Source organism: Trichocoleus sp. Lan (assembly GCF_039961855.1).
Classification (GTDB): Bacteria; Cyanobacteriota; Cyanobacteriia; order Cyanobacteriales; family FACHB-T130; genus FACHB-T130.
This window is the reverse complement of the sequence record NZ_JAMPKA010000012.1, coordinates 115344-173014: the sequence shown is the minus strand read 5'-3', so window position 1 is coordinate 173014 and position 57671 is coordinate 115344. Positions and strand designations below refer to the sequence as shown.

General features: G+C 46.7%; 50 protein-coding genes (1 of these 50 only partly in view). 25 read left to right on the top strand and 25 right to left on the bottom strand.

Translation table 11 applies throughout. The features are described 5' to 3' along the window. Positions 1 to 164 precede the first annotated feature (164 nt). A complete protein-coding gene (locus NDA03_RS13050) occupies positions 165 to 1271 on the top strand; it encodes an extracellular solute-binding protein (RefSeq protein ID WP_190410698.1) in 1107 nt (368 codons plus the stop codon). A gap of 125 nt (positions 1272 to 1396) precedes the next feature. Beyond that, complete coding sequence (locus tag NDA03_RS13045; protein WP_190425308.1) at positions 1397 to 2983, top strand: iron ABC transporter permease; 1587 nt, start codon at positions 1397 to 1399, stop codon at positions 2981 to 2983. Positions 2984 to 3323: 340 nt separating this feature from the next. On the opposite strand, the gene NDA03_RS13040 is transcribed toward NDA03_RS13045, so the two are convergent. Next, positions 3324 to 4565 carry a hypothetical protein gene (locus NDA03_RS13040; RefSeq protein ID WP_348238225.1) on the bottom strand — a complete coding sequence of 414 codons (1242 nt, stop codon included), beginning with the start codon at positions 4563 to 4565 and terminating at the stop codon, positions 3324 to 3326. Between the two features lie 583 nt (positions 4566 to 5148). Here NDA03_RS13040 and NDA03_RS13035 point away from each other — a divergent pair. Continuing rightward, on the top strand, positions 5149 to 6207 hold the full coding sequence (locus NDA03_RS13035; RefSeq protein ID WP_348238224.1) for an ABC transporter ATP-binding protein: 1059 nt from the start codon (positions 5149 to 5151) through the stop codon (positions 6205 to 6207). Between the two features lie 131 nt (positions 6208 to 6338). Here NDA03_RS13035 and dacB read toward each other — a convergent pair whose 3' ends face one another. Next, positions 6339 to 7826, bottom strand: coding sequence for a D-alanyl-D-alanine carboxypeptidase/D-alanyl-D-alanine-endopeptidase (gene dacB, locus NDA03_RS13030; RefSeq protein WP_348238223.1), 1488 nt, complete (start codon positions 7824 to 7826; stop codon positions 6339 to 6341). A gap of 361 nt (positions 7827 to 8187) precedes the next feature. Here dacB and NDA03_RS13025 point away from each other — a divergent pair, with 361 nt between their 5' ends. The 3 genes from NDA03_RS13025 (at position 8188) to uvsE (ending at position 11422) form a co-directional block, all read left to right on the top strand. Further along, on the top strand, positions 8188 to 9354 hold the full coding sequence (locus tag NDA03_RS13025) for a hypothetical protein (RefSeq protein ID WP_348238222.1): 1167 nt from the start codon (positions 8188 to 8190) through the stop codon (positions 9352 to 9354). Between the two features lie 132 nt (positions 9355 to 9486). Continuing rightward, positions 9487 to 10125: a hypothetical protein gene (locus NDA03_RS13020; RefSeq protein WP_348238221.1), complete on the top strand. Its 639-nt coding sequence runs from the start codon at positions 9487 to 9489 to the stop codon at positions 10123 to 10125. Between the two features lie 214 nt (positions 10126 to 10339). Further along, positions 10340 to 11422, top strand: coding sequence for a UV DNA damage repair endonuclease UvsE (gene uvsE / locus NDA03_RS13015; RefSeq protein ID WP_348238220.1), 1083 nt, complete (start codon positions 10340 to 10342; stop codon positions 11420 to 11422). A 12-nt stretch (positions 11423 to 11434) separates the two neighbouring features. Here the strand turns inward: uvsE and NDA03_RS13010 are convergent, their stop codons facing one another. Beyond that, positions 11435 to 12313, bottom strand: a complete 879-nt coding sequence (locus NDA03_RS13010; protein ID WP_348238219.1) for an IS982 family transposase — start codon at positions 12311 to 12313, stop codon at positions 11435 to 11437. Between the two features lie 661 nt (positions 12314 to 12974). On the opposite strand from NDA03_RS13010, the gene NDA03_RS13005 reads away from it, so the two are divergent. Continuing rightward, positions 12975 to 14522: an alpha/beta hydrolase gene (locus NDA03_RS13005; protein ID WP_348238218.1), complete on the top strand. Its 1548-nt coding sequence runs from the start codon at positions 12975 to 12977 to the stop codon at positions 14520 to 14522. A 279-nt stretch (positions 14523 to 14801) separates the two neighbouring features. After that, a complete protein-coding gene (locus NDA03_RS13000; protein ID WP_348238217.1) occupies positions 14802 to 15251 on the top strand; it encodes a hypothetical protein in 450 nt (149 codons plus the stop codon). A 73-nt stretch (positions 15252 to 15324) separates the two neighbouring features. Here NDA03_RS13000 and NDA03_RS12995 read toward each other — a convergent pair whose 3' ends face one another. The 4 genes from NDA03_RS12995 to NDA03_RS12980 all read right to left on the bottom strand — a co-directional run bounded on the left by NDA03_RS12995 (position 15325) and on the right by NDA03_RS12980 (position 18350). After that, positions 15325 to 15675 (bottom strand): hypothetical protein, encoded by a 351-nt coding sequence (locus NDA03_RS12995; protein WP_190410708.1) that lies wholly within the window; start codon positions 15673 to 15675, stop codon positions 15325 to 15327. Between the two features lie 278 nt (positions 15676 to 15953). Continuing rightward, entirely contained in the window at positions 15954 to 16379 is a 426-nt protein-coding gene (locus NDA03_RS12990) for a thioesterase family protein (RefSeq protein ID WP_190410709.1), read from the bottom strand. A gap of 80 nt (positions 16380 to 16459) precedes the next feature. Further along, positions 16460 to 17530, bottom strand: a complete 1071-nt coding sequence (locus tag NDA03_RS12985; protein ID WP_348238216.1) for a CHAD domain-containing protein — start codon at positions 17528 to 17530, stop codon at positions 16460 to 16462. 106 nt (positions 17531 to 17636) lie between these two features. Next, positions 17637 to 18350, bottom strand: a complete 714-nt coding sequence (locus NDA03_RS12980; protein WP_190410711.1) for a hypothetical protein — start codon at positions 18348 to 18350, stop codon at positions 17637 to 17639. Positions 18351 to 18804: 454 nt separating this feature from the next. Between NDA03_RS12980 and NDA03_RS12975 the strand changes: the two genes are divergently transcribed. Further along, positions 18805 to 19107, top strand: coding sequence for a DUF6464 family protein (locus NDA03_RS12975; RefSeq protein ID WP_348238215.1), 303 nt, complete (start codon positions 18805 to 18807; stop codon positions 19105 to 19107). Positions 19108 to 19209: 102 nt separating this feature from the next. Here NDA03_RS12975 and NDA03_RS12970 read toward each other — a convergent pair whose 3' ends face one another. After that, entirely contained in the window at positions 19210 to 19782 is a 573-nt protein-coding gene (locus NDA03_RS12970) for an NUDIX hydrolase (RefSeq protein ID WP_348238214.1), read from the bottom strand. A gap of 46 nt (positions 19783 to 19828) precedes the next feature. On the opposite strand from NDA03_RS12970, the gene NDA03_RS12965 reads away from it, so the two are divergent. Together NDA03_RS12965 and NDA03_RS12960 are read left to right on the top strand one after the other, a co-directional pair. Beyond that, positions 19829 to 20920 carry a dipeptide epimerase gene (locus tag NDA03_RS12965; RefSeq protein WP_348238213.1) on the top strand — a complete coding sequence of 364 codons (1092 nt, stop codon included), beginning with the start codon at positions 19829 to 19831 and terminating at the stop codon, positions 20918 to 20920. 38 nt (positions 20921 to 20958) lie between these two features. Next, entirely contained in the window at positions 20959 to 22008 is a 1050-nt protein-coding gene (locus tag NDA03_RS12960; RefSeq protein ID WP_348238212.1) for a DUF1611 domain-containing protein, read from the top strand. Here NDA03_RS12960 and NDA03_RS12955 read toward each other — a convergent pair. The 4 genes from NDA03_RS12955 to NDA03_RS12940 all read right to left on the bottom strand — a co-directional run bounded on the left by NDA03_RS12955 (position 21998) and on the right by NDA03_RS12940 (position 26879). Beyond that, a complete protein-coding gene (locus NDA03_RS12955; RefSeq protein WP_348238211.1) occupies positions 21998 to 23653 on the bottom strand; it encodes a glycosyltransferase family 39 protein in 1656 nt (551 codons plus the stop codon). The two genes, NDA03_RS12960 and NDA03_RS12955, sit on opposite strands and share 11 nt — an antisense overlap. A gap of 543 nt (positions 23654 to 24196) precedes the next feature. Next, entirely contained in the window at positions 24197 to 25471 is a 1275-nt protein-coding gene (locus NDA03_RS12950) for a recombinase family protein (protein ID WP_348238210.1), read from the bottom strand. A 164-nt stretch (positions 25472 to 25635) separates the two neighbouring features. After that, complete coding sequence (locus tag NDA03_RS12945) at positions 25636 to 25995, bottom strand: VOC family protein (protein WP_348238209.1); 360 nt, start codon at positions 25993 to 25995, stop codon at positions 25636 to 25638. Between the two features lie 185 nt (positions 25996 to 26180). After that, positions 26181 to 26879, bottom strand: a complete 699-nt coding sequence (locus NDA03_RS12940) for a pirin family protein (protein WP_348238208.1) — start codon at positions 26877 to 26879, stop codon at positions 26181 to 26183. Positions 26880 to 27402: 523 nt separating this feature from the next. Here NDA03_RS12940 and NDA03_RS12935 point away from each other — a divergent pair. Continuing rightward, on the top strand, positions 27403 to 27723 hold the full coding sequence (locus tag NDA03_RS12935; protein WP_190410721.1) for a helix-turn-helix domain-containing protein: 321 nt from the start codon (positions 27403 to 27405) through the stop codon (positions 27721 to 27723). Positions 27724 to 27752: 29 nt separating this feature from the next. Here NDA03_RS12935 and NDA03_RS12930 read toward each other — a convergent pair whose 3' ends face one another. Then, positions 27753 to 29324 carry a phenylacetate--CoA ligase family protein gene (locus NDA03_RS12930; protein ID WP_348238233.1) on the bottom strand — a complete coding sequence of 524 codons (1572 nt, stop codon included), beginning with the start codon at positions 29322 to 29324 and terminating at the stop codon, positions 27753 to 27755. 151 nt (positions 29325 to 29475) lie between these two features. Here NDA03_RS12930 and NDA03_RS12925 point away from each other — a divergent pair, with 151 nt between their 5' ends. Further along, complete coding sequence (locus tag NDA03_RS12925; protein ID WP_348238207.1) at positions 29476 to 31659, top strand: protein kinase; 2184 nt, start codon at positions 29476 to 29478, stop codon at positions 31657 to 31659. Between the two features lie 66 nt (positions 31660 to 31725). Here the strand turns inward: NDA03_RS12925 and NDA03_RS12920 are convergent, their stop codons facing one another. From NDA03_RS12920 to NDA03_RS12885, 8 genes are all read right to left on the bottom strand, one after another. After that, a complete protein-coding gene (locus NDA03_RS12920; protein WP_190410723.1) occupies positions 31726 to 32733 on the bottom strand; it encodes a DnaJ C-terminal domain-containing protein in 1008 nt (335 codons plus the stop codon). Between the two features lie 76 nt (positions 32734 to 32809). Continuing rightward, complete coding sequence (locus NDA03_RS12915) at positions 32810 to 33325, bottom strand: AAA family ATPase (RefSeq protein WP_190679072.1); 516 nt, start codon at positions 33323 to 33325, stop codon at positions 32810 to 32812. A 144-nt stretch (positions 33326 to 33469) separates the two neighbouring features. Then, positions 33470 to 34759: a glucose-1-phosphate adenylyltransferase gene (locus NDA03_RS12910; protein WP_190410725.1), complete on the bottom strand. Its 1290-nt coding sequence runs from the start codon at positions 34757 to 34759 to the stop codon at positions 33470 to 33472. A 206-nt stretch (positions 34760 to 34965) separates the two neighbouring features. Then, the gene (gene ppk1 / locus NDA03_RS12905; RefSeq protein ID WP_190530420.1) at positions 34966 to 37134 is read right to left on the bottom strand and encodes a polyphosphate kinase 1; all 2169 of its coding nucleotides are present in this window, start codon (positions 37132 to 37134) and stop codon (positions 34966 to 34968) included. Positions 37135 to 37484: 350 nt separating this feature from the next. Further along, positions 37485 to 37694 (bottom strand): hypothetical protein, encoded by a 210-nt coding sequence (locus NDA03_RS12900; protein ID WP_190432754.1) that lies wholly within the window; start codon positions 37692 to 37694, stop codon positions 37485 to 37487. Between the two features lie 135 nt (positions 37695 to 37829). After that, positions 37830 to 38435, bottom strand: a complete 606-nt coding sequence (locus NDA03_RS12895) for a superoxide dismutase (RefSeq protein ID WP_190430556.1) — start codon at positions 38433 to 38435, stop codon at positions 37830 to 37832. Between the two features lie 227 nt (positions 38436 to 38662). Next, entirely contained in the window at positions 38663 to 39160 is a 498-nt protein-coding gene (locus tag NDA03_RS12890) for a TIGR00725 family protein (RefSeq protein ID WP_190432751.1), read from the bottom strand. Between the two features lie 164 nt (positions 39161 to 39324). Further along, a complete protein-coding gene (locus NDA03_RS12885) occupies positions 39325 to 40209 on the bottom strand; it encodes a 4-hydroxybenzoate solanesyltransferase (protein ID WP_348238206.1) in 885 nt (294 codons plus the stop codon). A 109-nt stretch (positions 40210 to 40318) separates the two neighbouring features. On the opposite strand from NDA03_RS12885, the gene NDA03_RS12880 reads away from it, so the two are divergent. Then, positions 40319 to 41980 carry a Ppx/GppA phosphatase family protein gene (locus tag NDA03_RS12880; protein ID WP_348238205.1) on the top strand — a complete coding sequence of 554 codons (1662 nt, stop codon included), beginning with the start codon at positions 40319 to 40321 and terminating at the stop codon, positions 41978 to 41980. Positions 41981 to 42267: 287 nt separating this feature from the next. Here NDA03_RS12880 and dnaK read toward each other — a convergent pair whose 3' ends face one another. After that, a complete protein-coding gene (gene dnaK, locus NDA03_RS12875) occupies positions 42268 to 44199 on the bottom strand; it encodes a molecular chaperone DnaK (RefSeq protein ID WP_348238204.1) in 1932 nt (643 codons plus the stop codon). Between the two features lie 726 nt (positions 44200 to 44925). Between dnaK and NDA03_RS12870 the strand changes: the two genes are divergently transcribed. The 5 genes from NDA03_RS12870 to NDA03_RS12850 all read left to right on the top strand — a co-directional run bounded on the left by NDA03_RS12870 (position 44926) and on the right by NDA03_RS12850 (position 50001). Continuing rightward, positions 44926 to 45828 (top strand): hypothetical protein, encoded by a 903-nt coding sequence (locus tag NDA03_RS12870; protein ID WP_348238203.1) that lies wholly within the window; start codon positions 44926 to 44928, stop codon positions 45826 to 45828. Between the two features lie 138 nt (positions 45829 to 45966). Next, a complete protein-coding gene (locus tag NDA03_RS12865) occupies positions 45967 to 47889 on the top strand; it encodes a hypothetical protein (protein ID WP_348238202.1) in 1923 nt (640 codons plus the stop codon). 125 nt (positions 47890 to 48014) lie between these two features. Further along, positions 48015 to 48470, top strand: coding sequence for a DUF29 domain-containing protein (locus NDA03_RS12860; protein WP_348238201.1), 456 nt, complete (start codon positions 48015 to 48017; stop codon positions 48468 to 48470). A 196-nt stretch (positions 48471 to 48666) separates the two neighbouring features. Next, on the top strand, positions 48667 to 49095 hold the full coding sequence (locus tag NDA03_RS12855) for a hypothetical protein (protein WP_348238200.1): 429 nt from the start codon (positions 48667 to 48669) through the stop codon (positions 49093 to 49095). Then, positions 49096 to 50001 (top strand): hypothetical protein, encoded by a 906-nt coding sequence (locus NDA03_RS12850; protein ID WP_348238199.1) that lies wholly within the window; start codon positions 49096 to 49098, stop codon positions 49999 to 50001. 101 nt (positions 50002 to 50102) lie between these two features. Here the strand turns inward: NDA03_RS12850 and NDA03_RS12845 are convergent, their stop codons facing one another. Then, a complete protein-coding gene (locus tag NDA03_RS12845) occupies positions 50103 to 50666 on the bottom strand; it encodes a Uma2 family endonuclease (protein ID WP_348238198.1) in 564 nt (187 codons plus the stop codon). Positions 50667 to 50856: 190 nt separating this feature from the next. Here NDA03_RS12845 and glgA point away from each other — a divergent pair, with 190 nt between their 5' ends. Both glgA and NDA03_RS12835 read left to right on the top strand, forming a co-directional pair. After that, positions 50857 to 52329 (top strand): glycogen synthase GlgA, encoded by a 1473-nt coding sequence (gene glgA / locus NDA03_RS12840; RefSeq protein WP_348238197.1) that lies wholly within the window; start codon positions 50857 to 50859, stop codon positions 52327 to 52329. Positions 52330 to 52387: 58 nt separating this feature from the next. Continuing rightward, positions 52388 to 52522, top strand: a complete 135-nt coding sequence (locus NDA03_RS12835) for a hypothetical protein (protein WP_348238196.1) — start codon at positions 52388 to 52390, stop codon at positions 52520 to 52522. Here the strand turns inward: NDA03_RS12835 and NDA03_RS12830 are convergent. Beyond that, the gene (locus tag NDA03_RS12830; protein WP_190410742.1) at positions 52519 to 52812 is read right to left on the bottom strand and encodes a hypothetical protein; all 294 of its coding nucleotides are present in this window, start codon (positions 52810 to 52812) and stop codon (positions 52519 to 52521) included. The genes NDA03_RS12835 and NDA03_RS12830 overlap by 4 nt on opposite strands. 321 nt (positions 52813 to 53133) lie before the next feature. On the opposite strand from NDA03_RS12830, the gene NDA03_RS12825 reads away from it, so the two are divergent. From NDA03_RS12825 to plsY, 4 genes are all read left to right on the top strand, one after another. Then, a complete protein-coding gene (locus NDA03_RS12825) occupies positions 53134 to 53931 on the top strand; it encodes an MlaE family lipid ABC transporter permease subunit (protein WP_190679097.1) in 798 nt (265 codons plus the stop codon). Between the two features lie 137 nt (positions 53932 to 54068). Continuing rightward, a complete protein-coding gene (locus NDA03_RS12820; protein ID WP_190410744.1) occupies positions 54069 to 54467 on the top strand; it encodes a DUF3119 family protein in 399 nt (132 codons plus the stop codon). A 66-nt stretch (positions 54468 to 54533) separates the two neighbouring features. Further along, positions 54534 to 55832, top strand: a complete 1299-nt coding sequence (locus NDA03_RS12815) for a DUF3086 domain-containing protein (protein ID WP_190688315.1) — start codon at positions 54534 to 54536, stop codon at positions 55830 to 55832. 36 nt (positions 55833 to 55868) lie between these two features. Further along, positions 55869 to 56543 (top strand): glycerol-3-phosphate 1-O-acyltransferase PlsY, encoded by a 675-nt coding sequence (gene plsY / locus NDA03_RS12810; protein WP_190410746.1) that lies wholly within the window; start codon positions 55869 to 55871, stop codon positions 56541 to 56543. 70 nt (positions 56544 to 56613) lie between these two features. Here the strand turns inward: plsY and NDA03_RS12805 are convergent, their stop codons facing one another. Continuing rightward, positions 56614 to 57671: the 3' portion of a VanZ family protein gene (locus NDA03_RS12805; protein ID WP_348238195.1), read on the bottom strand. It continues 469 nt past the right edge of the window; 1058 of the gene's 1527 nt are visible here — the last part of the coding sequence; the start codon falls outside the window, past its right edge; it ends in the stop codon at positions 56614 to 56616.

Genomic DNA, 57671 nt, shown 5'->3' with positions numbered 1-57671 from the left:
TTACTAAAAGTTGATAACACAGGCTATAGAAGATGGCTTCAAAGAAAAGCAACCCTTTGTACAGGTAGTGGGTGGAGAATTTGTTTGTGGTAACTTAACAAACGGTTCTTAGCTACCTAGTTAAAAAACATTGTCAATATAAGATTTTATTGAGGAGTAACCTGGTGAAGCGTCGAAAGTTTGTGTTTTTAATGGGACTGGCAACTGCGAGCGGTGGGTTAGCGATCGCCTGCTCTGACAACCAGAGTGCCACGACTCCCAATGCAACCTCCCCAACCAGCAGCCCTGCCAGTACGACTGCCGCCAGTCCATCTGCCAGCCCAGTTGCCGCCACCGGCCCATTGGAAAAAGAACTGGTGGTCTACTCAGGACGGGACGAGAAACTGGTTGGCGACCTGATTAAACAGTTTGAAAAGGAAACTGGGGCGAAAGTACAAGTCCGCTATGGCGACACCGCTGAGTTAGCAGCAGCCATTTTGGAAGAAGGTAAAAATAGTCCGGCTGACGTTTTCTTTGCTCAAGATGCCGGGGCACTCGGAGCAATGCAAAAGGCAGGTAGGGCATCGCAGTTGCCAACTTCACTGCTCGATCGGGTAGAAAGCCGCTACCGCTCACCGGATGGGAAGTGGGTTGGAATTACGGGTCGAGTGCGGACAGTAGACTACAACACCAAGTTAGTTAAGGCAGCAGATTTACCAGAATCTATCACTGGCTTTACCGATCCAAAGTGGAAAGGAAAAATTGGTTGGGCACCTACGAATGGCTCCTTCCAGTCCTTTGTCACCGCTTTGCGCGTCTCGCAAGGGGATGAGAAAGCTAAGCAATGGCTAGAAGGCATTAAAGCCAACAATCCCAAAACTTACCCCAAAAATGCGGCAATTGTAGAAGCGCTATCCCGTGGGGAAATTGCGGTCGGATTTGTCAATCACTATTACTTAGAAAAGTTCAAGCAAGAAAATCCCCAAGCTCCGGTGGATCATCACTTTACCAATGATGTTGGTTCCTTGGTTAACGTGGCGGGCGTGGCAATTTTAGAGGGTGCAAAACATCCCAATATTGCTCAGAAGTTTGTGGACTTCATGTTGGCTCAGGATGCTCAGAAATACTTTGCCACCAAGACTTATGAGTATCCACTAGCTTCGGGAATCGCTCCGGCGGGGAATTTAAAAGCACTCAACGGAATTCCCAGCCAAGCGACTGCTATTGACTTAAGCAATCTGAACGACTTGGATGCAACGTTGAAGCTTTTGCAGGAGACACAGGTAATTTAAGTCGTTTGTGGGAATGGGGAATAAGTACTGATAACTCTTATTACCCATTACTAGCCTTCAAAAGTGATGTTATTTCCGCACTTTTGTTGAATTGCTGGTTGTTAATCCTCATATCGATTAACTGATTGGAGAAAGCAGCTCGACCCCCTTTATTTCTGACTTTAACAGCAGCGGCAGTAGCGATCGCGATCGCTCTGCCTCTGACTTATTTGGTCATCCGGACGGCTGGTGTCGGTGGGGAAGCGCTCTGGGAATTAGTTTCCCGTGCCCGAACTCTCACCATTTTGCTCAACAGTGCGGCAATGGCGGCAATCGTGACCCTGTGTTCGGCATTGATTGCCGTGCCACTGGCATTTTTAACCGTGCGAACCGATTTACCGGGACGCCGATTTTGGCTAATAGCGACTACCTTACCCTTGGCAGTTCCTAGCTATGTAGGAAGTTTTACGCTGATTGCCACCTTTGGACCACGGGGTAGCTTGTTGCAGTTGTTGCTAGAACCTTTGGGGGTACAGGAATTACCTTCCATCTACGGTTGGCCTGGGGTGATTTTGGCACTCACCTTATTTACTTATCCTTATTTGCTGTTGAGTGTGCGTTCTGGATTGCAAGGAATTGACCCTACCTTGGAGGAAGCCGCCCGGAGTTTAGGTCAAAGCGGTCAAGCTACTTTCTTTCGCGTTATCTTGCCCCAGTTGCGCCCGTCATTGGTGGCTGGGGGTTTATTGGTAGCGTTGTACTCGCTGCGGGACTTTGGGACGCCGTCGTTAATGCGGTTTGATGCCTTTACGCGAGCGATTTTTTTGCAGTATAAGGCAAGTTTTAACCGCAATTCAGCGGCGGCTTTGGCGTTGGTATTGGTGGGACTGGTGTTGTTGATTTTGTGGTTAGAGTACCGAGCGCGATCGCGTGCAGCATACTACAGTCGCGGCTCCACCTCCCAGCGCCCCCCTAAAGTCTTGCTGCTGGGGCGTTGGAAGTGGCCTGCGGTGGCTTTTTGTGCGGTCGTGACAGCGATCGCTTTAGTGCTTCCTATTGGCATTACCGTGTTCTGGCTGATTCGCGGACTCCATAATGGCTACAGCCTTCCGAATCTGGTACCGGCTGCACTCAATTCCATTTTGGCGTCAGGAATTACAGCGGGTGTCGCCACTCTTTTTGCCTTACCTGTGGCAATTTTAGCGGTGCGGTTTCCTGGGCGAATTACTTCAATAATTGAACGCTGTTCTTACATTGGCTTTGGCTTGCCTGGAATTGTGGTGGCGCTGTCGCTGGTATTTTTTGGGGCAAACTACTTGCCACAGTTGTATCAAACCCTGCCGATGTTGGTGTTTGCCTATCTTGTCTTGTTTCTACCCCAGTCGGTGGGAACCGTGCGGGGTTCGCTTTTACAGGTGAATCCGCAGCTGGAAGAATCGGCGCGGAGTTTGGGTAGAAGTTCCTGGCAAACTCTCAGAGAAGTTACGCTTCCGCTGGTGCGTCCGGGTGTTATTGCTGGAGCTATGTTGGTGTTTCTCACAGCAATTAAAGAATTACCGGCTACCTTGCTATTAGCACCGATTGGCTTTGAAACCCTGGCTGTAAAGATTTGGAAAGCTACAGAAAATGTTGAGTTTGCTGAGGCAGCAACTGGCTCTCTATTTATGTTATTAGTTTCGATTGGATCGACTTTATTACTGTTATCTCAAGAGCGTGTGAGGAGTTATAAGTAGGCGGAAATGGTTTGTAGGAGATTTAATTTTGACGAACCGCCAAGGACGCGCTAGCGTTCGCGAAGCGGCGCGGATGCGCTAGAGGGATGCGCTCTCTTCGCTATAGGACGCCAAGGAAGAGAGTTTCAAGAATCACTTAAGATTGCTATCTATATGGTTTTTATCAAATTCAGGACTTACGCAACTGACACAGCGATAGCGAAGCGCTGCTGCGAAGCGCAGATCGCATAAGAACACCACGAAAGCGCGATCGCTCAGAAAAACTACGCTATGCCCCGTATGGCAAGGCGTTTCTCCTCATGCACGCGAGCCTTCCTGATGGATGATGGCGATCGCTGTGCTAATCTTTGCGGACATACTGGCGGATACGTTGAGCCGTCTCTTCTGCCCGAACTTGTGCGGTTGCCTGCTTGCCACTTTCGGGTTCCCAGTTGTACTCGCGACTGAAATAGTGCTGAATTTCAACCTGTCTCTTGGAAGTCAACAATAAAACGATCTGATAGTGGACATCGTAGAATTTGTCACCATCACCATCTTCTTTTGGAACTAGTCTTCTACTAGGAGTCAGCTGAACCTGAACATCAACAAAATCCCTCAGCGTGTAGGTCTTGACCGTATTACTGTCCTGGGAAATGATACAGTGACCTGACCGATCGAAGACCCAAACTTTAGATGATTGCACGTTCGCTTTCAACCACTGTGCGGTCACTTTTGCGTATGGGTTTGGAGCCACATATTTGTCAATCCAGGTTTGCCCAAATCCAAGTGCCAATTGCCAGGGACAGTAAACTCTACGACTGACCTCATCTGCTATTGGCTGCACTTGTTGCCACTCTGCTCCCTCCCAGGGAGACTTTACAGATGGGTGAGCCTGCCCACACAGACACAGTAACTCGCCCGATCGCATTTCGACAAAGAGCCGCACCTTTGCCCAAGGGTCTACATCTAAAACAACCCGATGAATATCTGAAAAATCATAATGTTCCTGGCGTTGTCTCCACAGACTCCCATATTGATAAGTCAGTCGATTCTGGGTTTGGTCAATGCAATAAGACTCGATTAATTTAGAGCGGATACTCAAAAGACTGACATACAGCGCGTTGATTCCCACAAGGAAGAACATACCAGGGAGTAACCCAGACCACTGCAACCAGTCCACCTGTGCAATGCTTAAGCGATTTGCTGTAGGGTCTTTTAGGAAGGTGTTGATGCGATCAACACTCTCCTGTGTATTATCCAACCCAGAAGTTTTATATTCCCTTAAAGAAACTTCACCTTCACTGGTTTGTAACAGAACTTGGTAAAATACCCCATCATCTACATTTGTTGTCAACTCCACAGCCTGCAAATTACGAATGGGTGTGTTCTGCCACACCCCCAACCCCAACCAGCCCGGTTTGCTTAACTGACACGTAACCTGCGTCGGTTCTATCCGTTGGCAGTTCAATTTTGCAGGCCCGGTCCAGAGAAGGAATCCAACTCCTATCCCGGTCACGAGAATTTCTCGGAACACACGACCGAAGGACACGTAATTCTGGCGGAGAACTAATTTATTTGGAGACTGTTCAGCAATTTGCGTCATGGCAACTTTGAAGCAAGGATTGAAAATAAGAAATGTTGATGTTTCAGCTTTAGCAACCGAAGACGACTTCTTAGAAGAACCTAACAAATTGGTTTTGCCATGCTGGGGCTATCAGCATTGCTACAGGCATCAGAGCTTCTGTTTAATTTAATACGCTTCGCTGGTGCTATATATATTGTTCTTAGGAGTACAAATGTTGATGAGCAAGCAGCAGGTTCAGTCATCGAAAACGGTTACTCCAATTGTTTACCGAAGACTTTTCTGGACTGGATTGGTCACCAGTATCACTAATCCAAAGGGAATTTTATTCTTCTTTGCATTCCTGCCAGAGCTTGTTGTTACCACTACAGGTCCCGTACCATTGCAAATGTTTGTCGTAGGGTTGACATTCAGGTTCTCAGGAGAAAATTAGTTGCTCAACTCAGGCGTCCAGCGTTAGCCATGTCCTTGGCCTAATTGTGGAGGTGCAATCTGCGCTTCGCAGCAGCGCTTCGCTATCGCATGTGACAGTTGTGTAAGTCCTGAAATTATTTGTTGTGCCAAAGGGATATTTAATCAAGCCGCCTATTTTGAATTTTGAGTTATGCAACCACCGGCAATTTTACGCTTACAGAATGTAACGAAGCAGTTTAGCCAAAATACAGTTCCGGCTGTTGAAGATGTAACGTTGACCTTGCAGCCAGGGGATTTGTTGGGATTGCTGGGGCCATCTGGCTGCGGTAAAACTACCCTGTTGCGGCTGATTGCCGGTTTTGAACGACCTTACCGCGGAAGCGTGGAGATTGGGGGACGAACGGTTGCTGATTCCCATTGTTGGGTGCCGCCAGAGCATCGGGACGTGGGAATTGTCTTTCAAGACTATGCCCTGTTTCCTCATCTGAGTGTGGCGGAGAATGTTGCTTTTGGCTTGCAACAGTTGACTAAACAGCAGGCCAAGGAACGCACGGAAGATGCGATCGCGCTTGTCGGTCTGCAAGGATTAGAAAAGCGCTATCCTCACGAACTCTCTGGCGGTCAGCAGCAACGGGTTGCCCTCGCCCGTGCCTTAGCACCGCGACCCAAGTTGGTTCTCCTCGATGAACCCCTCAGCAATCTCGATATCCAAGTACGTTTGAGGTTGCGTGAAGAAGTGCGAGAGATTCTCAAGGCAATTGGCACTTCAGCAATTTTTGTCACCCACGACCAGGAAGAAGCACTTGCCATCTCTGATTGGGTGGGTGTTATGCGTCAAGGACATTTAGAGCAATTGGGCACACCGGAAGATATCTACACCCACCCCGCCTCGCGGTTTGTTGCCGAATTTGTTACTCAAGCCAACTTCCTTCCCGCCCAACGCCAAGGTCATCTGTGGGAAACAGAAGTCGGTTGTTTTGATGTCGCCCTTAACGGACGGCAAGACCCCATTTCTAGCCTCACCGGCGAACTCATGATTCGCCAGGAAGACTTGATCTTACAGCCATTTCCTGATGCACCTGTTGTCATCCGAACCCGGCGCTTTTTAGGGCGCGAGTACCGATATTGCCTCCAAACTCCCTCTGGTAAAGAACTCCACGCTCGCACGATGACTGATACCGCCTTGCCGGTAGGAACGCGAGTGCAGCTATCGATTGCCGGTGATAGCGTTCGAGTTTTTCCCAACTAAAACTCTCGATAAATTAGGGAAATTGCTCATAGCCCCCTTTTTAAGGGGGTTGGGGGATCTCCAAATCCGACCCGGCGAACTGGGCTTGGTCGGGGCTTTTTGATTGCCATGCCCCTACAAATGTATCGCACTCAACAGCGACGCAAGCGAGTGAGTAGCAGCACAATTTCGTCCATCGCCTGCCGTATCGTTGGGGCAGATTGGTCGGATTGATTGACGAGAATGCTAAAAACGATCGTTTGATACTCTGGATGATTCATATACCCAGATAAGGAAACCGTTCCACTCATCGTTCCTGTCTTCGCTTGCACAATGCCTTGGGCTGGAGTATTTTGAAAGCGACTTTTTAGGGTGCCGCTGACACCGGCAACCGGGAGAGAGGCGCGGTAAATTGCGGCTTCTTTGGTTTGCGCGATCGCTTCGAGAGTCTGCACCAGTGCTTTTGGACTCACTAAGTTGTGACGAGACAACCCGGAACCATCAGCCATCACGTAACTGTTGGGATCGACGCCTAATTCCGTTAAAGCTTGTTTAACAGCAGCTAACCCCATTGCAGCCGAATTCTCTGAAAGTGTGGTTTCCTCGCCTTTACCGGTGGCACCCAGGGTTCGCAATAAAGCTTCTGCGTAGAGATTATTGCTGTTCTGGTTCGTCTCCATCAACAGAGTCTCCAACGGCGGCGACTCCACAGCAGCTAATTCCCGTTCGTCCCCCCTTTCTCTGCCAGATCCCACCTGCGACTGTGCGATAGGAATCCCCGCAATTACTAAAGCCCGCCGGAAGTGCTGCAAAAAATACTGGGCGGGGTCGAGAACTGCCACACCTAAAGATGCAGGTTCGGCACCCGCAGGCAACTGACCTTTAATCTGTAATACGGGTTTCCCCAGTACAGCGCTAACGGCGATCGCTGCGGGTGATTTCGCTTCCGCTGTCACCGTATTATTTTCCAGTCGCCATTGCGCGATCGCAATTGGATCGATCCAAGCGGTTTGTAGCGGTTGCCCAGGCGATCGCGGTGATAGGGTCAGCACAGTAGCATTTTGATTCAAAATTAAACTATTAACGGGTGCCGCATAAGGTGCCTGTAGATCGCCCCATTCCCAACTGGGATTTACTGCCTGTCCTTGAAAGTAATCATCCTCGACAATTAGCTGCTGCACCTGACGAATTCCCTGGCGCTTTAGCTGTTGTGCCAAGCCTCTTATCTGGGTATCGCTGAAACTAGGATCACCTCGTCCCACTACGCGCAATTCTCCCCCGTTTGTGCCATAAACTGAGGTGCGAATCCGAAACTGAGAACCTAACTTGTTTAAAACCGCTGCTGTTGTCAGCAGCTTTGTATTCGATGCGGGGATAAAGTAACGGTCTGGTTCGCGGCTGTAGAGGGTGCGTTCTGGAAATTTTGAATTTGTCGATAATGGTTCTATTAAAATTCCCCAACGAGTACGAGAAAATTCCGGACGGTTGGTGACAGCTTCAATCGCGTTTCCTAGTTGGGCAGGACAAACCAACGCAGGGGATTGGGGTTTTTCTGCTTGAGAAACCTGCTTTGAATTTATCGAAGGATTCGGAGAAACAGCGGGATTATTTGCCCTCGCCGCTTCCTGCCAGGATAGCAATTGTGTGTTTAGGAGCAACAGGAAACTCAGGCATTTACTGATTTTAGTAATTTTTAGGAATAAGTAGGGGCGCGGGAAAAAGCTAAAAATAGATAAACTTGTTTTTTTGAGACTACAGGTTTCTTTATGCTGGGATAAGCTGATACTTTCTTTTAAAAACCTACTTACCATTCAGATTTTTCCAAATAAAACTGACTTGTCAATAAAAATACTACCTTGGATAGGTGCAAAAGCACGATTTAGTTTACCAATAAAAATATTTCTAATGGTAGAGCTTATCGAGTCTTAAAAAGTGAATAAAATACAGAATAATCATAGATTTTTTTGTATTTACAACCGAAAAAAATAGGTACTTATAATCATGGCACTTCAAGAGCGCGATTTTGAGAAAAGCAATCGCCATACAGAGGCACCCCGTCGGAACAACGGAAGTAAATATTTTTTGGTTGCTCTATTAAGCGCACTTTCGACATTGGGTTTAGTTGCTGCTGGTTGGTGGCTGTATCAGCGAATGCAGCAAGAAAATGCGATCGCTCCCGCAGAAGTTCCAGTGACGACTGCTACCCCAATCGTCAGCCCAACCATTAGCCCCACCGTCGCCCCAACTGCTCCCGTCGCCCCAGTCGCCCCAGTCGCCCCAGCGCCCAGCCTTGGCATTCAACCCGGTCAATTTGTTGAGCCTGCCTTAAGCAACAAAGGGCAGGTTGAATTAATCGCTGTCCGCAGAATTCTCGGTGCGCCTGATGAAGTCAGCGTGGATATGCGAATTAATCGTCTTGCAGACGATGTGGTGGGAGGAGACCTGATTAATGTCGGTGGGACAACTGCCCGGAATCCGATCACCAGCGAAACTTATCAAGCACTCGATCCCTTAAAGCGTTCATCCGGAACGGTTTCTTTATATCAGATGCGCCTGGGGCAACCGCAAGAAGGCTATGTCGTGCTAAAAGTCCCCGCAGGTGTCAACGCCCTCGACATCTATGTCGATCAAACGCAGGCATTTAAAAATGTGCCGATTGCGGATGCGAACACCAGCCCAGTGAGTGGAACCGCCCCCGCTTCCTCAGTACCTACCATCGCGCCATCGCCCCAAGCTCAAGCACCTGCAACCACTGCGCCAGCTGCGCCAGCATCCAGCGCTGACATTCAACCCGGTCAATTTGTACAGCCTGCCTTGGGCACCAAAGGACAAGTAGAGTTGCTGTCTGTGAAGCGAATTCAAGATCCCGACTCCAGAAACCGCGACGTGGTAAACGTGCAGATGCGCGTCCGGAGTCTGTCAGATCGAGTGGTTGGAGGTGACATCATTACTGTGGGCGGAACCACTGGACGGAATCCAGAGACGAGCGAAACGTACAAAGCCGTTGACTTGATTAATCGCTCGACGGGAACCGTTTCTTTGTTCCAGCTGCGCCCACAAGCCTCGGCAGATGCCTATGTCTGGTTGAGGGTGCCAGAAAACGTCAATTCTATTGACCTCTACGTGCCGGAGGTACAGGCATTTAAGAATGTGCCCATCTCTAAATAGGAGGGAATCGGTAATGGGTCATGGAAAATAGGGAATTGTCAGTCCTTATGCATCCATAATCATGAGTCCTTAGTCATTTGTTCTTAGTTCGTTGCTACTGACTCACGATCCATTACCCCTTACCAAAACGGTATGAGCAATTTTTTATCTGGCATTGCAGTTGTACTTTCAATTTTGGCGATTATTGGCAGTGGCTTCAGTGCCTATCAAGTTTTTGAATTGCGGGAGGAACTCAACGCGATCGCTAATTTAAAAAGCGGTTCGACGCCTATCGGAGAGCCAACATCTAGCCCGACACCAGATGCAGACAGCACTCCCACCGTCAGCCCCACTAGCGTCGCCTCTCCAGTGCCTACTCCGACTATCCCCACCAACACCAACGCCAGAATTCAACCAGGGCAATTTGTACAACCGGCTTTTAACAGCAAGGCACAAGTAGAATTACTCTCGGTAAGGCGCGTTGCCGATCCAGAAACGGGATCTCGGAATGTCGTAAATATGCAGTTTCGGATTCGACGGGTTGCAAGTCCGACCGATCCAGATATAGATGTTTTAAACCCATCTGCAATAACTGCCCGCAATCCGAATACAAACGAGACTTACAAGGCGGTTTCTCCTAAACGTGCGACTCCTTCAGTGGATTTTGGCAGCATTGGACAAGGTGCCTCAGCCGATGCCTATGTTTGGCTACAAGTTCCGCAGGGAATCAATACGTTAGACATTTATATTCCCAATACCCAGCCATTTAAAGGCGTGCCGGTTTCTAATTAATTTAGCGAGTGTAAATGCAAAGTTCGGATAACATGGCTCGTTAAACAGCGAGATTGTAGAGACGCAATTCATCGCGTCTCTACGCAGCGAAAATTCTTGCGTTTTTTTACCAACAAAACTGGATTGAGCCTTAATTGAATTTGTCAGATTTTTTTTAACAAACCGCTTTGGCGAGCTAAATTTTTGAAACCAAACGAAGACTAAGGATAAAACAATGATGATAAGCAATCTGCCTAACCGGACAAACGCGCATTCCACGTCCACAAAATCACCACCCCAATTGGGGTTGGTGTGCATCACAACGTCTGACAAAGTGCGTTACCGCGCCCTCACTCGCAAACGACTATTGCAACTAGAAACAGCGGAACAGCAGCAAGTTGTGCGGGAGCTGTATACCGACAATTTGCAACGCCTAAATAATGCGCTGGATTTCTGCGTAGAAAATAATCTCCGGCTTTATCGACTTCCCTCAGGGATATTTCCTTTTGCCGATACTGATTTGGGTGAGGCGATGCTAGAGGAATTTACGGAACAGGTGCGAGCAACAGGCGATCGCGCAACGGTTCTTGGCATCCGATTAGTCGTACACCCGGATCAGTTTGTTGTCCTCAGTTCAGATACACCCTCTGTCATTGAGAACAGTATCAAAATTCTGCAAATGCACGCCCGGAATATGGATTTATTGGGGCAACCCCGATCGCCTTGGGCGATGATGGAGATACATGGTGGTAAGGGCGATCGCGCTGAGCGACTGATCCAAGTCATCCGCGATTTACCCGATGAAATTCGCTCAAGATTAGCCCTAGAAAACGACGAATACGCCTATAGCGCCGCCGAAATTCTCGCTGTTTGCCAGGAAGCTGGCGTGCCAATGGTCTTTGACGCCCATCACCACGTTATTCACGAAAAGCTGGACAGCTACGAACATCCCAGCATCGCTCAGATGAAGGCAGCAGCGCGGACGACTTGGCCCGTCCCAGAATGGCAGCTAGTCCATATCTCCAACGGGCGGGAATCCTTTGGCGACCCGCATCATAGCGATTTTATCACCGTGATGCCCAGTGCCTACTGCAACGTTCCCTGGATTGAGATAGAAGCGAAACTGAAGGAAGAAGCGATCGCGAAACTGCGAGAAGAATGGTCGCCTGTCTTTGGCACCGCACCCCCACCCAAACCACCCGAAGAAAAGCCACTGGACAAGGTTACTCAACCGAAAACTAAGCAAAAAAAACGCACTTCTAAGAAAGCTGAACAACCCAAGGACAAAGTTTTGAGTTCAAATTTGGACGGTGAGTAACCTCAGTTCGGGTTAAGCTGATTGAACCAAAGCCCACTCTAAACGGAGTGATGGTTTCTTGGGTTGATGACAGTAAGCAATTAAACCACACAAGATATTGACCATAAAATTAACGGGGCTGCGATGTCGAGAATGCTCAATCTGAGAAATATTCTTGAGCTGGTCAATAATAGTTTCGATAATCGAACGTTTGCGCGCAAGAAGCTTATCAGTCAGGCGCATCAAATGATTTTTCATGTTCCGTCGAGGTTTGGCAAAAAACTCAATCCCCAATTGTGTAAACAACTGGGTAGCTAACTGTTGAGAGACATATCCTCTGTCAGCAAAAACTTTCCCGAATAGGGACTCAAGTAAATCGGGGACAGGCTTACGGTCATCAACATTACCAGGAGTGATTTGAAGATTGAGCAATTCGCCCTGTTCATTGACAACAAGATGTAACTTGAAACCAAAGAACCAGTCAACAGAGGTCTTTCCCCGTGCAGCTATATCTTTAAAGACACGATGTTGAGAGATCCGCCGATTATGGCAGACCTTGAGACTTGTGGAATCAATAAAGCTGATACCGCTACATTGGCCAAAGCAATGTTTGAGGCACACACATAGTGGCAGTAAGGTTGATGGTATCCATTCCACAAATCTCTGGTAGCTGGGCAGACCCGGAAACTCTGTTCGCCAGTACACGCAAACATGGTCAAGGTAGTAGTGCTTGAAGTTGCGATAATGATTTTGGTGAAAAGCAACTAGAATCGTCATCACCTCACTCAAGCATAAACTTCGTTCTCGCTTCCGAGTCTTGAGGCCATGCATCAGTAACCTTCGCTGCCACTGCGGTTCAAATTTTTGACAAAAGTCATCTATTTGGCAAAACAAAGCATCTAAACTGGACATAGGGCGGGATTGCTGAATATCTCTGTATATTTTTCAGCTTACTTGCCCCTCCCTTTCTTGACGCTTCTCCATCAATTTCTATCCACAATCACCAACTCCTCTCTCGGCTTGCAACTTCTCTCCTCAACCTACTTCAGGGTTTCTGAGTCTACAAATGCTTATCCCGAACTGAGGTTGAGTAATATTCGTTTGCAAACCTTGGCGTTGTCCTTGGCGTACCTTTGCGTTGAATATTGCAACTTAATTTGGTAGTCCTAAACAGGTAATGATGCGTTGTAGTAATGCACAAAATACCAAATTGCCCAGAAGTGTTGAGTTATCTTTCAACACTTCTGCCAGTTTTTAAGAAAATTTGTCCCGTCACTCATCTTTATAATTATCGCAACAGATATAGAAAAAAGATTATAGAACACGCCAAATAAGGATTTTAGCCAGGTTCAATCAAGTTGAACCATCAAGTTGAAATAGATGTCTTGCAAACTGTCATTTAGCTGACATAATTTTAGAATTTATAATTATAGGATTGACTCAAAACTTACAATCAAGTTTATTAATCTTAGAGTATCTTGTTGCTTGTTTTATGATATAGAAATCGCAGCGGTACCGATAATCAAGGGCATCTGATACCACTTGACACGCACTACCAGAGGCAAAGGCTGATATGGGATTTGAGAGAACGCATTCATTCCAAAAGCAGAAGTCTTACATACCACAGCCGACGATTCAGTTGAGAAGTCGCCCGTTTGCGGCTCCCATACAGATGAAGCCGAAGGAGCAACAGACACCAGAAGAGTTAGCGAATCAAGCTTTTAATCAGAACAAGTTTGAAGCTTTTGGACTTCAGCTCAAGGAAGAGCGTGGCACCATCACCCCTGTCGAGCAGGAACAGTTAGGTCTGTTGCAAGCGAAAATGAATGATTACTGGGAGCAGAACCAGGAAAGGGCATCGCGAAGCGGATTTGACTTTTCTAAGGTTGCGGTTACTTTGCCTGGGGAACAAGCTGCCCCACAAATCCAGGCTATGGGTCGGCTGGGGACACCTGGAGTGGAACTGGGGGGAAAGCGATCGCCCTTGAACTCTTCGCAACAGTTTTCAGCACTACCGATCCAGGCAAAGTTGACCATTGGGGAGCCAGGAGATAAGTATGAGCAGGAAGCGGATCGTGTTGCGGCTCAAGTAATCAATCGCTTAAATTCTCCAACAACCTTGCAACCTTCACTGGGAAAAACTGTACAGCAAAATAGGGGAGCTATTCAGCGCCAGTTACAACCACAGCACGAAGGAAAGTTAGTTACTCATGTGAATCATAGCCCTACACTCCAGCGTGCGAAAACAGTAGCAAATGATGTAGCTGGTGTAGCCCGGAATGAGCTTTTTGGGGACGAGACCGATCGTCGTAATACCTTGGGTGGGGGATTAATAAATCCTAACGCTATCGCTACGCAAGCGGTTTCGATTCAAAGCACCAATGGAAATACTCTTACAGGAAAACTCTACAGACCTGTTGGTGGTGGAGCAAACACAACAGTTCTGACTTTATCGGGAAGTGGGAGTTCAGCAGAGGACTATATGACAAAGATTGCTCGTGAGTATGTTCCTGCTGGGGCACAAGTTTTAGCTATAAACTATCGAGGGTTTGGAGACAGTTACAAGACCGTCAATGGACCCGGTGGCGGCGGGGGCGATCCAAGCGAAGCCGGACTCTATGAAGATGCCGAAGCTATGTATGACTATGTGAGAAATACATTGAATGTCCCATCAACTGACATCATTGTTCATGGCTATTCGTTAGGTAGTCCAGTAGCTGCTACTTTAGTGAAGCGAGTTATGAAGAGTCGGGGCGAAAACGTGAAAGCTTTGATTTTAGACCGGGCAATGCCAAGCACCTACAAAGCAGCAAAAGCGAAGGGTAGCAATGAAGTAGAGGCACGTATTGGTCAAGCTTTAGCAGGCGACATGGATACGAAAGCAAAACTTAAAAAGATATTGAGTTTGGCAGGAGGAGCCAATTTACCTGTACTTTTTACAAGCGGTGGAGCAGCAGACGTATTATCTGCTGAAGATCAGGCACTTGCAGCTTGGGCAGGGCAAAATAACAAGTTTGGCAACAATGCGACCTCTGTTGTAAATCCGAATGCTGATCACGAAGATCATCGGCTAATTATGAATATGCTAATTCCTGAATTACAAGTGCAAGGGTTAATCTAGAGGTCGATGTCAAACAAAATTTCATGTATTGAAATAAATTCTCAATAAAAAACGTGGTACAAAAGAAAGAATTTCTGCAATTTTCTAACGGAATCTAATGTGAAATTCTCTTTTTAGGTTCAATAACGCAATTGATAGTTATCTAAATCCCTATACGTCAGCAACTGTCCATTAAGCATTCTTATCCACCAGGACTCAAGAATCGCTGAAATTGTCCTGTTTATTGCATCTCATGAGTGATACTCACAACTAACCTCTAAAACATCAATCAACACTGCCATGCTCAACCTGTCCCCCAAATTTTCAGTGGCGATCGCTATTGTCACTCTTGGTTCTGCTGCGATCGCAACCAGTCAAGCCCAAGCGTCTATCGTTACCTATGACTTCACGGTTAATGTGACTCAAGGGTCATTAGCCGGACAATCATATAGTGGAACGCTTAGCTACGATGATTCAACCTTAAAAGGCACTGGAGTTGAAAAATTGGGCGTTGCTCAGGGCTTAAGAGTTTGCATGAATTATTTCGGACGCAATTATACAGAAGCGAGCGATCGCGACTATCCAAAATTTCCAACGCTTGTGTTTAAAAACGGCGATATCAACCATCTAGACTTTTGGATACAGCCGCAAAAGCGTGTTGTCTGGTGGAACTTACCTGGATGGGAAGTCAATTTATCAAAGAGACAAGCTGGTGCTGACGTTCCAAATTGCGCTAAGTCTAATCCCTAATTATTACGCCATTTGTCATGAGTCATTAATCCGTAGCAAGGGCTAATGACTCACGAATCAATTACCCAAATAGCTATTTGCTATCGCCTTGACCTGTTACTTTCTCAACCAGTTCTTTGGCTCCTTCAACTAAGCCATTCTCTGCCTGTGGCCCTTTGTTTGCTTTTACACTTTCGTTGTAAATCTCATCCTGCTTATCTGGATTCCGAGCTTGTTCTGCGGCTTCTTCGTAAGCTTCTTCTCGAAAACTAGCGTCTTCAGTAGGGTCTGAAGTACGGTTAATATTTGCACTTGAGCTTGTCGCTGCATAAGCAGGCTGATTTGCAAAAATGAATAAATTGGAGAGGCTAAGCAAACTCACCGTAACCAGAATCAAAATACTGTTGCGAAATGCTTGCCCTAATGCTGAAAAAATGCGCTGCATTATTTAATTCTCCTTGTTGTTGTATTTCGTAGAATCTGGCAATACGCGAGAATCGCTGACCATCAAGGTCATTTATAGAACCAGTGGTCAATTGATTAGACCAGAGAGATTCTACGGGTATGGCGATCGCGCACCCTTCTGCCGCAAGATATATTCAAGGAGTCAAAATAATTAAAGATTGTTACAAGTCATAGGTCATGGGTCAGTAACAAAGAATGCATGACCCATAACAATGGACTGGTGACTAATGACTTAATTAGCCTTAGACAAGGGATTTTTTATTCGGATACCGCAGACTCAAACAATTGCCCAAAGGCATCTAGGATCTGCTTAGGGATGGCTCGCGGACGCATTGCGGCAAGATCCACCCACACCCACAACGCCTCTGCTGTCACTAATAGCGGAGCTTCTTCCTGTTTGCGGATTTCATAGCGACGGATGGCACGGGTTCCTTGAATTAGGTGTAGCCAGGTGGTAATTTCTAAGCGATCGCCTGCAACAGCAGAACGCAAATAGTCTATCTCGATCCGCCGCATTACAAAGCCGCCGCCGAGTTCCTGGTAGACTTTCTGGTTAAAGCCGAGATGTTCATCGTGTTCGACTGCTGCATGTTCTAGGTAATGCTGATAGACTGCGTTGTTAACGTGCCCCAAGGAGTCCATCTCGTGGTATCGCACGCGCAGTCGGCTTATGAACTTTTGCATCCGTTAATCAGAATATTTTTTCCAACTTTCAGGCTAGCCCATCGTTTTACAGAATAAAAGCTCCTTTTGCATCCCTAAAGCTATGTGCCAAAACCGATACCGCTAGTCCCATCTTTTAAGCCACTTTGTTGATTCTTGTGTTCTTTCGTGTGTTCATTTTTCGGTTCATTGTCAGTATCACTTTCATCGCGCGGCTGCAACAATGCCAAGTGAAAGGCTTGTCGTGTTTGGGAATTTAAGTAACGCTCTTGTAGGGGTTGCCACTCTTCCCAAGCTTCATAAACAGTTTGATCTAGCTGTTCAGTTAGCGTCGGTAGTTGATGTTTGAGCTTGGAGTGCAAGACATCACTCAGCACATCTACTAAAACAACGCAGTCTTGAATTTTCCCCAGAGTTTCTTGAACTGACTTTACGTCTTGCAGATAACCTGCATAAGCAGGGCCATAGAAGTCAGAAAATAGTTCCATTTGGTAGCGCACGCGCTTGGCTTCTTTCCGCAAGCTGTGGAGAACTTCTCCCTCATCTGCTAAAAGTCGCGATACATCTGATTGTTTTAGTTCTTTACCTTCAATCTGTCCAGCTTTAAATTCAATTCCTAGCAACCAACCTGGATGGAGCAATAACTGACTTATCTCTGGCAACAGTAAATCTGGCAGAACCGGCTCTACCGGCATCTGAGCAATTTCTTGATAAGTCGGATGCTTCAACCACCCTTGCAACGATTGCTTGAGTTTGTTGTATTGCTGATGCTCCAGGGTATCCCGGACTTGTTCTAGCGCGTGCTGGCGCTGTTTATCCAGAGCATTCATCGCCTCTTTTAAAGATTTCTGTTCTTTAGAGGGTAAATTCGGATGGTAACGATTTTTTAGGGCGTCCTGAAGCACGTCTAAATCCCGCAAACCGCCAAGACGATGACCAATTTTACCAATCTTGTTTTCTTGAGCTGACTTGGGAAGATCCAGCGCGGGTGCAAAACCTTTTACCGCCGAACGTAGACGACGAATTCCCACGCGCATCTGGTGTAACGCTTCTGGATCTTTGTCTTTGATAACATCAGATTCGTGCTTAATCGTTTTTTGAAAGTGTTTTTCAATCGCTAGGTATGCCCAGTCTCCTAAAGTCTTGGCTTTTTCTTGGGTATGCTTTTTCATGACAATATTGGCTCTAAACGCGATGGATTGGATTAGTTAATAGCAGGACAGGGTCGAGTTGAACGGTTAAAGTACCACATTTCCACCCAGGTTTTGGTATTGGAGTCTATTGCATCCAGGGAGTATTTGTGATATGACCCGGATAGGAAACCCACAAGTCGTATCGGGTTACGGCTTCGCCAGTTTGTAGGTTTTTGAGGAACGGCTTGCCAGTCCAGATTTGGCAGCTACAGAGGTTTTTGACTTCCTGAATCTCAAAAAATTCAGCTTCGGCGGGTTGCAGTCGAAAAAACTCAATATGCCAATGAGCGGGTTCAACGGCAACATGAGTAGTAGAGGAAGTCTTTTCAGTTAGCTGGGAATTTCGGTTATCAAGCTGAATGGCGCTGGGGAGAAAATCGATATCCAGCACATAAGATTCAAACCCATGCTGTCGGGCAAATTCTATGATTTGCTGCCAATCATAGATGGGTTTTTGCTCTCCCTGCTGGGGAGTATCGTCTCCAAAGCAGTAACCGCCAAACAGCCAAACCAGTTTTGACAGGATCGATTCTACACGGAGGCGATCGCTTCTTAAAAGTTCTACATCTTCCGGTAGCAAGATGCGCCCTGGAACACACCACCAGTATTCCCAGAAACTATTCGCATCTAAAGAAACTATCCGCTTGACGACTCCCGGAATGCGATCGCGTTGTTGGATGTGACGAATTTTTTCCTTAGATGCGCTTTGTCCCGAAATCGGCAAATCTCGATTTGCTGCTAGGGGATGTTCGGGCGCGGTCGTCATTTCTTGAGGAAAGAAGGAGTCGAGGTTCAGCACGGATATTCTCTCACTACACCGAATGCAGTGTTTCATTCTAGATCCTAGAATAGGCTCTTGGATCTAGAGATTTGTATACCTTTGGTTGAATAAGTTTAAGCTTCATTGGCTCTCTTTCGAGATAGAGGGAAATCACGCTAACCTTAAAAATACAATGGTTAGTGTAGCGGTACGCTACTTGCAGACTGAAGACTAAAGAATGGACGCTAATAACTTCCATCAATTAGGAATGTAGCGTTTCAGACCACTCAACCTAGAGAATGTCTGGAAAGTTATAATCGAGATGCTTAAACGGCAAAGCGAATTTAGGCTTAACTTGAACAATAGAGAAACCCATTATTCGCAAAGTTTCAATGGGTAGCGCATAAGCTAAACTGACTTTACAAATACTTACGGCTACCTACTTATATGAATCGAGTAGAATTGTATAAGGATAAGATGAAGGGATAAGCGCGTGTTAGAAATTCTCCTCATTTTTGTTGTTAGTCTAATACCAGGGCTGCTTTCAGTGTGGCACGTTCGCAGGATAGAAGCACGAAACATGGCGGGTTTGCAAGCAGCGATGCGGAGGATAGAAGCTCGGCAACTGCAAAGAATGCAAATGCCTTCAGATCAACATTACATTGAAGGCGTGGGTTATTTAATTGGGGATATTACTTGTCAGTTTAATGCTCACTCTGCTTATATCCGTTGTGCAGTAAACCCGTTTGGTCCTTGCCACGAATGTTCTTCTTATAAATCCAGAGAATACAATTAAGTTAACTCTAGATAAATATCAATATGCCTAAAATAGGTGTAGTTGATTAAAGATTTATTTAAAAAATATTTACTGTTATCACTTTTGAAACTTCAGGGTGTTTTAATCTTCTTGTTTAGCAGCTTGACGAGATAAAAAATCTAGCCCTAAGAAAATAGCAGCAATTGTCCCAGAAACACAAATTTTACCCTGAGCGATTGTTTCTTTGACTTTGGAAATAGGAATTAATATAACTTCAATGTCTTCAGTGATATCTAGCCTTTGCTGACTGGCTAGACGCACATTTTCAGCTAGAAACAAATGAATATTATTTGTATCTTTGGGTGGATTATCATATAAAGTTGCCAGATGAATGAATTGCTCGGCAACATATCCCGTTTCTTCTTCTAATTCTCTGGCAGCGGCTACAACACTATCCTCTTCCGCTGGATGAAAAGCACCCGCAGGAAGTTCTAATAAAATTTCTCCGACGGCATGACGATATTGACGGACAAAAACAATTTCTTTTTGCTGAGTGATTGGTAAAATAACAGCAATATCAGGTCGAATATTTACAAAAAAATCATCGACGATTTGCCCGTTGGGTAATTCGACTTCATCTTGCCTAACTTTACACCATTGATTATTTATCACCATTTTAGAATTTAAAGTTTTCCACTTGCGAAGGTTTTTCATAAACTAAGCCTCTAAAGTAGATTCAAAAATCATAAAGCATACAACAATGCAGATTAGCGTAGAAACCTTCACGGTAAACAAGCGATTTCCTTTAACCATCAGTCGCGGGACGACAGCGCAAACCATGAATGTGTGGGTACGCGCGATCGCAGAGGGGATTGAAGGCTGGGGGGAAGCTTCGCCTTTTTCCATTGGAGTCGGACAACCGCGACAAACCACAGAGATTCTCTTGGAGGCATTGCAAGGCATCGCGCCGCTGTTGGAGGCATATAGCCCTTGGGAAAAGCAGAAAATTGAGGAAGTATTGCAAGCAGCGCAAATCCCTTCTGCGGCGTGGGCGGCAATTGATATGGCGTTGCACGATTGGCAGGGAAAGCGGCTAGGATTACCGTTGTGGCGTCTGTGGGGGTTGGATCGAGATCGGATTGTTCCCATCTCTGTGACGATTGGGATTAATTCCCCATCGGGTGCTTTACAGCGATTGCGCGATTGGCGGCAGGTGACAGGGGCAAATGTTTTGAAGGTGAAATTGGGTAGTTCCGAAGGAATTGAAGCGGATCAAGCGATGCTGATGGCAATTCGGGAGACAGCACCGGATGCTCAGCTAAGCGTCGATGCCAATGGGGGTTGGAATCTGGAAGACGCTGTGATGATGTGCAGTTGGCTGGCAAAGATGGGCGTTAAGTATGTGGAACAGCCGCTGGGACGAGAAGCAGAAGTCGGGATAATGGGGGAATCGTCGTTTAAGGAATTGTACACGCGATCGCCTCTACCCATTTTTGTAGATGAAAGTTGCTTTACTCCCAAGGATATCCCGCAACTGGCAGACCGCGTTCATGGCGTTAACATCAAACTAATGAAGTGTGGCGGCTTAACGGAAGCGATTCGCATGGTACATACAGCGAAAGCTTGTGGATTGCAGGTAATGTTCGGTTGCTATTCTGACAGCGCCATCTCGAATACGGCGGCGGCACAACTCTCCCCCCTAGCGGATTATCTAGATTTAGATAGTCATCTGAATCTCATCGACGATCCTTTTAGCGGCGCATCTATACAAGATGGGCGATTGCTACCCAACGATTTACCCGGATTGGGAGTTATCAGAAGGACGGAGAATATTAGCCAAGCAGCGCCTTAGTGCTGGATAAATTTCTGTTCCCTATTTTCTAAAAAGCTGTGCATTTGACATCTAAACATCGAGTGGCAATTCTGCTGCATGAAGGGATTCGCGGCATCCACGGCAAAACCGGACTGGCGCTATTGCGCTACAGTGAAGCGCTAGTGGTGGCAGTCATCGATCGCCAGTGTGCGGGAGAGTCGTTGCGAGAATTGACAGGTATCCCCCGCGAGGTTCCGATTGTCGCTTCTCTGGAAGAGGCGCTAGCTTATACACCCGATATCCTGGCGATTGGGATTGCACCGCCTGGGGGTGCCCTGCCAGCCGAATGGTGGCAGGAAGTAAAACAAGGGATAGCAGCGGGGTTGTCTATCGTCAATGGACTGCATACTCCAATGGCGTCCCATCCGGAGATCCAGACATTGTTGAAAGATGGGCAGTGGATTTGGGATGTGCGTCAGGAACCCGCAGGATTAAAGATAGGAAGCGGACAGGCGCGATCGCTCGCTTGCAAACGGGTTCTCGCTGTCGGCACAGATATGGCAATCGGCAAAATGTCAACCTGTTTGGAACTCAATAAAGCCGCATTGCAGCGCGGTTTGCGTTCCAAGTTTCTAGCTACAGGTCAAGCCGGTTTAATGATAGCGGGGGATGGTATACCCCTGGATGCCGTGCGGGTTGACTTTGCTGCGGGTGCTATCGAGCAAATGGTGATGCTGTTTGGCGAAGAGCATGAGATTCTGTTTGTTGAGGGGCAAGGTTCCCTGTTGCATCCCGGTTCAACTGCAACGCTGCCACTGATTCGCGGGACTCAGCCGACGCATCTGGTGCTGGTACATCGAGCGCAACAAGCAACCATCCGCAATCATCCCCACGTTCCGATTCCGCCGCTGCCAGAAGTCATACAGCTTTACGAGGCAGTGGCAGCGGCAGCAGGTGCATTTGCGCCAGTGCGAGTGGTTGCGATCGCTCTCAACACTGCCCATCTTGACGCCGACACTGCACAACGAGCGATCGCGCAAATACAGGCAGAAACAAAGCGTCCCTGCACCGATCCAGTCCGCTTTGGTGCTGACACACTATTAGATGCCGTAATGTCTAATCCTTAATCTTTGGCTTCTGACTCTTCGCTGGTTTGACGGCTGTCGGCTTCGTAATTAGCAGCCAACCCTCCGCCTGATTAATCGCTTTTACCGGCTTTAAATTCAGCTGCTTAAAGGTGGGTTGGTCAAGTAAAAAATAAGGTTGAGCGTCACCTTTCCAACGTTGCTGGAGTTCGGCATCCGTTGCGGGGATGACTTGGCGATCGCTATAAAAATTCAGAGAAGGACGACCATGATCGTAGGATGTGTAGATTGGCTTATTGATGGGAGTTTTGCGCTTAATCATCGCGGCAACGGGTTTAACCGGATAGGCTTCTGCAAGTTCCCAATTCCAGTGCGGCGATGTCATGAGTAGCAGTAGCGTTACATACGTACCCCAAAATAGCAGTGGAATAAATTGCAGGTCTTTTTGATAAATCAAAACTGCCGTTATCAATAAAGTCAAAGCAGCCGATGCAAACACCAGTTGCAAATTCCAGTTCGGTTGGGGGCCAAACGCAGCAAAATAAAAACTACCGCTTAGCGCCGCTAAACCCATGACTGTCAAAAGCGGTACCCAAGAGCGGGGATAGGATTTCTTACTCGGCGCATTCCAAATTTCAGCAAGCTGGGCACCTCCCAATAAAGCCACTGCTGGGTAAATCGGCAGTACATACCAGGGAAGCTTTGTTCCCATCACCGAAATGGCTACTAGATAAACACTCATCCACACCAGTACCAGTTTTGCCCAGCTCATATTGCGATTTTCCCAAGCAAGGCGCAATCCTTGAGGCAACAAGAATAACCAGGGCCAACCGTACTTTAAGATTTCCAACAGATAGTACCAGGGGGGACCCGCGTGATTCTCGACAGGTGCCCAAATCCGCTGCAAGGATTGACTGAAGATGCCGGTGTTTATGAAAGTCTGCCCGTAGTGGAGAAATTGGGCACCATACCAAGCGGCAACTGGCACACTGCCCAAGAGCAAACCAATCCAGAAATAGAGGGAAGTTAACAGTCTGGGAGTATCCCAAGCTAAAAATACCAGGGCAATATTTAAAAGTAATAATCCCATCATGCCTTTAGTCAGGCAAATCAACCCAAACCCGATACCGGCACCGAGAGCGTAGCGCAAGTTTCGACGCGATCGCAACACGCACCACATCATAAACAGGAAGAAGCACAGCACTGCCCCATCCAGCATCGCCAGACGCCCATGACGCACAACGGGTAGTAGCGTTAAGTAAATCAAAGCCGAGAAAAGAGCTGGAAGGCGTCGCCGGAATAGTTCCCGTCCAATGCCATACAAAAGCGGCACACAAGCGGCACTCAGCAGCGCCCCAGGTAGGCGCGTTGTCCACTCATTTACACCGCCGATTGCGTAGGCACCGGCAATCAACAGATGCATTAAAGGCGGTTTATTGAAATACTCCGTACCTCCCAACGTCGGATACAGCCATCTCAAAGAATCAAACTTTGCCTGCCAAATCTCACGAGCAACCTGGGCAACCGTTCCCTCATCCCAATCCCGTAAAGGCAGTACGCCCAGATTGATTCCAAATAGCAGGATAGCCGCTAGGAATAACCCTAAGACCCACAGCCTTTCCACCCATCTGTCAGCTCCTCTAATCTTCTTTTTTGAACGACCCCACGCAAAAGTTTGACGATCCATATTTAACAAAGCCCGTGGTATTTAGCGGCAATCCAACTTCATTCCCTGCGATTTATCTAACTCAATCATCTGACTAAAATCACAAGGTAAGTTTCCATGTCCTTATGAAGTTTGCATAACTCTATAGAATAAAGCCGGATTTTCTATCTTAAAGTGACCGAGGAAAACTCTCGCCATGCCTGCTCTAACTCTGTAGGACAATCTCAGAGTTGGAAACACTCGCAGCGTTTAGACTCAGTTTTACAGCGGTTAGACACTCGTTGCGTTCCGAATTATAAAATTTATACCAGTAGTGAGAGTCATACGGAAAGTTTTTTTAGTCATCTATCGGCACATTTAGCATCGCCACCATGCAAGTGTAACGCCGACTTACTCTGTTCGCGTAAGTGTTGCTAGCGTACGTGTTGCGGCTTTGTGAAGAGCGAGCGCACTCTTTAACGATTCGGCAAGGCGAGATAACTGGCTGCTGTGAGAAGCGGGGTATCTGAAGTGCTGGCTCACAGCTCAAATAGAATTGCGATCGCAACACTTTATCGTTAATCGCTAAAAGATGAAAACTAGCTGGATCTCCCAAGATGAATCCTGGCGGTTAATTTCAATCTGGCGAATAAATTCTCGAAAGTAGAATCGTCGCTCTGATTCTGACAAATCTAGCCAAAATTGTGAGATAGATACAGCCTGCGCGATCGCTTGTAAATCTACTGGCGGCAGACTCGCCATCCGCGATTGCAATTGAGAGATTTCTGTGCGTAGCTTGTAGGCGCGTAACTGGGCAGTTTCTGAATCTAGAATGCCATTCTCTGTAAGCGTCGGCAACTGAGCTAAGATATCTTGCTTCGCGGCAATTTCATGGGTAATCGTGCCCTTAATTCCATCCATATTGGGAACATTCACCGTCGCTACTGCGCGGGGTAAATCCTGGCAGATTCTCTCAATCGTTTGCTCCAATACTTCCTGATAAGAAATAGCCTTACATTTGGGCTGTTTAACGCACATTGTTGGACGCAGATAAAGATATTCTCCCTGTTTGCGGGAGGCGGTAACGCGGGTAATCGTCATTGGCGACTGGCACTCCCTACAAACCACTAATCCCGCTAGAGAACGGTTTGCACTAGCGGTACGAGGAGGCAAACGGCGGTTACGGCGCAGCAAGCGGTCAATTTGCGCGGCTTCTTCCCTAGATACGATGGCAGCATGGGTATCAGAAAGAACCTGACCATTCTTATATGCAGTGTCACCCCGATAGACTGGGTTCGTTAGCCAGCGTTGTCCCGTAGAAGCGGAAATTTTCTTGCCGTATTTCTTTTCTAGATATCGCACCGCACCGCGTAAAGAACCATACAGCAGAAATTGTTCAAAAAAATCTTTGACGACCGGCGCGGCGCTGCGGTCTAGGATATAGCGGTCTTTACCTCGTCGGTAGCCGTAAGGAGCTTTTCCAGGCGCTGGCGAGGCTTTGAGCCGCCGCTGAGCGTGTCCTTGACGGATGCGATCGCTGCGCTGCCGATTCTGAATTTCTTGCAGGAGTTGCAGGGGTGTTTGATGATACGCGACTGACTCAGTAGTAATAATTTGAATGCCGAGGGATTCGATATCGAGGATGCGATCGCATACTTCTTCCACCGAGTTTCCCAATTCTGCCAGTCGTCGGATTAATAAATAATTAGCGGGTTCTTCTTTACAATCTTCTAACAGCTGTCCTAGTTGTTGACGTTCCCCTAAATCTTGATAAACGCTATCTATTTCCCAACCCCACATCAAGGGATCGGGTGCAACTTCAAGCAACGGGTCAGTATAGGAATATGCAATGATTTTCATTGCACAATTATGTACCAAGCTGCCAGGAGCAGCCTGAAGAGTTTAATTTTAGCTTGTGTAGGTAGGCTTCGTTTCTGTAGCCCCACGCTTCTATCGTGCAGACAGGTCTTCGCAATTCGCAGGATGCTCCCAAAGTGCCCTGATTAGGATTCATGATTGACAGCTCATTCACCTAACTCAATGATGTTGCCATCAGGATCTTGAGTAAACAGCGCAGCGCGACCAGAAGCGCTCATTTGTAGGGGGTAGTTGTGAGCCATAAGCTTCTCCTTAGCAGCGTCTAAGTTGGCGACCAAGAAGGCTAAATGCCGATTCCGACCTAATTTATCAGAATTGACTAAATCTGATGGTATAGAGTCGGCAACAATCAGATGAATTTGAAACTCGCCGACTTGATACCATGCGCCGGGAAATTTCAGCACTCTATCCACCTTCGATAATCCCAACACGTTCCCGTAAAATTGCTCGGCTCGTTCCAAGTCAGAAACGAGAATGGCTGCATGGAGACATTGAGTAATCTGCATTGCTAGTTATACTTTTGCCTGTAATCATACCATTTTTACCTGGAGGTAAACGAATTCCTTAGAACCAAAAAATAAGTAAGAGAAATCAAGCGATCGCTCGATTTCTCTTACTTAAAGAACTGTTTACTTAAAAACCATGACCGGAATCATCCTCTTCGCCTAAAGGGTATATAAACCTTCGGCTGTCATGCCAAATCGAACAACAGAAATTCCGTGCTATTTTTGGCTTCTATGGCTATCTGGTTTTCATCACTGATTGCAGCGCCATCTCCAGCAGCCAGTGGCTTACCATTCAAACTGATATCGCCTTTGATAACTTGCAGCCAAGCATGGCGGTTAGGGTTGATTTGATAATTAACCTGCTGTCCTGCATCGAGCAAACTTGCGTAGAGATTGGCATCTTGGTGGATAGTAACCGAACCATCCCGACCATCTTGAGAAGCAATTAAACGGAGATTCCCGTGCTTTTCTTCAGCCGAATATATTTTCTGCTCATATCTAGGTTTTAATCCCTTTTGATTTGGCGTAATCCAAATTTGTAGAAAATGCACTAAGTCAGTTTTAGAATGGTTATATTCGCTGTGCGTAACTCCTGTACCAGCGCTCATAAATTGCACTTCACCCGGAAGAATAATGGAGCTGGTTCCCATGCTATCTTTATGCTCCAAAGCACCTTCTAGTACGTAGGAAATAATTTCCATATCTCGATGAGAATGTGTCCCGAAGCCTTGGTTCGCTTGCACTCTATCTTCGTTAATTACGCGCAGAGTTTTAAATCCCATGTGCTGGGGATCGTAATAGTTGGCGAAAGAGAATGAGTGATAGGAATTGAGCCAGCCATGATCGGCATGTCCGCGTTCTTCTGCTTTCCGAATTGCAATCATTTTCATCTCCTATTTAACTTAAATGCCAGCGGCTAGAGCCTAGAGTTATCCTGGTTGTAGAGAGGCGATTTATTGCGTCTCCCTTCGCAGACTAAAAAAATGGGATCTGTTGCCAGTTGGTGCAAGTAAAATTTATTTAGACAGACTACGCTTTTGTCATGAAGAATACTAAACCTTACTGTGAGAACCATCACAAAACAATGGATTTATGGTGTACTTACACTGGCATACTGCTACCTGTTTTTTGTCTTTCATTACAAACTTTACAGGGGGGGGATTCCGTGTTTTGATGGGAACCATCGCCATAAGGTTGATTGTGAGATTGACCGCAACTGCACCAAAATTTAAGTACCCGATTCAAGCGCAAGCAGGATAGGTTTTGTATCAACAATAACGGGTTCACTCATTTTGCTTGTCCTTGGCTTTCTTTGGTGCCTTATTTTTGTATATTTATAGTTTAAAAAATGTAACCATAAAGTGTAAAGTATGCACTTTAAAGTAAGATAGTAACCAAAAAGATACTATGGAAGCTAAAAGCGAGAATTTTGAAAGGAAGACTTGTCCAGCAGAAACTACCTTAAAAGCAATTAGCGGACGCTGGAAGCTTTTGATTGTGGCAGAACTATGGTCAGGCGTTAAACGGTTTGGGGAACTGCAAAGAGGGCTGGAGGGAATCACTCAAAAGATGCTCACGCAGCAACTTAGAGAAATGGAAGAAGACGGAATTATCCATCGTCAGGTTTATCCGCAGATTCCCCCAAAAGTGGAATATTCTTTGACCCCTTTAGGAGAAAGTTTGAAACCGATTATTCAGGCAATGCACGAATTAGGCACGCAATTATAGAAATTATTGGCAGAAATTATTGGCAGAAATTATTGGCGAGTATAGCGATGCTTCACCCCAATTGGAAAATATTCTGGATCGCCGGTGGGAGTTAAGGTAACTTGCGGCATTTGGTAGGTTGGGGGGACATAGTTTGCAAACTCGCTGTTGAGGCGTTGTAGCTGGGACAGAATTGAAGATGCGATCGCTTCCTGCTTGTTTTCACTGGCTTCCACTTGGGGCGCTAACTCCACAACCACCGACAGGAAGCGGTTTTTATCTGCATCTTCCTGAACCTGCATGACAAACTTACCCGTCACCCACTCTCGAATCCTGGGTTGTTCTAACCCCACCGTCACATTTTCCGGGTAAATATTTGCGCCGAAATAGGAAACCGTGAAATTAGACCGTCCAAACACATAAACAAACGGTAATGGAGGAATTCCTCTTTGGGTAGCCCGCGCCGCCGGATTGAGTTCGGGTAGCCCTAAACCGGAGGTTTCGGGATGAGGAATGGCACTTTCACCTTGCAACGCCGCGACTGGATCGAAGTCCCATTCTGCTAAAAACTGGAGCATTTCATCGTAAGGGATTAAGCCTCCCGTATCGGAGATATGATAGCGGATCAGCGGAATCCCGTTATCGCCGGAAAACAGCAATGTGCCCTCGTGAACCTCGAAAAAGCGACTCAGTGGGTCATACTGTACCAGCGTTGGCAAGCGAGATTCCCCAAATAATGCCTTAGCAGCATCTGGATGTTCTGCCAGAAATCGACGGATGCGGATACTCAGCGGGGTTTCGTTGCCCAAGACGCCTGCATCGGCTGTCCCATAAAGCGAAGCAGAGTCATAACAAGGATTTTGAGAACCGACTCTTTCTCCGACAAGATTGCGCCATTCTTCGCTAAAGACTTCTCCCGCAAACACCATTTTGATGTGATATTGCTGCCACTCCACACCCCGCGCTATGCCACTATCAATGACATCCTTCAAAAATGGCGGATATCCCAGCAGCGCGACTTGCTCAAATGCAGAACCCAGTTCTTGCACGACTCGAAATATCTCTTCTTTATTATTGCCAGGAGTAATCACCGTAATCGGGTATCCTTTACTGGCGAGATAGCGACAGCAGTTTGCTGTGTATATTCCCCCAACCCAAGTCCCTAAGGTAAAGCAGATGACAGCCAAGGTGCGGCGGGTATCAGCCTGAAAACTATCATGAAATATCTGTTCAAAGCGAATCGCGATTTGCAGTTCATCCGTGAGGAAACGAGGCCAAAATGTCGGCTTTCCCGTTGAACCGGAGGAAACAGCAATCGTATCGCACGCTTCTAATTGTCCATTGCGGCACAAGTCTGCAAGGGAGTAACGCAACAGGTAATTTTCTTTGGTAATGAAGGGAAGTTTTTGGAAATCTTCAAAAGTTTGTATCGAATCCGGATCGATACCTTGTTCCTTCACAAAAGCTTGGTAGGCGGGGACACTCGCAGCAACCTCGTGGAATAATTGCATCGTAGCGGTTTCTGGGGAGGTGCTGCGATACTGTTGCAGCCGCCACTGGAGAGGAGTACCCAGGAACGATTGAAAAGCGGTGAGTACCCGTTGACGTTGTTCTTCTAGCATTGTCCTCCCTCTCAGTTTTGTATTTAAGATCAGGCTAACGTAGGGAAGGCGATCGCTTTCAATCGCTTTCATCGATCGCATTACTTGGTAGAATCTCGGTCAATTTGTTATACCGTTACTGGATCTTCCACAGAATTGCCCCAGGTTAATCATGCCCCTCTATTGCACCAAAGGACACGAGAATCCCATCGATGGTCGCTTTTGCCAGCATTGTGGCGAACCGCTACCTGCTGTGGTGAGTAATACTGTTTTACCGGGGATGACGCTGGGCGATCGCTATCGAATTGTGCGCGAATTGGGGCACGGTGGCTTTGGACGCACTTATTTGTCTGAAGACCTCAACCGCTTCAACGAACCCTGTGTTTTAAAGGAATTTGCCCCCAAGGTTCAAGGCACTTACGCTTTGCAAAAAGCTTCCGAACTGTTTGAGCGGGAAGCGGGTGTCCTTTACAAGCTGAAACACCCGCAAATTCCCAACTTTCGAGAGTTATTTCGGGTAAACCAGCGAGGGAACGGACGCCTCTTTCTAGTCCAAGACTATGTGGAAGGTCAAACTTATCGCGCGCTTCTCGAAAGTCGGAAACATCAAGGAGCGCGGTTTAGCGAGGCAGAGGTACGGCAGATTCTGCTGCAAATTTTACCAGTTCTGGAATATATCCATTCGATGGGGGTCATTCACCGCGATATTGCCCCAGATAACATGATTTCGCGAGCTTCTGACCAACTGCCCGTTTTGATTGACTTCGGTGGCGTCAAGGAAGTCGCAGCCACCGTAGAATCGGAGTTTAACGAGACACCAGGGATGGAAACAGCGACCATCCATACTCGGTTAGGTAAGCCCGGATACGCCCCCGATGAACAGATGCAACGGGGAATTGTGTTTCCCCATAGCGATTTATATGCTTTGGCGGCAACAATGTTGGTGTTGCTCACGGGTAAACAGCCGCAAGAGCTAATCGACGATGGAACGCTTTTGTGGAACTGGCGGCGGGACGTGAACCTTAGCCCCGGTCTGGGGGCGGTGTTGGATAAAATGCTTTCACGACGACCGGGCGATCGCTATCAATCTGCCAGCGCCGTGCTACAGAGCCTTTCATCTGCCCACTCGCCTGCCCCAGCACCCGATCTTTCTCCCACTCAGCCGCCCACCAAACCCCCGATGGCACCGACAATGGTGGTGGCTCGTGCCCAAATTCCCCCGCCCCCTCAGGCAATCGCCAACCCCCCACAGGCAATCCCCAACGCTACCCAGCCCATCCCAACCCCCAATCCATTACCGCCGCCAACCCCCAAACCGCAATCTCCCTTTCTCGGTTTAGTGGGAAAAACTTTGGTCGTGTCGCTGCTGATTACGGGCGCGACTGGAATCGGCTGGTGGGCTGGCAATCTTTGGATACAATCACTATCGAAGTCTGGGGAAGAAACCTCCGATGCCACACCCTCACCCAGTTCTTCGCCGCCCGTCGATCAGGAAAATCCTTCCTCGCAGTTTTCGCCTGCGGAACAGGCACGCAAGCAACAGCTGCGCGATCGCCGTCAAAGTCTCGGCGTTAACTACAATTTCTATGTCAACTGGGTGAATGAAGTTTTCTGGACTCAGAACCCCAATCAACGAGGAAGCACACTGGGGAATGGGCCAGAAAATGAGCAATTACGAGAGCAATGGGACAAGACCGCGACTGAATTGCTCGATAAGCTAGAGCAAGCGAAATTACCGGGCGCAGCCAGACAGCGTTTAGGAAGCTATGGTGCAGCGGATCGCGATCGCTGGAAAGGGCAAGTCAACCAGCGAAACCTGAGCAGTCGCGCCCTCTACGATCTCGCAGATGTGGCATTTTTCCAAGTATTTCCAGAACAGCGGGGCAGAGATTTTCTCAATCAGCCAGTCGGTCAAATCTGGCACGCGATCGCTGGGGAGAAAGTCAAAGCAGTGCAATCTCAAGAGGCGCTGGAAACAATTCGCTTTGCTCCAGGGGCAGTGGGCAAACGAGTCAGCGGCACCCTCCAACCAGGAGAAGGAAAAGCCTACATCGGCAACTTTGCCCAAAATCAATTATTAGCAGTTAACTTTACGGGGAGTTCAAAACTGCGGCTTTCCCTTTACCCCCCAACCAGTACATTTCCCCCAATCCTCGAAGACTCCACCGAAAAAACTTGGTCGGGAACCCTGCCTCAATCAGGCTACTACGAATTCATCGTTGTTTCCGAAGCTTCCCAGCCCGTTGATTATCAACTTGATATCGGCGTGGAAAACCCTCCGGCTCCCTCACCTGAACCGGCTGAAACGACCACTGCTTCTCCTGAACCGGCACAAACAACCACTCCATCCCCCTAAATGAAACCCCTTACTTCTTTGGGGGAGAGTAAGGGGTGGGGTTCAGATGAAAAGCTCGGATAACGTCTACAGCCGTACCTGCGGCAAATTGCTGCGGGGATTGAAGGTGCGGCTCTCCCGGATTTTCTCGTAATATTCTCGTTCCGTAGCACTGAGTTCTTTCGGCGTCACAATCAAAATCTTTACCAGCTGATCGGAACGTCCGCCTTTGGGGTTGGGCCAACCTTTACCGCGCAACCGCAGAGATTGTCCCGAACGGACACCAGGGGGAACGTTGACAGTGACAGAACCATCCGGCGTCGGCACTTCCACGGGTGCCCCCAACACGGCCTCATCTGGCGTTACCGGCACTTCGCAGACGAGATTATCACCATCGAATTGGAAGAACGAGTGGGGCAGCAGCTCCACGGTTAAGTACAAGTCACCCCGCTGCTGAGTATAGGGGCTGACTGAACCTTTGCCTTTGACGCGAATTCGACTGCCTTGTTTTGTACCCGGAGGAATCCGAACGTCAATGGCTTCATTGCCTAAATCTAAACGCTTCTGGACGCCATGAAAAGCCTCGGATAGGCTGAGTTTGATGACCGCTTCTCGATCGGCGGCTGCGGCGGCTTGCGGATCGAAGCCAGAATACCCGCCAAAGTCTGTATACCCAGTGGGGCCTGTAGAAGTGCGATAAGTCGTGCGGCGTCCAGCACGGCTGCCAGAACGGGCACTGGCACCCCCTAAACCGCCCAGGAGATCGTTGACAAATTCATCAAAACTGCCGTACTGACTAAAGTCAAAGCCGCCAAAATCAACGTTCACTCCGCCTGGATAGGGCGACGATCCTTCCCCGACTTGTTTCCAATACTGTCCGAACTGATCGTACTTTTTACGTTTTTCTGGGTCGGATAGCACTTCGTAGGCTTCGCTGACTTCCTTGAAGCGAGCTTCAGCTTCTTTGTTGCCAGGGTTCATGTCGGGGTGGTACTTTCGTGCCAGTCGCCGGTAGACTTTTTTGATTTCATCGGCACTAGCGGTTTTAGTAACTCCCAGGATGGCGTAATAGTCTTTAAAATCGGTCGCAGCCATCAACCTCCCTCCTCTCGTCTAAATATTTAGTTTAAGTTTTATTTTTTACCTTCTCAGAGATAGGGTATCAAATCAGTCAATGGATATAAGTTCGGCTTTTCCGCACTGAGGCGATCGCGATTTCCGTACTTGTCGCTGAGTAACGGATTAAACGATCGAGTCCATCAGCTAGGGTGGGCGGAGCGTCTACCAGTTGGCGATGCATCTGTAAAATAACTTCTTCCGGGACTTGGCGCAGTCTTAATCGATTTCTTTCTAGACATTCCTGCACTGGCGTATCCAGCCACAAGCCGGTAATGTGGGTAAAACCGCGATCGCGAGAAGTAGCGATCGCTTCCCGACGATGTTTACGAGCCGCATTCGTCGCGTCGAAAATCGCTTGTCTTTTCTCCTCAACTGCTTGGCTTAATTGGCGCTTTACTTCGCTCCACACCAACAGCCACGACCCTTGAATCGCTTCATCCCCAAACAGTTGTTCCCGGATTGCGTCTGTGGCAATCAGCCGATGCTGAGGCCATTCTGCTACGAGCTTTTGTGCCAGAGAAGATTTGCCGCTACCGGGCAACCCAATTAGGAGAATTAATCGAGTCATGTTTCGGTGTTGGGAGCGGGTAATTAGAGTTTTGAGTTTTGAGTTAAAGAGAGTTCTTTAATTCAAAACCCAAATTCAAACGCGAGAATCGCGTCTCTACTTCAACTTTTTCCCAATTAGCAACTCCCCGGACTAATTTCCATCCTAAATGACGGTTCCATCCGGAATCACGGCATTTTTCAGTACCACAACAATCCCGCTACGGATGTAGAAACCTTCGCTTTCGCGGTTGGCTTCTTCCACCCTGTCTTTGTTAATGATTTGCACATTGCAACCAATGTGGGCGTTTTTGTCAATGATAGCGCGGCGAATCCGGGTGTCCGAACCAATTCCCAAGGGAACTTTACCGTCTTCACAGTGAGCTTGTCGTTCGGCGAAGGGTTGGTATAAGTCGGCACCCATGACGAGGGAGTCTTCAATTAAGGAACCCGATTCAATGCGCGATCGCACTCCCAAAACTGAATGCTCAATCCGGCATTCTTTCAGGATGCAGCCTTCCCCAATTATCGACTCGGTGATTTGGCAATCTAACAGCTTACTGGGCGGTAAGTAACGAGCGCGAGTGTAAATCGGAGCATCTTCATCGTAGAAACTAAAAGGCGGCTGCGGTTGTCTGGTAAGAGCCAAGTTCGCCTCGTAGAACGACTCCATCGTTCCAATATCTTCCCAGTAGTCATTAAATAAATAAGCTTGGACGTTATAATCCTGCGCCGAAGCGGGGATAATCTCCTTACCAAAATCGGTTCGCTCTTGGTTAGTTTGCAGCAGATGCATCAGCACGTCTTTTTTGAAGACATAAATCCCCATTGAGGCGATGTAGGGATTTTTCTTCGCTTGTTCCGCACTCAATCCCAGCGTTGTTGTATCGACCTGCATCTCCTTGAGAGCATCGCCTTTAGGCTTTTCGCTGAAATCTATCACCCGTCCGGTATCATCGATTTTCATTAAGCCGAAATCGGACGCCCGTCGCTCATCCATTGGCACAACGGAGAGGGTGATATCGGCATTTGTGTCGCGGTGGCGTTGCACGAACTGGCGATAGTCCATGCGGTAAAGATGATCTCCTGACAAAATCAGGTACTCATCAACATCCCACTCATCCAACAGCCAGAGATACTGACGGACAGCATCGGCAGTGCCTTGGAACCAGTTGGGGTTTTCTGGCGTTTGCTGGGCGGCTAGCACCTCCACAAACCCTTCTGTGAACCCTGCGAAACTGTAGGCGCGGGCAATATGGCGGTTGAGGGAAGCTGAGTTGAATTGGGTCAGGACGTAGATTTTGTAAATTTCTGAGTTAATGCAATTACTGACCGGAATATCGATTAGGCGATACTTTCCTGCCAGAGGCACGGCTGGCTTCGCTCGCAACTTGGTCAGCGGGTAAAGGCGGGTGCCAGCGCCACCTCCGAGAATAATGCTTAGAACTTTTTTCACTTCAAACCTCTCGATTGCCAGTCAACTCCCAAAACCAGTGTCGGACGGTCTGGAGCAGTTGGCAAGGGGGGGAGGGGGAATCGATGTTAGGGGTTATGGATAATTCGGAAAAAGTTTCAAAGAATCAGTGTTGAGTTTTGAATTAAAGCACTCTTTTTTATTCAAAACTCAAAATTCAAAACTCAACACGCTCGTTTCCCACTACCCTATTGCTGTGCCATTTCCATCAAAATTTTCTGGGCACTTTGTTCTCTTTCCTTGTCACCGGGGTGGCGTTGGATGTAACGACCATCTGGTTGTAAATCCCAAGCGTGACGGTTATCGGCGAGCATAATTCCTAAGATTTCTTGTAAATCTTTAGAAATTTCGGGATCTTCTATTGGCGCGATCGCTTCTACTCGTCGATCCAAGTTGCGGCGCATCCAATCAGCACTGCCGATATAAACTTCTTCACTGCCAGCATTTTGAAAGTAAAAAATCCGCGAGTGTTCTAGATAACGCCCGACAACACTAATCGTCCGGATATTTTCACTGACTCCTTCCACACCGGGTCGCAGACAGCAAATTCCGCGGATAATCAAATCGATTTTTACCCCAGCGATGCTAGCTTCGTAAAGCGAGGCAATGAGTTGGGGATCTGTCAGTGAATTCATCTTGGCGACAATTCGACCGCTTTTGCCATGATGGCAATGTTCTATCTCGCGGCGGATCAAGCTCAAAAAGCGATCGCGGCAGTTCACCGGCGACACCAACAACTTGCGGTAAGACCGTTGCCGCGAGTAACCCGTCAAGTAATTAAACAAATCCGTTAAATCCGCCCCCAAGTCTTCACGGCAGCTTAATAGCCCCACATCTGTATAAATTCGAGCGGTTTTGGGATTATAGTTCCCCGTGCCGATGTGGACATACCGGCGAATTTGGTTTTCTTCTCGGCGTACCACCAAAACCACTTTGGTATGCGTCTTTAAACCCACCAACCCATAGACCACATGTACGCCCGCTTGTTCTAACTTGCGTGCCCAGTTAATATTGTTCTCTTCATCAAAACGGGCTTTTAGTTCCACCAGAACCGCTACTTGCTTGCCATGCTCAGCCGCTGTAATTAGGGCATTGAGAATCGGCGAGTCCCCAGATGTTCGGTAGAGAGTCATTTTAATCGCCAGCACATTTGGATCGATTGCCGCTTGGGTAATGAAGCGCTGTACCGTTCCTCCAAAAGATTGATAAGGATGGTGAACCATCAAATCTGCGGTGCGAATGACCGAGAAAATATCTTCTCCCTCATCCAAATCTCCTTCACTGAGCCGCCGCAGGCGTGGGGGTATCCCTGGCGTCCACACAGGGTCTTTCAGTTCCGGGAGTGGCAATTGCATGAAGTACATCAAGTCTGCCAGCCCCAATAGCCCGTCCACCTCGTAAACATCCCGCTCCAACAGCCCCAGTTCTCGCATCAGCATCCCTTTCATGGATTCGGGCATTGAAGCTTGAATTTCCATCCGTACCGCCGAACCACCCACCCGACGTTTCCGCAGTTCTTGCTCAATCGCCAGCATCAGATCGTCGGCTTCATCTTCTTCCACCTCCAAATCTGCATTGCGAGTGATTCGGAAGGGGTGATATTCCTGGATATTCATCCCCGGAAACAGTGACTCTAGATTATGAGCAATCACCTGTTCTAGGGGCACACCCATCCAAATCAGGCGTTCATTCCGGAATCGTTCCTCTTCGAGTCCAGACGACCGACTTCCCAGCCCGGACTCCAACCGTAAGGGCAAAAATCGAGGTAAAACTTTTGGGACTTTCACTCTGGCAAACAGTTCTTCCCCCGTGTCTGGGTCTTTCACCACCACAGCCAGATTCAGACTGAGGTTAGACATATAGGGAAAAGGATGGCTGGGATCGACGGCTAAGGGGGTCAGAACTGGGAAAATTTGCTCTTCAAAATAGTTTTGCAGGTAAGCCCGCTGTTCCTGGTTCAGATCCACGTAGTCTAGAAGATGAATGCCTTGCGCGGTCATCAAGGGTCGCAATGCTTTCTCAAAGTGTTGATGCTGTTGTGCTACCAGAGGTCGCGCTGCCAAGCTAATCTCTTCTAGCTGGTCGCTTGGCGTCCGACCATCGGGCGTCAGCTGGCTCACTTTTGCTTCCACCTGTTGCTTAAGAGCAGCAACGCGCACCATGAAGTATTCGTCAAAGTTGGCACTAAAAATCCCCATGAATTTCAGGCGTTCTAGCAGCGGCGTCCGAGGATCGATCGCTTCATGCAAAACTCGATTGTTAAACTCCAACCAGCTGAGTTCGCGGTTGAAATAGTACTGCGGATGGTTTAGGTCAATATTATGGTGTGTTGCTGCGGTCTTTTTCGCTTTTGACATAATTCTAATGGCAGTCAGTCTGGCAGGTATTCATTGTTACTTGCAACACCAACCAGTGAATTCCATCTGAATTGATCGCAGATTCGCGCTGATTGTTTTAGCACTCATTTTTAAAATGCGCTTATCTTAATTCTGGCTGTGTTATTAATTCATCGTATCCTGACTTAGATGACCCAAAACCTATCTACAGAAAGGCGTTAAATATCATGACCTCATGCAAAAGCGATAGGTTTATGCTCTCAAGGCAGGCTCCGGGCGAGCGATCGCTACTCCCTCCTTTAACTGGATACTTCACCCGCACGGGTTGCCAAGCCTCTGCCCAGCTGACGATAGCGATTCGATGAGTCTTATTAACCAAATACCTCATCTTCCCTTCCCCGCCACCACTCACCCAGATTCATCAAGTCCTGATGAATATCTGCTAATTCTTGAACATATTCCTCTGGTGAGATAGTCGGGCGGCGTTCTTGGAGTTTTTTTAGCCGCAATTGCACTAATAGCCAAGGCTTGGAAATGCTATCTGTGGCTTCAATGTATTGGGCTAGTTCTTTGCTATCCATGATTTATCTAGTGGGAATTTATCTTCTTTAAAGATACAGGCAGCCGAAGTTTACAGATAATAAAAAAACAGCCACGTTAGTAGTGGCTGTTTTCCAGATGATTAAATTTGATGTAACTGAAACATCAGCTGTTATTTAAGCAGCAGCCGATAAATTTTGGGCAACAAAGTCCCAGTTGATCAAGTGGTCAACAAAGTTCTGCATGAAGTTGGGGCGGCTATTCTGGTAATCCAGATAGTAGGCATGTTCCCAAACATCCATTGTTAGCAAGGGAGTTTGTCCGTAGGCAATCGGGTTTTCTGCGTTCGGAGACTTAGTTACTTTTAGGGTATCGCCATCTTTGATCAGCCAAGCCCAACCACTACCGAATTGAGTGCCTCCGGCATTTTTAAACTCTTCTTTGAATTTGTCAAGGCTACCGAAGCTGGCGTTAATTTTTTCCGCTAGTTCGCCACTCGGATTGCCGCCTCCATTTGGCTTGATGCCATTCCAATAGAAGGTATGATTCCATACCTGAGCAGCGTTGTTGAATACAGCAGCTTTGTCTGATGCTTTGTAGGTTGCCTTGATGATTTCTTCAAGCGACTTGTCGGCTAGTTCTGTGTCCTTAACTAGATTGTTGAGAGTGTTCACGTAAGCAGCGTGATGCTTGCCGTAATGGAACTCAAGTGTCCGCGCCGACATACCTGACGACTCTAAAGCGTCTTGATCGTAAGGTAAAGGGGGTAATTCAAATGCCATTGTGTTCAATCCTCTGCTAACTGCTTTCTAGCTTAAAACTAAGGGAGAAGTTTTTTCTTCTTAAGGATCTAAGTCTCGTCCGATCGAGGTTGCGATCGCTAGCGATATAAAACTTAACCACTGGATTGTACCTTAAAAGTCGAGAGACAGCCAAAATCAACGCTTTGTGCCAATTTAGGCAGGACTCCCCACTAATTTCTCCTTGGTGCATCTACCCAAAGGGATAATTAATGGCGATCGCTCAAAACTCCTCTAACCATTTCGATTGCCGCTGCTGGAGTATTGGCAATCAAAATAGAGTCTTCAGACAAGCTTTGGAAAAAAGCTTTACTTTCTGGATGATTCGTTAATAAAATCACTTTTTTATGGTTCTTCAAAGCCAGGGCAATTTCTGAAGCGGTTCCTGCACCCATGCCGCAGGCAATCACAACATCAGAAGAAAGGACATTAATATTATTTCTCGCATTTCCCATATCGGTAACAATTGCAATATCTACGGCATCAGAAACCGCGCTGGTATCGTTAGTGGGAAGAACGCCAATTGTTAAACCATTAGCAAATTTTGCTCCTTTACTCGCCGCATCCATCACACCAGCATTTCTGCCGCCAGTCAGCAAAACCCATCCCTCTTGGGCGATGAATTGACCGAGTTTATAAGCGTTTTCTAAGTCAGTTTCTGTGGCGTTGGCTCCTGGTCCCATAACGCCAATTAGGGTTTTTTTCATGGCAAGCTGACCTTACTCCTAAGCGTTGAAATTTTTAACGCCGAGGTAAGCAGAGTTTTACGCAAAGGTACGCAAATTAATAGAAGTGCAATAAATTAGCATTTTCCTCAGCGTATCTTTGCGATCGCCTTTGCGTTCTTTATCTTCAAAAAACTTACTCAAACCTACAGAGAACCAGCAATCATTCCAGCCAGTAAAACAAAACCAATCCAAACATTTTGGCGAAAAGTTTCCCCATACACTGGCGTCGGGATATCTTTTTGGCTGAGTCGCGAATATTGCCAAATCCAGGCTAAGGTTGCAAAACTCAAAGCCAACCAAAAACTTAGCTTTAGATCCATCACAATTCCCAGCCATTCAAGCAAAATAACCGTGCCAGTAAAGAAGACACCAACAGCTTCAGCCGCATAATTGCCAAAAAATAAAGCGCTAGAATTAATGCCAATCCGCCGGTCATCTTCCCGATCTGACATGGCATAAACGGTGTCAAATCCAAGTGTCCAGAGTACCGTCGCGCCCCATAAAATCCAGGTGGGTTCATCTAGCTTGGCAGTTACAGCAGTCCAGCTAATCAGCACGCCAAAACCCCAAGCAATCGACAGCACTAGCTGAGGCACTGAAAACACACGCTTGGCGGTGGGATAGAAAATAATTACGGGAACTGCCGCCACGCACAACCAGAAAGTAAGGGAATTAAGGTAGAGTGCGAGAACCCCAGCGCAACTCATCGCTACCAAGGCAACGACGATGCCAGTTTTGACCGACAAAGCGCGAGAGGCGAGGGGACGCGATCGCGTTCTTTCTACTTGCGGATCGATATCCCGATCCCACAAATCATTGACAACACACCCGGCAGCACTGGTCGCTAAAGTACCCAGTACAATCACGCCTACCAGCGGCAACGGTGGCTTTCCTGCTGCTGCCAGAAAGACCGCCCATAGTGCCGGAATCATCAATATCAGGCGTCCTGCTGGCTTATCCCATCTCAAAAGCCGGACGACTGTCAGCCAGGTAGGTTCTGTTTGGTTGTGTTCTTGCTGGGTCAGCATGGTCTAGAAAAATGAGTATCCAGAAATATCATTAATCACATCTTTATCCCCTATAGAATATCCTTATTCATCAAATCTCGGCTGGTTCTGCAACCCTGGATACATCGAAATGGTCAATTTAGTTGCCAACGCTAAAGATAATTCTGCGGGTGTTTCAACTCCTAGCGTGGATCGAGATCGGATTCTCGCTGCGATTGACTTAGGTACCAATTCCCTGCACATGGTGGTTGTGCAAATTCAACCCAAGCTGCCTGCTTTTTCGATTATTGCCAGAGAAAAAGACACGGTGAGACTGGGCGATCGCGATAAAAAGACGGGCAATCTGACGCCAGCGGCAATGGAACGAGCGATCGCAGCCTTGCGCCGCTTCCAGGGAATTGCCAAAAGTCTTAACGCTGAACAAATAATCGCCGTGGCAACCAGTGCGGTAAGAGAAGCCCCCAACGGGCGAGACTTTTTAAAACAAGTAGAATCAGACTTAGGCTTATCTGTCAACCTGGTTTCCGGTCAAGAAGAAGCCCGGAGAATTTACTTAGGCGTGCTGTCGGGAATGGAATTAAATAACCATCCCCACATCATTATTGACATTGGCGGCGGTTCGACCGAGTTAATTTTAGGGGATAGTCACGAACCGCGATCGCTCAGCAGCACTAAAGTCGGTGCAGTCCGACTAACCGCAGAATTTATTACCACCGATCCCATCAGCAATGGCGAATTTCAGTCCCTACAAGCTTATGTGCGCGGACAGCTAGAACGAGCCGTTGATGAATTGCGGGCAGTTCTCCAACCAGGGGAACAGCCGCGTTTAGTGGGAACGTCCGGGACGATTGAGACGCTGGTGACGATACACGCGCGAGAAAAACTAGGTACTAACCCCTTTTCGCTAAATGGCTACCAGCTGAGTCTCAATGACTTGAGAGACTTAGTGAATCGCTTGCGAAGGCTCAATTACTTAGAACGAGCCGCCATACCAGGAATGTCAGAGCGGCGGTCAGAAATTATTGTTGCCGGGGCGGTTATTTTACTAGAAGCGATGACGCTGCTAGGCGCTGAATTGCTAACGGTCTGCGAACGGAGTCTCCGGGAAGGAGTGATCGTCGATTGGATGCTCGCTCACGGCTTAATCGAAGACAAGCTGCGCTACCAAAGTTCTGTACGCGAGCGTAATGTAATCAAAACCGCCCGCAAATACGGTGTCAACCTGGAATACTCTCAGCGAGTTGCAGAATTCGCCCTTAGCTTATTTGACCAAACCCAAGGCATCCTCCACCATTGGGGTTCAGAAGAACGGGAACTACTGTGGGCAGCCGCAATTTTACACAATTGCGGACACCATATCAGTCATTCTTCCCACCACAAACACTCTTTTTACTTAATTCGCAATGGTGAACTTTTAGGCTATACGGAAGCCGAAATTGATGTAATTGCGAATTTAGCCCGCTATCACCGCAAGAGTGCGCCGAGGAAAAAGCACGAGAACTATCAAAATCTGCCGACTAAACAGCACCGGCAAATCGTTGCTCAGTTGAGTGCCTTGCTCAGATTGGCAGTTGCTCTCGACCGGAGACAAATTGGTGCAATTCGGCAAGTGCAGTGCGAATACAACGCAGAAACGAAAGAACTTCAGCTTCACCTAAAGCCAACTCAACCGGATGATGATTGTGCCTTAGAAATCTGGAGTTTAGATTATAAAAAAGACGTTTTTGAGGCAGAGTACGGCATTAAACTACTGCCAGTTTTGAATGCTATTGCTGTTCCAATTAGCCAATAGCTCAATAAAGAGCTTTTCGAGCAATCGTCAAAAATCAAAAGTTTGCGTCTCAAATAACACGGAATCTTCAAGCTTTGAAACGATCTGGCAAATAAAATCCCGGCTCTAAAATTTCCAGTTACTCAGCTAAGGGAGGAAAGAGAATACTAGTTCATATAGCTACAACAAAGCCGTTTACTGCCGCCATTGAGCCGGGGTTGAGGAATCTGATGTGTAACGTCACAAAAAGAAAGCGATATTAAGATGCGATCGCTCTGAGGAAGGGTAAAATATCTACCCTTCGCAGCTCAAATCACTTCATAGAATTCATCGTCAATAGTCGCGATCACTCTTGGTGAAGCAGCATCACCTATCTGCATCATGAGTTGTTGCAATTCATTACCGAGCGACTTGATCTCATCATAATTCCCTTGAGCGATCGCTTTCTCCAAATTCTTTAACAGGCCTTCGATTTGCCTTTTCTGGGCGGCAAGCACTTGCTCTACCAAGTTATTCGTCAAATTAAAAAGAACCCGATAAGCATCATTCATCTTGGTAGAATCTTCAGTCTTGAAATCTGAGTTATCGTTGGGGGTTAGTTTCAAAGAGTAACTTTTAAGTTTTTGCCCTTCATTTTTACGAGCTTCTATCAAGTTCGCCATGTCAATCTTTTGGCGAAGTATGCGATCGGCCTCGGCATTGCGTTCTGCATCTCTCACCATACTCTCAACTTCAGGTGCAGGGACAGTGGTAGCGCCGATAATGCTAATTGATTTCTCTTGCCCCGTGCTTATTTCTTTGGCATAAACATTCAGAATGCCATTGGCATCAATGTTGAAAGTTACTTGAATTTCTGTTCTCTCCAAAGAAAGCCCATCTAATCGAACAATCCCCAAACTCTGGTTATCTTTAGCAAATTCTCTCTCACCCCTTAAAATATTTATTTCTACACTGGTTTGCCCATAAGTTGCAGTATAAAATTTTTGAGATTCGATGACAGGAATATTACTATGACGGGGGATAACTTTTGTCATAGTACCCTCTATAGTTTCGATTCCCAAAGATAAAGGAGTGACATCCCTCATGCAACAAATGGAATTGTCTCTTCTGGCTACTTTCCCCTGAATAGCAGCCCCAATTGCTACAGCCTCGTCCGGGTTAATGCTTTTCAAGGGTTCTTGATTCGTCACCTCCTGCACTAAGTCTTGGACAGCCGGAATGCAGCTAGAACCACCAACCAGGACAACAACATTAATGTCACTAAGGCTTAGTTTCGCCTGTTTAATTACTTGTTCGATATTAAGGATACAGCGAGCTAAAAGCTCAGAACACATTTCTTCAAATTCAGTTCTAGTGAGGGTAGCATTGAGATGTTTTGGCCCATCCGGGGTGGCTGTGATAAAGGGTAGGTCAACTTCTGTTTGCGTAAGGAGGGAAAGCTCTATTTTTGCTTTTTCGGCTGCTTCTGTAAACCGCTGGGAAGCCTGTATATTTTGGCGTAAGTCGAGACCTTCTTGACTTTGAAATTGGTTAATCAGCCAATCGATAATTTTTTGGTCGAAGTTGTCACCACCAAGGTCAGGGTCGCTGCTGCTAGCCAAAATTTCAAATACACCATCACCTACTTCCAGAATGCTAATATCTAACGAGCTACCGCCTAAGTCAAAGACGAGGATAGTTTCGTTATTTTTCTTATCTAGTTCGTAGGCAAGGCAAGCAGCATTCGGTTCGTTGATGACGCGGAGGATGTCTAAATTCGCTAATTTCCCAGCCTCTTTGGTGCCTTGACGTTGAAAATCATTGAAGTAGGGAGGAACAGTAATAACCGCTTGAGTTATTTCTTCCCCCAAATATTTGCTGGCATCATCAACAAGTTTACGCAGAATTTGGGCAGAAATTTCTTCAGGAGTAAATTCTTTGCCTACATGATGACAGTTGATTTTAATGCCGCCATTGCTATCGGGTAGAACTTGGTAAGAAACTTTATCTGCTGCGTCGATAACTTCATCGTATTTGCGTCCAATGAAGCGTTTAACAGAGTAAAAGCTGTTTTCTGGCTGCATCAGTGCGTTACGTTTAGCAATCCTACCAACCAATGTGTCCCCGTTCTTAGTGTAAGCTACAACACAAGGAGTGAGGCGAAATCCTTCAGCGTTGGCGATGACGATGGGTTGCTTCCCATCCATCACTGCAATACAAGAATTTGTCGCACCTAAACTAATTCCAGCTACCTTTCCCATGATGCTCAATATCTAAAGGTGGCTTGAGCTTAACAGCAGTTCAAAAAATAGTAGGTTCGGTTATACCTCCAAGGCAAGTTCTCTTTTCCGTACCTTAGAGCGAATTATTTTTTATTAGTTTCGCTCTAAAGTAGAAGTTAGCATTCTTATCAGTTCGCTAAAATTTGCCCAGCAAGTATGCCATCGAAACTCTGCCTCGCAATTCCAGCCAAAATAAAAATATTTAGCAGCTATTTTAACAGTGAAGCTTAGTTTAGTTAACTGATTTTGCTCAACGTTACTATATCAAGGCGATCGCCCCGCTGCTTCGGCTCTAATTCTCCTGAGCTTCTTCTGAGTGCGATTGCTAGAATGCCATTGATAATCCACTAGCGATCGCGCTGTTCCTTAGGGTAGAAGTTAGAATTAGCCGTAAAAGTTATCTTTATAGTTAAGTACCGTGCAGGAAGCTCTTCTCAAAACTTTTGCTGGGTAAGAAAAATAGCAATATTCCTTACCGAGCTATTAGAGGTAAAGTATCAAGGTAAACAGAAAGTTTGGGATTAACTTTGTCCCTTTTTAAGCAAATTCAACTAATGACATTTTGAAAAAAATATTGATAAACTTCCTAAACTTAAAAATGCTTTGTAAAAATCAGTTTATAAAACTAGCTTTAGCACTTATATAAAATTTTAGTAAAATAACCGATTGTTCAATATTTTAGCAACGCTGAAGTCTTAATTTGCGATGAAAACACTATATACACTTTTTACCAAAGAACGGAGCGAAGTTCAGACAGAGATTGATAAGGCAACTAGCCCAGAGCAGGTCGTTAAGCTGGTTCAAAAGCGACTCGATAATATTCAGAGCAGTTATGTTGGCGAGTTAAGCGTCGCTCAAGTACGTCTGGCTTCTTTATTCCTGGACACTTTGCGGCAGTCCTTGGGGACTCTCACCGCTGCCAATGAGACGAAAGTTTTGGAGCCAAAGCCTCAGCAGAGTGCTAACCCAGTCGGAAGGGTTTCTCCCAAAACCATAATCCTGAAAGTGCTACAGGGACTCATCTGCGTAGGAATTTTAGATTCTCTATTCTCCTTGGCTTCAGATGCACCAGGAGCTTGGATGGATATATTGCTGGTGTCTCTGCTGGTTGGACTAGAAGTGGTGTTCCAAATCGATAAACGCGATCGCGCCAATCGTTCAGTTTCTCTTCAACCTGTAGAAGCGCCCCAGCCGATCGTTCGCGTTGATAGCCAGGTCTTTCTAGACAACCTGACCGATGCCCTGAACACCATTGATTTAGCAGTCGCCCGGACTCAGGAAGTAAAAAAACCGCTTGATGATAGTGGAATAGAAGAGCTACCAGAACTGTTGAATCTGCTTCAGAGACTAATGGGTGCGTCAATTCTAGGGAAACCCCAGATGTCGCTTGAACTTACCAAACTGCTGCCACAGATTTTAATGGAACAGGGGATTCGGGTTCAGATTTACCAGGCGGATGATACTCATCGCGAGTATTTTGATTTCGAGCCAAGTATCGATCCTGCCGCAAAAGAGTCTGTAACGATAACTCCCGCTTTGTTTAAAGGCGATCGCTTGCTCCGACGCGGTCGAGTGATTGAGCCAGCGTACTCCGAGGCTAGGGAGTAAGATGTCTTGTCATCGTGGCTGTTTGTAGTCGCATCTTCATTTAGATAGTATTTCCCTTTTTTCTTAGCCCCCTTTTTCAAGGGGGGTTGGGGGGATCAAAACTCTCATTTACATGGTTGATTAACGGAAAGTATAAAAATGGAAGTTTTAGAAACTATCGGATTCGATCTGGGGCACGGTGAAACCGCTGTCGCTCAGGCGAGAGTGGAGAGCATCGAGCCGCCAGGGATGCTTGAAGTTAATAATAAAAAAGTTCAAATCACAGCACTAGCTTGGCATCCCGATATCGGTTATCTAATTGGAGAACAAGCATTAATCCAAGCTGGCGTTACTCAGCTCAAAATCGCTTTCAAACAAAAACCAAATACTGACCCAACTTATCGCGAAACAATTAGCAAGTTTCTAGAAACTTACTATCGTCTTTTGAAAGAAAGCAAACAGATCGAAGGTGGAGAAACCAGCCAATTTTACGTCGGATGCCCTTCAGGATGGTCTGTTGACGAACGAGAAGAATACCAAAAGTTACTAAAGGAATCTGGTATTCCCTTAGTGAGTGTTGTCCCAGAATCGCGGGCAGCTTTCATGCAAGCGAAGGAAGCCGGGAAGCTTTCTTATGACAAACTTAAATCGTCGGTGCTAATTGTTGATATCGGCTCTTCAACTACGGATTTTACTCTGGTTAAGAGTTTGCACGAAATCCCGATAGATTTCGGAAGTAATGCGCTGGGAGCTTCTCTCATCGATAAAGCGATTTTTGCCCAGACTCTCGCTAACCACGAGGAAAAAGCGTTGCTCGAACGAGTATTTGAGGCATATCCTCATCACCAAGCGCGTTGCGAACTTGCTTGCCGCAAAGCGAAGGAAGATTACTTTTCTAACGAGCAGGTATACAGCAATCCACAATCCTTTGCACGCGGCTTTGAGTCGATCAACGAACAGATTTACTTTGTGCCTCAAGTTAATAAAGCGATTATGGATGAAATCTTGAACCAACCTTTGCCAGAATTGGGTGGCAAGAGTTGGCTTCATTCCTTCCGGGAAGCAGTAAACGAGGCGAAAGAAAGGCTGGATCAACAAGGCTTTGTACCGCAACTTTTGCTGATGACTGGGGGTGCATCCCGGATGAAATTTACGCGCCAGATTTGCGAGGAAATCTTCCCGGAACCAGATACTCAAGTTCGCCCCGATCCAGAACCAGAACGCTGCATTGCCTTGGGTCTAGCACGGGTAGGAAGATGGGATCTGCGTGCTGCTGCTTTTAAAGAAGAGGTCAATACACTATTTGACTCAAAAAAGTTAAAAGACCTGGTCAAAAAACATATTCCAGAGTTAATCGAATTGCTGGCTAAGCCACTATCAGAGGGGCTGATTGAAAGCACAATTCAACCAAGTTTGAAAAACTGGCAAAACAACAAAATACGCACTTTGGCTGATTTGGAAGAGTCTATGAAAAAGCAGGCGGAGCAGTGGATTGAAAGTCCTGGCGCTCGGCAAATCGTCAATACTCAATGCGCCACTTGGTTTAACAGCAAGATCCAACCTGAATTAGCTGAAGAAACCGACCCGATTTGCCAAAAGTTTCAGATACCCAGAAGTAGCTTAAGGTTTGAGGAAAGTATCGACCCTGATGTCGTTAGTCCTGACCTATCGATTGGCGACACTATTCTTGCCGAAACGGTAGGATTTATCGTCAATGTGGTGATTGGTGGAGGGACTGTTGGTAGCATCATCGCTCTAATTTTAACTGGACATTTGACCTGGCCCATCGTGCTAATCTATGGTGCCTCAGTTCTTGCCGCAGGAGTGGAGATCACCCGCAGTAAAACCCAAGAAGCAATTAAGACAAAGGTAGATGTTCCGAGTTGGACTCGTTCTCTTCTTTTGAGCGATAGCAAGATCGACTCTACCTGCGAGCAAATGAAACCTGAGTTAGAGAAGGTTTTCAGACAACAACTAACAGAGAATCAGGAAGCTTTTGACGAACTGATTGGGAAAGTTGGGCAAGAATTGAAAAAAGCTCTAAATACCAAGGCGGAAGAGGCAGTAATTCTCATTCAGTAGGGATGCGATCGCTCTTTCCTCGCTGCTTATGGCTGATTGGGTGAGAGCGATCGCTACAATATTACTGACAATCCATTGGGAGAAGTCTTGTATCAGCTAGTTCGGAACTTTGAGAGGAAACGGTTATGACAAGAGAGCTAGAAACTAACCGACAGAGTTTGTACGAGACGGACTACCTAAAATGGATTCAAACTACTGTAGAAAAGTTGCAGGTTGGAGACTACTCTAATATCGAATGGGAAAATCTAATTGAAGAAATCGAGGACATGGGACGAAGTGAGCGCCGGAGCCTAAAGAGTAATCTTATTATTGTCCTGACTCACTTACTTAAATGGCAATTTCAGCCAGAGAAAAGAAGCGGTAGCTGGAAAGGTAGTATCGTTGAGCATCGCAGACGCATTCGTGAAGCTCTAAAAGATTCTCCCAGCCTCAAGCCTTATCTTGAAGAAGTCTTTGCTGAATCTTATGCAGATGCAGTTGAACAGGCGAGTGCTGAAACTGCACTGCCATTAGAGATATTTCCGCAATTATGTCCCTATACATCCACAGAAGTTTTAGATTCTAACTTTTTGCCAGAATAAGCGATCGCCTTCCCTTATGACGGAAGATAGCGATCGCCCTCAGCTCCCTCATCCTCTGATGGATGATGGATGCCGATACCCCAATTAATGGCTAGACAGCCTAATAAGCCTGAGTTTGTTGCGATCTCACGCCATTGGCTTGAGAGGAAATTTGGTTAAGATATTGGGCAGACTTTGACGCAGTGCTTATCTACCTATGCAGAACTTTGCCAATTGGCCCCTTTGGATTCGTATTTGTATCGGTCTCGTTGCTTTAGCTGTAGCTGTAGCAGGTTTACGCGAGTTTCCTGAGCTAACAAAACTTGCAGTGGGTCAACAAGAAACAGCTTCAAAAGAAGTTGAACCAAAACTAGCAGACGTTCGTATCGTTACGGAAACCGAAGAAGGAAAGCCAATAAAAGGTGCATCTATAAGTTTTTCCTATAGAGGCTCACCTACAGAGCGAATAACTACTGATGACGGCTATGCACAAATAAAAATCCCCTCTACCGAAGATATAGAAGTCACGCTAAGCAAAGAAGGGTATGAGACTAAAAAGCACATAATTAACCTGAAGAACGACTCAGGTGAAAACAGAACTTTTCAACTAAAAAGAAAACAAGCTAAGTCAAAATTACCTTCTTAAATGCCATCTATCAGTTCGCCTCTAACAAGCAGTTTCGCAATAATTGAGCTGCTGATAAAGCTGTTTACAATAGGCATTCACTCATCGGAGGAAGGACCAAAAGCTTGGTTTGAGACGTTAGCTGTAACGGCTACACTAATGGCTTGTGGTTATTTATTATGGTACCAAGGCATTTTAATAATTCTCGCATTAATTTTTGGCGCTATGGCTGCTGGAATGTTTGTTTTTTTAGCGCCTGCTTACACAATTCAGAACAACATAGCTACAAAGACAGCTGTAAACGCTCTTAAGACTGTCTCAATAATCAAAAAAGAAAGAATAAATCATCTTACAGGTAATAAGTTAATTAAGGAAACAAATTGTCAGGTTAAGGCGATTAACGAGCTGAAGCAAAATTTTCCGAATTTAATTCAGGAGTTTCCAGAATTTGCTCAAATATTTGAAACTATAACACAGGGGGCAAAAGAGGGTTCAAAAAAGGCTGATGTTGAGAAGCAAAAACGGGCTAGTCGAGAACAAGAAGAACAGAAACAGCGAGTGGAAGCTGAGCGAAAGTTAAATGAGCAAAGGACGAGATCCAAGAAAGAGTGGACTCGTCGAGAACAAGAAGAACAGAGGCAACAGGAAGTACGCGAACGAACTCTAAATGACCAAAGAGCGAGAGCTGGGGAATTCAGCGGACATCCACCAGATCCAAATAACCCAAAGCACCCGCCATTAGGATATCCCATCAAGGTGACTAAGAATTTGACTAAGGAACGCTACAAAGGCATTTACTACAGACCAAATGACTATGATTATTGGGATTACGATGCTGCCTGGTGGTTCGAGAGTGAAGCCCACGTACCCAAACATAAATACAGACGCCCTTATCGTAAAGGTAGAAGTGGAGGCTTGAGGGAGTAGAAAGCCGTATAAAAAGACAGGTCTTTGCGATCACAGCGTAGATATGGGGCAGCGATTGCCTAACGCGAACAAACCAAGACGCGATCGCTATTTAATTTAAGTTACTCCAACAACCAACCAAACAACTCCCCTACTGTAAGGTGCGGCTTACTAGCAAAAGATGGCACGGGAAGTTGCTGTTCTGGTTCATCAAATACTTCTAAAAGTTGATTTGGAAGATAAACAAATACCGTTTGCTCTTTGGGATCGATCAACCAACCCATTAGAGTTGCATATTTTAAACAATGCAGAATTTTTTTGGTAATTTTCGTTTGGCTTTGGTCGGGCGATAAAATTTCAATTATCCAATCAGGAGCTATTTGAAAAACGTTAGCAATTTCGCCATTCTCATCGCGGGGAATTTTATCCCAGGTAAACACTGAGACATTAGGAACAATTGAACGTCCGCCAAAAGTACATCGTAGTTCTGAAAAAGCTCTTGCAACACGCTGAGGCTTAACAACTGTGTTGATAACCGTGGGTAGTTCTGTCTGAATTATGCTGTGTTTCCCCTGCGGCATTGGCTTTAGAATAATTTGTCCATCAATGTATTCACTGGCGGGTTTTGTTTCTGGCAGCTTCAGAAACTCTTCCAAGGTTAAGGGTTTAGATGGTGTCCTGACCATTTGCGATCGCCTCCAAAAGAACTCAGACGAGCTTTGCTCTCCATTTTACGGGTCGCATTCAGCGGACGCAGTCGGAATCAAACCACGATGTCTGGCTTGTTTATACCGAATGACGGGGTCGTTATTGCTTAGGTGTATATATACTTTTGTGAAATTAAGAAAATAGATTTCTATCTCAGGAGGAGTAAGGATGTACATCGTACAAATTGCCTCTGAATGCGCTCCGGTCATCAAAGCTGGTGGTTTGGGAGATGTCGTTTACGGGCTGAGTCGGGAGCTAGAAAATCAGGGAAATTGCGTCGAGCTGATTTTGCCTAAGTACGATTGCATGCGGTACGACCACATCTGGGGACTCCACGATGCTTACCGCGACTTGTGGGTACCCTGGTATGGCGGTAAAGTCCACTGTTCTGTTTATTGCGGCTGGGTACACGGGCGGCTGTGTTTCTTTATCGAACCCCACTCTGAAGATAATTTCTTCAATCGAGGCTGTTATTACGGGTGTAACGACGACAATATGCGGTTTGCGTTCTTCAGCAAAGCCGCTTTAGAATTTCTCCTCCAAAGCAACAAGCGACCCGATATCATTCATTGCCATGACTGGCAGACCGGCTTAATTCCAGTCATGCTCTTCGAGAATTACAAGTATGAGATGGGTCTTCAACGGGTTTGCTACACCATTCACAATTTCAAACATCAAGGGATGGGCGGTAAAGAGACCCTATGGGCAACCGGGCTGAATAACGAACCTTACTACTTCACTCACGATCGCCTGCAAGACAACTTCAACCCTTTTGCCTTGAACTTTATGAAAGGGGGGATTGTTTACGCCAACGCCGTGACGACCGTTTCGCCCCATCATGCTTGGGAAGCCCGCTGCACGGAGATTGGCTCTGGTTTAGGTCATACCTTACATCTGCACCAGGATAAATTCACTGGCGTACTCAACGGCATCGATCGTGATTTTTGGAATCCCGAAAGCGATCGCTATATACCCGCTCATTACAGCAAAGAGAATCTAGAAGGGAAAGCCGAGACTAAAAAAGCCCTCCGGGAGAGACTTTTGCTCCGCGACGTTGATAAACCCATCGTTGCCTACATCGGTCGCTTAGACGCTCAAAAAGGCGTCCATCTTGTCCATCATGCGATCTACTACGCACTCAACAATGGGGCGCAATTTGTATTGTTGGGTTCGGCAACGGAACCGGGAATCAATACCCATTTCCAGCACGAAAAAGCCTTTTTGAATGAGAATCCTGACGTTCATCTAGAACTTGGCTTTAATGAAGAGTTATCCCACCTGATCTATGCCGGGGCGGATATGATTATTGTCCCTAGCAACTACGAACCCTGCGGACTGACTCAGATGATTGGCTTAAAGTACGGCACGGTGCCAGTCGTGCGGGCAGTTGGTGGACTGGTGAATACTGTGTTTGACCGAGACTACGACCAAACAAAGCCCCCGGAAAAACGGAATGGTTTTGTGTTCGAGCACAGTGATGAGCCGGCGTTTGAATCAGCAATGGAGCGTGCTTTTAAGCTGTGGTACAACCATCCCGAAGAGTTTCGTCAGCTTGCGCTCCAGGGTATGGAGTATGACTACTCGTGGAAAGATCCAGGGGCGGAATATTTGAAGATTTACGACCAGATCCGACACAAATGAAGCGAAATTGCGATCGGTGGAATCTGTAAAGTAAGTCTTTTGTGGTTGTGCCTCGCTTTTGGGGGCACAATCTTACCTAACTTGGGTAGAGACGGCATTCTCTAACAAATTCTGTCAGAACTGCGATCGCGCAACAGAACGCTTGTTGATGGTTGGGGATTTGGCAACGACGAAAGCGATCGCGAAAGATTAATTTCCACGTAAATTTTGGTAACGATAAAAGGCGTAGGTGTCAAACATGGCTCCAGCAACGCTACAGGTAAAACCGATTACCAGGAGACCTTCAATGGAACATCCGCTGCCGAAGACGGTAAGAAACTCTAAAATTACCGCTCTGCCGCACTGACTGACTGCTTCAAGGAGGGGAATGTAACCTAGTATGGACAGACTTGCCAACACACTAGCGAACAGCAGAATCGGGGCGGTGAAGCTAAGAAAACTCGTCAAGAGTAGGGAACGGAAATAGTTAGGCAAAATGTTCATGAAACCGTAAGTGCGAATGAACTGCCGAGGGGGGAATTGGGAACGATACTTTCAACTTCTATATACGATAGAAGCGATCGCTGTCACTATCCCGATCTGTCAGAAATCTTAAATAAACCTTAAAAATCTTGTTTAAAGTCCGTAAACATATCTCAGAAATTCATTCATTCCTTCTATAGGAGTGCCGCAGAGGGGGCGAAACCCTTGAGAATCCTCACTTCAGAACGCAAACAGCACAAAAGAGATTCTTGTAGCTCGCCGCTCATCAGCTATGCTTTACACATCTATGCTTTACACAGTCGTTAAGTCAGCAGGGCAACCTTGAGCGAGACTTCTTCCGGTTCCAGCTTAGAGTTATGGGGTCAGCGGTTGCTGGCGGCGATTTTGCTGGGTGGGCAGGTGGTCGTTCACCTTCTGACAAAAAAAATCCATCGGCGCAACACCCTCGACCAAATGGCGATGGTTGGCCCAGAATCGCTCTTGATTGCGTTGGTAACAGCCGGTTTTGTCGGCATGGTATTCACCATTCAGGTGGCGCGAGAATTTGTCAACTTGGGTGCGGGCAGTGCTGTGGGCGGAGTGTTAGCGCTTTCCTTATGCCGGGAACTTGGCCCTGTCCTGACTGCCGTGATTTTGGCAGGACGAGTCGGTTCGGCGTTTGCCGCTGAAATTGGCACGATGCGCGTCACCGAGCAAATCGACGCCCTCTATATGCTGAAAACCGACCCGATTGATTACCTAGTGATTCCCCGCGCGATCGCCTGCTGCTTAATGCTGCCAGTTTTAACCATTTTGTCTATCCTCACTGGCATGGCAGGGGGATTGCTCATTGCCAGAAATCTCTACGGAATTGCCCCAAATGTATTTTTAGAGTCTGCCCGGAATTTCCTGCAAGTCTGGGATTTGTGTAGTGCCTTAATTAAGGCATTTTTCTTTGGGGCGCTGATTGCCGTAATTGGTTGCAGTTGGGGCTTAACAACCACTGGGGGAGCAAAAGGTGTTGGACAATCGACCACCACAGCAGTCGTCACAGCTTTGCTAGCTATCTTTATTTCTAACTTTTTCTTATCGTGGTTGATGTTTCAGGGAACGGGCAGTGCCGTACTTAAAGGGGTCTGAGGCGGAAAACCTTTAAAATAAATAAAGTTGCAATCCTGAGATTGAGTCTCGAATCGGGATTTGAACTGCCGCCCCACTTCAGCTTGTACGCTAAGAAAGTGGGTAGGTCTAGTACGATAGTTTACAATATCGGGTTTATGCCTGTGACTACTACCACATCTTCTTTACCTTCACAAACTGTTGAACTGGCACCCAGCTACGCAATTCCTTTAGTGTTAGTGGCGGCTTCGATTGGGCTGTTATTCGTTCAACCTTGGGTGAGTTTAGCGATCGCTGCATTTGGTTTGTTCTTGCTGTTTCAGGCGGCAACGATTCGCCTGCAATTCACCGAAACAGCATTAGATGTTTATCGTTCCCAAACCTTAATTCGGCGTTTTCCCTACCAGGAATGGCAAAATTGGCAGATATTCTGGACTCCAGTGCCGATTCTGTTTTACTTCAAAGAAGTTAAAAGCATTCACTTTTTGCCGGTTCTCTTCGATCCCAAAATGCTAAAAACTTGCTTGGAACAACGCTGTCCAAAAGCAAGTGCGTAGGGATACACAGATGCGCGTCCTTACAGATGAGTAGTTAATTGTTAGTTGTTAAGTGTTAATTGTTAGATGAATTCAGACGAACCTCAAACCCAAGAACAAGAACAAGAGCAAGAACAAAAGCAACAGCCAGTTGTTGAAGCATCGGACAATTTAGAAGCGCCAGAAGAGGAAACTGTAACTGCGGATCCAGCCTCAGACAATCTTATAGCATTACAAATTGCCGCTGTTGTGGAGGCATTTGATGATTCAGAAGCGGAAATTGCCGCCGTTGTTGAGGAATCAGATAATTCTGAGGAGCCTGAGGAGCCAGATATAACTGTAGTCGCCGTTGTTGAGGAATCAGATAATGCTGAGGAGCCAAATATAACAGTAGCGATGCAAAATTCCGTCTCTGTTTTAGAGCAACGGGTGGCTGATTTACAACAGCAGGAAGAGGCATTAATTCAGGAAATTGCCGCCCTGCAAGCTTCTCATAATAAAGTTCTGCAAGACCAGATGGCTCAAACCCAAGCGGCGTTAAACCGTCTGGTGCAGGAGTCTTTGAACGATCTGGAACAACGCAGACAAACACTACAAATTTCCGTTGAACAACTGGAACGACGACGGGAACGCATCCGAGAGGAAATGCGAAGAACCTTTGCTGGCACCTCCCAAGAATTAGCCATTCGGGTGCAAGGCTTTAAAGATTATCTGGTCGGTAGCTTACAAGATTTGGTAGTAGCGGCAGAAGAATTGCAACTCCAGAAGGAACCAGAACCCCCCAAGGTAGTTCCAGTCGTGGAAGAGTCGAAGGCTGCATCGCCTGTAAACCCCAAATTTACAGAACAGAGCTTTCAATCAACTGCAAAACAAATTCGCAGTATTTTAGACCAGTACCGGACGCGACCTGACTATTATGGCCCGCCCTGGCAATTGCGTCGTACCTTTGAGCCGGTTCATGCGGAGCGAGTTGCGAACTGGTTTTTCACGCAAGGAGGAAGAGGCGCTTTGCGGACAATGGGCAGTCGCCTGCAAAATATCCTGATTGCTTCTTCCGTCATCTCGGTATTAAGCACGCTGTATGGCGATCGCGTTCGCGCCCTGATCCTTGCCAACTCCCCAGAACGATTGGGAGAATGGCGACGGGGTTTGCAAGACTGTCTGGGCATTTCCCGCTCTGATTTTGGTCCAGAGCAGGGAATCGTTTTGTTTGAATCCCCAGAAGCGGTTGTGCAAAAGGCAGAGCGTCTGGTTAAGGAACGGCAGATGCCGCTGATTATCATTGATGAGACAGAAGATCAGATTAATCTGTCGCTGCTGCAATTTCCTCTGTGGTTAGCTTTTGCACCCGATCCTCAGCAGATGTCCGCTGATATGAGATATTAGCGACAGACGAATTGAGCTACAAGCAAGAGGCGTTAGATGGGTCTACAGCTGGCTTTAAGTGGGGCATTGTTAATCGCAGCCTATCTCTTAGGCTCGATTCCTACGGGTTATTTGGCAGGACGCTGGCTCAAAGGGATTGATATTCGAGAGCAGGGATCTGGTTCTACGGGTGCCACCAATGTTCTCAGAAACCTGGGAAAAGGGCCAGCCATCGCGGTGTTACTGATCGATCTATTTAAAGGAGTCGGCGCGATCGCTTTGGTTTACGCCTTCTATGCCTTCGCGCCAACTTTTGCGCCAACGTCTGTCCTGCCTGTCACCTGGGAATCTTGGTTAGTCGCTGGCACCGGATTCGCTGCCAGCATCGGTCATAGTAAATCTGTCTGGCTGAACTTCACGGGCGGGAAATCAGTTGCCACGAGCCTGGGCGTTTTATTTGCCATGTCCTTACCTGTGGCGTTGGGAACAGCAGCGGTGTTTGGCACAGTTATTGCCTTTTCCCGAATTGTTTCCCTCGGTTCCATTGCGGGTGCGATCGCGGTTTCGGTTTGGATGTTAATTTTCAAACAGCCCTTACCTTATCTAATCTTTGCGATCGCTGGCGGTATCTACGTCATCTGGCGACACCAGAGCAACATTGAGCGTTTACTTGCCGGTACCGAACCCCAAATCGGTCAAAAATTATCAACAGAACCCGAACAAAGTTCCTAACTTATTTCCTAACTTATAGAGATGCTTAGGTGTTGTGATACTAAACGTCATTTCGCATCTTTACTCGTTTTTATGCTGTTATCTCCCTGCGTAACCAAGAGTTAGCCCACCTTTTCATTATCAGCATGGTGCTAACAGCTAGTGCCATGCTAAATAGTAGATTATCCAGCCTAATTGCTCTCTGGTTTCCAATCGCTAATATGGCTTCTAATATTAAAGATGGGAATAAAATTCCTCCAAAAAGCAATACGGCATAAAAAATAAGTTTTTCTCTGGCTCTTGCACTAATGAGTGCTAGAAAGAAGCCAATAGGGATAAAAATCAATCCATAATAGAAAATCTTGTAGATTTCTAGATTAATACTATTAGCATCAAAAGGTAATAGCTGAAAAATCATCACCTCTGGAATCAGTTTCAGCGAGTAAGGTTGTTTCAATCCATCTATATAAATTTTAAGAATTGACCCTTCATAGGTAAGAAGTATCTGATGATTCTTGGTGTCACCAAAAACATTTGGAACAGCTAGTTGATAGCTTGTTGCATTTTTTCCGGTGACTGGAGTTCGCACTCGAAACACCAAATCCGCTCCCTTTTGCCCAAGGGTAAAATTGCGGCTTTCATCATCTGCTGAAAGGGAAATAATTCGAGCAGGGCCAGCCTGCATTGTGTCAGCAGTAGCAACAACAGCACCTATTGTAAATTGAGAAGTTGCGGCAATCTTTTGTGTCATCAAGGCTACAGAGCTTTTTGTCTCTAGCCAATGATTTGAATTGAGCGAAACACCCCTTTGATCCTGAGTAGTTGGGGAATTTTCTCGCCAAGATAAATCTGGAAGGTGCCCAGTTAAATCGGGGTAACTACCTGTACCTGTCAATTGATAAAAAGCTACTAGGTCTTTTTTGATTGCAGAAAATGGGATTTCCGAGGAAAATGCGGATTCTGCTTCTTGATCTGAAACTGCTTTATTCGCGACGTATAGCTCTGAAATATATCCTTTCCAAGGTCTATTTCCGGTTGGCTCGTTGCCAAGACTCAGCGGGAAAGTGTGATTCCAATTACTGAGACTTCCAGAATTTTGCCAAAGGAGCGTTGTTAGAAAAATCAATATAATATATCCAATAAAAGCAG

Excerpts from the sequence above, each read along its gene's own strand:
- NDA03_RS13040 (WP_348238225.1), bottom strand. The coding sequence starts at position 4,565 with ATGACGCAAATTGCTGAACAGTCTCCAAATAAATTAGTTCTCCGCCAG.
- NDA03_RS13035 (WP_348238224.1), top strand. The coding sequence starts at position 5,149 with ATGCAACCACCGGCAATTTTACGCTTACAGAATGTAACGAAGCAGTTT.
- NDA03_RS13025 (WP_348238222.1), top strand. The coding sequence starts at position 8,188 with ATGGCACTTCAAGAGCGCGATTTTGAGAAAAGCAATCGCCATACAGAG.
- NDA03_RS13020 (WP_348238221.1), top strand. The coding sequence starts at position 9,487 with ATGAGCAATTTTTTATCTGGCATTGCAGTTGTACTTTCAATTTTGGCG.
- uvsE (WP_348238220.1), top strand. The coding sequence starts at position 10,340 with ATGATGATAAGCAATCTGCCTAACCGGACAAACGCGCATTCCACGTCC.
- NDA03_RS13010 (WP_348238219.1), bottom strand. The coding sequence starts at position 12,313 with ATGTCCAGTTTAGATGCTTTGTTTTGCCAAATAGATGACTTTTGTCAA.
- NDA03_RS13005 (WP_348238218.1), top strand. The coding sequence starts at position 12,975 with ATGGGATTTGAGAGAACGCATTCATTCCAAAAGCAGAAGTCTTACATA.
- NDA03_RS13000 (WP_348238217.1), top strand. The coding sequence starts at position 14,802 with ATGCTCAACCTGTCCCCCAAATTTTCAGTGGCGATCGCTATTGTCACT.
- NDA03_RS12995 (WP_190410708.1), bottom strand. The coding sequence starts at position 15,675 with ATGCAGCGCATTTTTTCAGCATTAGGGCAAGCATTTCGCAACAGTATT.
- NDA03_RS12990 (WP_190410709.1), bottom strand. The coding sequence starts at position 16,379 with ATGCAAAAGTTCATAAGCCGACTGCGCGTGCGATACCACGAGATGGAC.
- NDA03_RS12985 (WP_348238216.1), bottom strand. The coding sequence starts at position 17,530 with ATGAAAAAGCATACCCAAGAAAAAGCCAAGACTTTAGGAGACTGGGCA.
- NDA03_RS12970 (WP_348238214.1), bottom strand. The coding sequence starts at position 19,782 with ATGAAAAACCTTCGCAAGTGGAAAACTTTAAATTCTAAAATGGTGATA.
- NDA03_RS12965 (WP_348238213.1), top strand. The coding sequence starts at position 19,829 with ATGCAGATTAGCGTAGAAACCTTCACGGTAAACAAGCGATTTCCTTTA.
- NDA03_RS12955 (WP_348238211.1), bottom strand. The coding sequence starts at position 23,653 with ATGGATCGTCAAACTTTTGCGTGGGGTCGTTCAAAAAAGAAGATTAGA.
- NDA03_RS12950 (WP_348238210.1), bottom strand. The coding sequence starts at position 25,471 with ATGAAAATCATTGCATATTCCTATACTGACCCGTTGCTTGAAGTTGCA.
- NDA03_RS12945 (WP_348238209.1), bottom strand. The coding sequence starts at position 25,995 with ATGCAGATTACTCAATGTCTCCATGCAGCCATTCTCGTTTCTGACTTG.
- NDA03_RS12940 (WP_348238208.1), bottom strand. The coding sequence starts at position 26,879 with ATGATTGCAATTCGGAAAGCAGAAGAACGCGGACATGCCGATCATGGC.
- NDA03_RS12935 (WP_190410721.1), top strand. The coding sequence starts at position 27,403 with ATGGAAGCTAAAAGCGAGAATTTTGAAAGGAAGACTTGTCCAGCAGAA.
- NDA03_RS12930 (WP_348238233.1), bottom strand. The coding sequence starts at position 29,324 with ATGCTAGAAGAACAACGTCAACGGGTACTCACCGCTTTTCAATCGTTC.
- NDA03_RS12925 (WP_348238207.1), top strand. The coding sequence starts at position 29,476 with ATGCCCCTCTATTGCACCAAAGGACACGAGAATCCCATCGATGGTCGC.
- NDA03_RS12920 (WP_190410723.1), bottom strand. The coding sequence starts at position 32,733 with ATGGCTGCGACCGATTTTAAAGACTATTACGCCATCCTGGGAGTTACT.
- NDA03_RS12915 (WP_190679072.1), bottom strand. The coding sequence starts at position 33,325 with ATGACTCGATTAATTCTCCTAATTGGGTTGCCCGGTAGCGGCAAATCT.
- ppk1 (WP_190530420.1), bottom strand. The coding sequence starts at position 37,134 with ATGTCAAAAGCGAAAAAGACCGCAGCAACACACCATAATATTGACCTA.
- NDA03_RS12900 (WP_190432754.1), bottom strand. The coding sequence starts at position 37,694 with ATGGATAGCAAAGAACTAGCCCAATACATTGAAGCCACAGATAGCATT.
- NDA03_RS12895 (WP_190430556.1), bottom strand. The coding sequence starts at position 38,435 with ATGGCATTTGAATTACCCCCTTTACCTTACGATCAAGACGCTTTAGAG.
- NDA03_RS12890 (WP_190432751.1), bottom strand. The coding sequence starts at position 39,160 with ATGAAAAAAACCCTAATTGGCGTTATGGGACCAGGAGCCAACGCCACA.
- NDA03_RS12885 (WP_348238206.1), bottom strand. The coding sequence starts at position 40,209 with ATGCTGACCCAGCAAGAACACAACCAAACAGAACCTACCTGGCTGACA.
- NDA03_RS12880 (WP_348238205.1), top strand. The coding sequence starts at position 40,319 with ATGGTCAATTTAGTTGCCAACGCTAAAGATAATTCTGCGGGTGTTTCA.
- dnaK (WP_348238204.1), bottom strand. The coding sequence starts at position 44,199 with ATGGGAAAGGTAGCTGGAATTAGTTTAGGTGCGACAAATTCTTGTATT.
- NDA03_RS12870 (WP_348238203.1), top strand. The coding sequence starts at position 44,926 with ATGAAAACACTATATACACTTTTTACCAAAGAACGGAGCGAAGTTCAG.
- NDA03_RS12865 (WP_348238202.1), top strand. The coding sequence starts at position 45,967 with ATGGAAGTTTTAGAAACTATCGGATTCGATCTGGGGCACGGTGAAACC.
- NDA03_RS12860 (WP_348238201.1), top strand. The coding sequence starts at position 48,015 with ATGACAAGAGAGCTAGAAACTAACCGACAGAGTTTGTACGAGACGGAC.
- NDA03_RS12855 (WP_348238200.1), top strand. The coding sequence starts at position 48,667 with ATGCAGAACTTTGCCAATTGGCCCCTTTGGATTCGTATTTGTATCGGT.
- NDA03_RS12850 (WP_348238199.1), top strand. The coding sequence starts at position 49,096 with ATGCCATCTATCAGTTCGCCTCTAACAAGCAGTTTCGCAATAATTGAG.
- NDA03_RS12845 (WP_348238198.1), bottom strand. The coding sequence starts at position 50,666 with ATGGTCAGGACACCATCTAAACCCTTAACCTTGGAAGAGTTTCTGAAG.
- glgA (WP_348238197.1), top strand. The coding sequence starts at position 50,857 with ATGTACATCGTACAAATTGCCTCTGAATGCGCTCCGGTCATCAAAGCT.
- NDA03_RS12830 (WP_190410742.1), bottom strand. The coding sequence starts at position 52,812 with ATGAACATTTTGCCTAACTATTTCCGTTCCCTACTCTTGACGAGTTTT.
- NDA03_RS12820 (WP_190410744.1), top strand. The coding sequence starts at position 54,069 with ATGCCTGTGACTACTACCACATCTTCTTTACCTTCACAAACTGTTGAA.
- NDA03_RS12815 (WP_190688315.1), top strand. The coding sequence starts at position 54,534 with ATGAATTCAGACGAACCTCAAACCCAAGAACAAGAACAAGAGCAAGAA.
- plsY (WP_190410746.1), top strand. The coding sequence starts at position 55,869 with ATGGGTCTACAGCTGGCTTTAAGTGGGGCATTGTTAATCGCAGCCTAT.